Consider the following 46691-nt stretch of genomic DNA (forward strand, 5'->3'; position numbering starts at 1 on the left):
GTCGCTGCGGTTGGATTCCGGCTTTCGCCGGAATGACGGCGTGGGAGCTTCGGGTCTTCGGGCGAGTTCGGCGGAGCTACGTCGCTTCGGTTGGTCGCGACTCGCGTCGCTCCTACAGGGTCTCCGGCCAGTTTCGTATCCGACTGTAGGAGCGGCGCAAGCCGCGACCACGACACCGCACCCGCGACGCCATCGCGACGCACTGCCACTACTCCCAAACCTGCTCACGCAAAAAATCCACGAACACCCGCAACTTCATCGGCAACTGCTTACGCTCCGGGTAATAGATGTAGAACCCCGGAAACGGCGACAACCACTCCGACAACACCTCCACCAACCGCCCCTCGCGCACATCCGCACGCGCCGACGGCTCGAACACCTGCGCCAACCCCAACCCCGCGCGCGCCGCCGACAGAATGTGCGCGCCTTCGTTGAGAATCAGCCGCCCGCGCACCTCAACATCGAAATCGCGCCCATCGCGGCTGAACTCGAACGGATACAGCCGGCGGCTGCCGGGCAAGCGCAGACGGATGCAGTCGTGCTCGGCCAGATCCTGCGGCGTGCGCGGCGGCGGATGGCGTTCGAAGTACGCCGGCGCGCCGACGATCACCTGCCGCTGCGGCCCGCCGAACGGCACCGCGACCATGTCGCGCGCCAGGCTCTCGCCCAGGCGGATGCCGGCGTCGAACCCCTCGGCGACCAGATCGGCCAGGGTGTCGTCGGCGAACAGCTCCACTTCCAGTTCCGGGTAGCGCGCCATGAACCGCGGCAGCAATGGTTCGATCATGATCCGCAGCGCGGTGCGGCCGACGTTGATGCGCAGCCGCCCGGTCGGGCGGTGGCGGACGTCGTCGAGGTCGTCGAAGGCGGCCTGGATCTGCGCCAGCCCGGGCTGGATGCGTTCGAGGAAGCGCGCGCCGTGCTCGGTCAGCGCCACCCGCCGGGTGGTGCGGTTGAGCAGGCGCACGCCGAGCCGGGCTTCGAGCGCACGCACGCTCTGCGACAGCGCCGAGGGCGAGACCTCCAGCTCGGCCGCGGCGCGGGTGAAGCTGCCGAAGTGGGCGACCCGGGCGAAGCCGAGCACGGCGGGCAGTGGATGGGCGGCGATGGCGGCGGCTCCGGCGGGGTCGACAGCGATTATGAAGACATTCTTCATGACGCATGAGGACTAAGCCGGTTTTTCGCGCAATCGCGCCGCCCTACAGTGCCCGCACGCCCTCCCCGGGCGCCGCGGCGGCTCCCCCGCCCGCCGCGTCCCGTCTCTCCCCCCGATCATGGAGAACCGCCGCAATGACTACGCTTCCGACCCGCCGCCTCGGCCGCAACGGCCCCACCGTGTCCGCGCTCGGCCTGGGCTGCATGGGCATGAGCTTCGCCTACGGCGCTGCCGACGACGGCGAATCGCTGGCCACGCTCGAACGCGCGCTGGAGCGCGGCGCGAGCTTCCTCGACACCGCCGACATCTACGGCCCGCACACCAACGAGGTGTTGATCGGCGGCTTCCTGCAGGGCCGCCGCGAGCAGGTGTTCCTGGCGACCAAGTTCGGCTTCGTCAACGACCCGGCCAACCCCGCCGCGCGCACCGTCAGCGGCCGCCCCGAGTACGTGCGCAGCGCGGTCGAAGGCAGCCTGCAGCGCCTGCGCACCGACCACATCGACCTGTACTACCAGCACCGCGTCGACCCGAACGTGCCGATCGAGGACACCGTCGGCGCGATGGCCGACCTGGTCCGTCAGGGCAAGGTGCGTTATCTCGGCCTGTCCGAGCCCTCGGCGCAGACGCTCGAACGCGCCCACGCGGTGCATCCGATCACCGCGGTGCAAAGCGAATATTCGCTGTGGACGCGCGACCCGGAGCGCAACGGCGTGCTGGAAACCTGCGAGCGCCTGGGCGTGGGCTTCGTCCCCTACAGCCCGCTCGGCCGCGGCTTTCTGACCGGCGCGATCACCGACGCCAAGACGCTGAGCAGCGACGACTTCCGCCTGAGCACGCCGCGTTTCCAGGGCGACAACTTCGCCCGCAACCTGGAGCTGGCTGCGCAGGTCAAGACGATGGCCGCCGACAAGGGCTGCACGCCGGCGCAGCTGGCGCTGGCCTGGGTGCTGGCGCAGGGCGAGCACCTGGTGCCGATCCCGGGCACCAAGCGGCGCAAGTACCTCGACGACAACCTCGGCGCGGTGGATGTGGTCGTCTCGGCCGAGGAACTGGCCACGCTCAACGCGGTGTTCGCCCCCGGCTCGGTCGCGGGCGACCGCTACACCGAAGCGGGCATGGCGATGATCGGTCGCTGAGCCGCGTGTGCGGGACGCAGCGGCGACGCTGCGTCCCGTTTTTTTCGGGCCGGTGCGGCGGCGATTGCAGCGACCGCGGTTGCCGCGCGATCTGCCGCTGCGCGGTCGCGACTTGCGTCGCTCCTACAGGGGGCAGATGTCGCAACGCAGCGACTGTAGGAGCGACGCAAGTCGCGACCGCGAACCCGCACCTACGACGAAACCCGCCACCGCCGAACCATGCGGCGGCGGCGCGTCAACGCTTCACCAGCGATACCGCACCGACGCCGTCACCGTGCGCGGATACCCGTAGTAGCACCACGCCGCGCTGTTGCACACCGACACGTATTCCTTGTCGCTGAGGTTGCTGGCGTTGAGCTGGAAGCGCCACGCGTCCAGGTCGTAATGCACGGCGGCGTCGAACAAGGTGTACGACGGCGTCTTCCACTGGTTGTAGGTGTCGCCGTAGTGCTCGCCGGTGTAGCGCACGCCGGCGCCGAAGCCCAGGCCCGACAGCGCGCCGTAGCCGATGGTGTAGTCCGCGCCCAGGGACGCGACGTTGCGCGGCTGCAGCGCGATCTGCTTGCCCAGCGCGCCGGCGTCGTTGCTGCGGGTCACTTCCGAATCGGTGTAGGTGTAGGCGCCGTACACGCTCAGGCCGTTGGCGAAATTCCAGCGCCCTTCCAGCTCGGCGCCGCGCACGCGGGTCTCGCCCTGCTGGACCGAGAACAGGGTGTGGACCGGATCGACGGTCAGGGTGTTCTTCTGCTTGATCTCGTAGGCGGCCAAGGTCAGCAGCGCGCGGCCGTCGGCGGGCTGGAACTTCAGGCCCGCCTCGATCTGCTCGCCGGTGGTCGGCACGAACGAATTGCCATTGGCGTCCTCACCCACGGTCGGCTCGAACGATTGCGACCAGGCCACATACGGCGCCCAGCCCGACTCGAACACATAGTTCACGCCCACGCGCCCGGAGAACTTGCTGTCGTTCTGGCGTTCGCGCGTGACCGGATTGGCCAGCAGTTGGTCGGTGCGCGTGCGCACGCGGTCCTGGCGGCCGGCGGCGGTGATCACCCAGCGGTCGATGCGGATCTGGTCCTGCACGTACACGCCGATCTGTTGCTGCAGCTTATCGGTGCGCGAGGTGTAGGCCGGCTTGACGATCGGCGCGCCGTACACCGGGTTGAAGATGTCCAGCGACGGCGCGCCGAACGCGAACGCCGAACTGTAGTCGCTTTCCAGGCGGCGGTAGTCGATGCCGGCGAGCACGGTGTGGTCCCAGTTGCCGGCGCCGAACTTCCATTCGACGTTGTTGTCGACCGCGAACGACTTGGACTGCTCTTCCAGCGGGAAGTAGTAGCGCGTCAGCGTGCGCTGGTCGTCCTGCAGGCCGAACGCGCCGACGCCGGCGTCGTGGTCCACATCGACCTTGCCGTAGCGCAGGTTCTGGCGGAAGGTCAGCGCATCGCTGAAACGATGGCTGAGCTCGTAGCCGATCGACTGCATGGTCTTGACGTAGTCGTTCCAGCCCGGCTCGCCGGTGTAGCGCTCGCGCGGGATCTTGCCATTCGGGTTCGGCAGCAAGGTGCCGGCCGCGGGCAGGAAGCCGCCGCCCTGCGCGGTGTCGGCCTTCTGCCAGCGCGCCAGCACGGTCAGTTGGGTGTCTTCGCTCGGCTTCCAGGTCAGCGCGGGGGCGAAGAAATAGCGGTCGTCCTTGACGTAATCGACGATGTTGTCGCTGTTGCGGGCCAGGCCGGTGAGGCGATAGCTGAGCGTGCCGTTTTCGCCGAGCGCGCCGCCGAAATCGAACGCGGCTTGGCGCAGGTCGTAATTGCCAAGGGTGACTTCGACCTCGCGCAGGGTGTCGGTGGTCGGCCGCTTGCTGACCATGTTGACCAGGCCGCCCGGCGGCATCGCGCCGTAGGCCACCGACGACGGCCCCTTGAGTACGTCCAGCCGCTCCAGGCCGTAGGGCTCGATGCGGGTGCCGCCGGTCCACACGCCGTCGGTGAGGGTCAGCCCGTCCATGTAGCGCGCCGGGCTGAAGCCGCGCACCAACAGCCAGTCGCTGCGGGTGTCCTGGCCGTAGCCGCCGCCCTGGGCGCCGGCGGTGTACCAGACCGCTTCCTCGATGCCCTGGATGCCGCGTTCGCGCATCTGCTCGGCGGTGATCACCGAGACCGACTGCGGCACCTCGATCAGCGGGGTGTCGGTCTTGGTCACGGTCTGGCTGCGCTTGGCGATCGGCGCCTGGACCTGGACCTTGTCGAGCGTGGTCGCGGCGGGCGCGTCGGCGGCGGGCGCGGCGAAGGCGGCGGCCAGCAGCGGCAGGCCGGTCAGGGCGAGGCGGATCGCGCGGCCGAGCGGGCGCGGACGGGGAGCGGTGTGGGACATGTGGGCCTGGGCGGAAGCGGAGAAGGGCGCGATCGCGGCCGCGGCGTCCTGCGCGCCGGCAAACGATAACCATTCTCATTTTAGGCCCGGGGCGGCGGCGGGGCAAATCCGGGGGCGCGCGGTTGCGAAAGGCGGCGCTTGGGCGGCTTCAAGGGCGGGGCCACGTCGCTACCGACGACCGGCGACCGGTGATCGGCGACCGGGGCCGGTGCGCTGCCGCCGGTGCGCGGGCGCGCCGCAGCGCGCCCGCGGGTCGAACGCTTATTCGATTTCGGATTCCGGCATCAGCGGGCAGTTCATCGGCTGGGCGCACAGGTTGTGGCGGTGCGCGCACCGGCTCTGGGTGGTGCCCGGCTCGTTCATGCAGTCGTTGTAGATCTGCAGGCAGTCCCAGCAACTGCCGGCCACGGCAGTGCCGGCGAAACCGGCGGCGAATACGAACGCGGCGGCGAACAGGGTCAAGCGGCGGCGAATCGGATGCATACGAACCTACTCCTTGGTCGTGGATGGATGGCGCCGGAGTCCGGCGCAAGACGGCGCGATGCGGCTCAGGGATCCAACGGCAGCGGCATCAGCATGCAGCCCGGCGGCACGCACTCGTTGTACTGGCGCGCGCAGACCTCATAGCTCGGGTTGGGCCCGGCCATGCAGTCGTCGTAGATCTGCCGGCACGGCGCGCACCGCGCCGGCAGCGCGCTGGCGACGGTGGCGAAACCGGCGGCGAACGCGAACGCGGCGACGAACAGGGTCTTGTGGCGAATCGAACGCATACAAACCTTCTCCTTGGTCTTGGGTCGATGGGTCTGGATCGACACGCCGCGCGCACGGCGCGCGCGGTCGTACGGGGGCGCTTATTCGGGCATCACCGGGCAGTTGATCGGCCCGGCGCATTGGTTGTGCTCGCGAATGCACTGCGTCTCGTCGCTGCCGGGCCGGGCCATGCAGTTGTCGTAGAGGGCGAGGCAGTGGTTGCAGTTCGGATCGGCGAGCGCGCTGCCGGCGAAACCGGCGGCGAATACGAATACGGCGAGGAACGACATCGCGTGGCGAATCGGTCGCATGGGAACGGGCTCCTGGATGTGTGGACGTGCGCGCCGCGGCCTCAGAACTCGGGCATCAGCGGGCAGTTGATCGGCTCGGCGCAGCGGTTGTGCTCGCGCGCGCACAGGCCCTGGTCGGCGTCGGGCTGGGCCATGCAGTTGTCGTAGATCGCAGTGCACCAGCTGCAATTGCGTTGCGCGAACGCGCTGCCGGCGAAACCGGCGGCGAACACGAATACCGCGAGAAACAGCGTCTTGTGGCGAATCCCATGCATACGAACCTTCTCCTTGGTCGAGGCGGGCGCGCGCCGCGGCGGCGCGCGGGCCGGTGGCGAAACGACGCACGCGCCGACGGCCGCTCGGCGGCTGCGGTGCGTGCGGCAGCGGAACTCAGGTCTGCGGCTTGAACGGGCAGCCCAGCGACTTGGCGCAGCGGTTGTGTTCGAGCACGCACTCGTACTCGCTGGCATCGGGCTGGGCCATGCAACGGTCGTAGATGCCGGTGCAGATGCTGCAGTTGCGCTGGGCGGCCGCGCTGCTGGCGAATCCTGCGGCGAGCGCGAATGCGGCGGCGAACATCACGGTGCGATGACGGATCGAAGGCATGCGAACCTGCTCCTTGGTCGGCGGGCCGGGCGGCCTGCGACAGCATGCGCGAGGGGGTCGCCGCGGCCTGTGACTGCTATCACGGGGCCGCCGGTCGATCCTGGGCGAACCGGCCCGACGGCAACGGCGGCCGCTGCGGGTATCGCCCATCGCGGCTTCGGCCTTAGCATCGGATGTTGTCGCGGCGGGGCCGACGGTTGTGGGAGGGCCTTCAGGCCCGATGCTTTTGTTTCCGGTCGCCGCGATCGGAGCGCAAAGCGTCGGGCCTGAAGGCCCTCCCACAACGGCCGATCCTGTCGCCGAGCCGATTTCCTTTATTCGCCGGAGTTTCGCGATGCCCCCTCGTTTCCGTCTGCCGGCGCTGCTCGCGCTCGGCCTCGCCGCCGCCCCCGCGTTCGCCCAGAACGCCAACCCCGCCGCCGACTCCGCCGCCGTCGCCCAAGCCGCGCAGTCGGTGCAAAGCCGCGTCGTCGCCTGGCGCCGCGACATCCACCAGCACCCCGAGTTGGGCCAGCACGAAACCCGCACCGCGCAACTCATCGCCGACCAGCTGCGCAAGCTCGGCCTGCAGCCGCGCACCGGCATCGCGCATACCGGCGTGGTCGCGGTGCTCAAGGGCGGCAAGCCCGGGCCGCGCATCGCCATCCGCGCCGACATGGACGCGCTGCCGGTGACCGAACCGGCCGGCCTGCCGTTCGCTTCCAAGGTCACCGCCGACTACCGCGGCCAGCCGGTCGGGGTGATGCACGCCTGCGGCCACGACGCGCACGTGGCGATCCTGCTCGGCGTCGCCACCGCGCTGGCGGCGCAGAAGGACCAGCTGCCGGGCGAGGTGATGTTCGTGTTCCAGCCGGCCGAAGAAGGGCCGCCGACCGCGGGCGAACCATTCGGCGCCAAGCTCATGCTCGACCAGGGCGTGTTCAAGGACTTCAAGCCCGAGGCGGTGTTCGGCCTGCACGTGTGGGCCGGGCTCAACGTCGGCCAGATCGGCTACCGCAGCGGCCCGATGCTGGCCAGCGCCGACGAATGGAGCCTGACCGTGCGCGGCAAGCAGACCCACGGCTCGCGGCCGTGGGACGGCGTCGACCCGATCACCGTCGGCGCGCAGATCCTGCTCGCCAGCCAGAGCCTGATCGCGCGCCAGGTCAACATCGCCGCGACCCCGGTGGTGCTGACCGCCGGCCAGTTCAACAGCGGCGTGCGCTTCAACATCATTCCCGACGAAGCCAAGCTGGTCGGCACCCTGCGCACCTTCGACCCGGCCGTGCGCGAGGACGTGATCGCGCGCCTGCGCCGCACCGCCGACGACTACGCCCACGCCGCCGGCGCCAGCGCCGAGCTGGCCGTGGTCAACAACGCCCCGGCCACGATCAACGATGCCGCGCTGACCCGGCGCGTGCTGCCGTCGCTGCGGCGCGCGGCCGGCGAGGCCAACGTGGTCGAGTCGGGCCTGGTGACCGTGGCCGAGGATTTCTCCCAGTTCGCCAACACCGTGCCGGGTTTTTATTTCTTCGTCGGCTCGACCGCGAAGGGCAGCGACGCGGCCAAGGCACCGATCAACCACTCGCCGAATTTCATGCTCGACGAGGGTTCGCTGGACGTCGGCACCAAGGCGATGCTGCAGGTGGCGCTGGATTACCTGCACGGGCCCTGAGACGTGGATGCTCCGGCAACCGATGCGCAACGCGGCGCGGCCGCGCCGCTACGCCTGAGCGGCGCGGTGCGGCGGCTGCAACGCACGGTGCAGACCCTCAGCCCCGGCGGCCGCCACGGCGCGCGGGTCGAATTCGCGGTGTATCGCTTCGACCTCGAGCGCCGGCGCGTAGCGCTGTATGTGCCGCTGGCGCCGGCCGGGCCGGCGGCGCCGCCGCTGGCCGAAGGCGACCGCGTCGACCTGCTCGCGCAGCGCTACCGCGCCGATGCGCGCGACGACGCGCGGCAAGCCGAGGCCGGCGCGGTGGTGGCGCTGCGCAATCATGAAGACGGCGCCGCCTACGCCTGCCACAGCGCGTTCCGCTGGCTCGCGCTGGACATCGCCCCGGTCGGCTACACCCCGCGCATGCTGCGCGCGGCGCTGTGGTGGACGCTCGGCCTGTCGCTGCTGGCCTGCGCGGCGATACCCGGTTTCAGCCTCGCCATCGGTGCTTCCACGCCGTGGCAGCGCGTGCTGGCCGACGTCGCGGCGCTGGTCGGGCTGATCGACGCGGCGATCTGGCTGCCGGTGGCGGCCTTGCAACTGCGCTGGCGGCTGGGCCGGCCGAGCGCGCGCCAGCGCTACACCGAACAGGTCTACGCCGCGCTCGGATTCGGCTCGCCGCTGGCGCCGGCGCCGGGCCTGATCGAGCTGTGAGGACCGCGCGGTAAGTTCTCGCGACCAACGTCGCGCAGCCCGGGCTGGCCGCATCGGCTAGCATCGGGACTTTCCCGCCGGAGTCCGTCGATGAAGCGTCCGCTGTCCGTCGCGTTGAGCTGCGCCCTGACCTGTTCCGCGCTGGCCGCGCTGCCGCTGGCCGCGTCCGCGCAAGCGGCGGCTTCGCCCGCGGCGCAGCGCCCCGAGGTCGCCGCCGCCGCGGCCAAGGTCCAGGCCAACGTGGTCGCCTGGCGCCGCGACTTCCATCAGAACCCGGAGCTGTCCAACCGCGAGGAGCGCACCTCGGCCAAGGTCGCCGAGCACCTGCGCAAGCTCGGGCTCAAGCCGCGCACCGGCATCGCCAGGCACGGCGTGGTGGCGATCATCGAAGGCGGCAAGCCCGGCCCGCGCATCGCCCTGCGCGCCGACATGGACGCGCTGCCGGTGACCGAACAGGTCGACGTGCCGTTCGCGTCGAAAGCCACCGCGACCTTCCGCGGCGAGACCGTCGGCGTCATGCACGCCTGCGGCCACGACGCCCACACCGGCATCCTGCTCGGCATCGCCGACGCGCTGGTGGCGATGAAGAAAGACCTGCCGGGCCAGGTGATGCTGATCTTCCAGCCGGCCGAAGAAGGCGCGCCGGCCAACGAGGAAGGCGGCGCCTCGCTGATGCTCAAGGACGGCCTGTTCAAGGACTTCAAGCCCGAAGCGGTGTTCGGCCTGCACGTGTTCTCGACCTTGAACGCCGGCCAGCTCGGCGTGCGCGGCGGCCCGCTGATGGCGGCCTCCGACCGCTTCAGCATCAAGATCAAGGGCCGCCAGAGCCACGGCTCGACGCCGTGGATGGGCGTCGACCCGATCGTCGCCGCCGCCGACGTGATCGGCAGCGCGCAGACCATCGTCAGCCGCCGCACCAACATCGCCAAGCTGCCGGCGGTGGTGACCTTCGGCGCGATCAAGGGCGGCATCCGCTACAACATCATTCCCGACGACGTGGAAATGATCGGCACCATCCGCACCTTCGACGAAGGCATGCGCCAGGCGATCTTCAAGGACCTCAAGAACGTCGCCGAGCACGTCAGCGCCGCGCACGGCGCGCACGCCGAAGCGCAGGTGCCCGACCAGGACGGCAACCCGGTCACCTACAACGACCCGGCGCTGACCGCGCGCATGCTGCCGAGCCTGAAGGCCGTGGCCGGCGAGGCCAACGTGATCGAGATGCCGCTGGTGATGGGCGCGGAGGATTTCTCCTACTACGCCAAGGAAGTGCCGGCGATGTTCTTCTTCGTCGGCGCGACCGAGAAGGGCGTGGATCCGGCGACGGCGCCGAGCAACCACTCGCCCAAGTTCAAGCTCGACGAGAGCTCGCTGGACCTGGGGCTGCGGGCGATGCTGCAGGTGACGCTGGATTATCTGAACGCGCCTAAGGCGGGGTGAGCGGTAGGTTCGCGTTTGCTCACATCCGTCCTTCGCGGGCGCGGCTCGCAACCACGAAAGCGGCGGAACGGGCCGGGATCGTGGTCTGGGATCGACGATCCGACGATCCGACGATTTTCCGGGCTTCGGCGACGGCGCTTGCGTTCGTCGCTGCGGTTGGTCGCGGCTCGCGCCGCTCCTACATGGGCTACCTGTAGGAGCGGCGCGAGCCGCGACCGCGAACTGCGCCGCCCCGCGCAAACCCGCGGCCCGGGGCGAACCCCGCCGCAGCGGCTAAAATACCGCCATGACCGCCCACGAACTCCCCCTCGGCCGCCACGTCGACTACCCGCGCGAGTACGACGCCTCGCTGCTGTTCCCCATCGCCCGCGCGCTCGGCCGCGAGCACATCGGCGTCGACGACGCCGCGCCGCCGTTCGTCGGCCACGACCGCTGGCACGCCTACGAACTGAGCTGGCTGGACCCGCGCGGCAAACCGCAGGTCGCCACCGCGACCGTGTCGGTGCCGGCGACTTCGCCGCACCTGATCGAATCCAAGTCGCTCAAGCTGTATCTGAATTCGTTCAATTCCAGCCGTTTCGACAGCGCCCAGGCGGTGCTGCACACCATCGCCGCCGACCTCAGCGCCGCCGCCGGCGCGCCGGTCGCGGTCGCCTTCGGCCTGCCGCCGATCGGCGGCGACGGCGCGGTCGAATCGATCGACGGCCTCGACGTGGCCATCGACGACTACGGCCCGCCCAACGCCGGACACCTGTCCGCCGACGCCGGCGAGATCGTCGAAGAAGCCCTGAGCTCGGCCCTGCTCAAGTCGAACTGCCCGGTGACCGGGCAGCCGGACTGGGCGCGGGTGGTCATTGCGTATCGCGGCCCGCGCCTGGACCGGGCCGGCCTGCTGCGCTACCTGGTCTCGTTCCGCGACCACGCCGAATTCCACGAGCAATGCGTCGAGCGCATCCACGCCGACCTGACCCGCATCGCCGCGCCGCAGTGGCTGTCGGTGGAAGCGCGCTACACCCGCCGCGGCGGCCTGGACATCAATCCCTGGCGCGGCAGCCCCGGCCTGGACGCGCCTGCCGCGGGTCGCGACGAACGGCAATGACGCGTCCGCAGGCACCGGTTCCGCGCGGAGCCGGTGCCTGCCGGCACTTCGGCCGCGCGACGGCGCCTTAAGCTCGTCATATCCCCATTCAGTTTCATCATCAAAGTTCACGCGGGCGCTATGTCTTTTTAACAAGCGCCGTGTCATGGTGCCCCCGCCAACACGGCAGGAGCCCTCTACCCATGACTACCCCGGATAAGAAAGCCGATTTTTCCGATGTGCAAGGCGGTGTGTCGAGCACCGACGAAATCAAAGAGAAAGCCGATTTCAGCGACGTCCAAGGCGGCTCGAGCTCGACCGACGAGATTACCGGCGGTGGTGAGCAGACCTACACGGTCCAGAAGGGCGACACGCTGTCGCATATCGCCAAAGAGTTCTACGGCAAGGCGAACAAGTGGAACGCGATCTTCGAGGCCAATCGCGATCAGCTCGACGATCCCGACAAGATCCAGCCCGGCCAGATCCTGAAGATTCCGACCGTCAACGACTGACGCATCGTCCACGACGAGGCGCGTGCGCGCGCCGCGACGCTTTCCACTTCATCGCTTTCCAAGGAGATCCACCATGCTGATCCGCAATCGCACCACGTACGCTGTCGCCGCCGCCCTGGTCGCCTCGCTGGCGCTGGCGGGCTGCAAGAAGAAGGAAGAACCCGCGCCCGCGCCGCCGGCCGCCGAAACCCCGGCTCCGGCGCCGACCGCTCCGGAACCCGCTCCGGCTCCGGTCGCTGCGACCGCGACCGTCGCCAGCATCGACCTGGGCAGCGCCATCGGCGCCGACAAGAAGGTCACCGCCGCGGCGACCGCGTTCAAGCCGAAGGACACGATCTACGCGTCGGTCTCCACCAGCACCTCCGACCCGGCCGCCACCGTGGCGACCAAGCTCGGCGCCAAGTGGACCTTCCAGGACGGCCAGACCGTGCATGAGAACCCGGTCGAAGACGTCCAGGCCACCAACGGCGGCGTGACCGAGTTCCACATCAACAGCCCGAAGGGTTTCCCGGAAGGCAAGTACAAGGTCGAAGTCACCCAGGACGGCAACGTCGTCCAGAGCAAGGATTTCGAAGTCAAGAAGTAAGCCTCCTCGCCTCAAGGGCGGGCAAGCCCGGGCGCGGCCTCACGGCCGCGCCCTTTTTTTGTCTTCGATTCGCGCGAATGCGGCGGTTGCTTTTTGTAGGAGCGGCGCAAGCCGCGACCGCGAAACCGCAGCTACGACGCACACCGAAAATCCCGCGCCGACACCCGCCGAGTCGCACACGCACCGAGGTTTCATCGTGGTTGCGTTGTCGCAGTCGCGGCTCGCGCCGCTCCTACAGCGAGCTACCGCGACATCAACCGCGCGGAAACTCGCCGTCCACATACACCCAGCGCCCATCGACGCGGGCGAACCGGCTGACCTCGTGCAGGCGCACCGCGCTGCCGCCGCCGACGCGGTAGCGGGCGACGAATTCGACCACGGCCGTCTCGCCCTCCTCGCGCTGGCGCTTGAGCTCCAGTCCCAGCCAGCGCACCGCCGGGTCGAAGTCGAGCTCGGCCGGGCAGGTCTCGGGCGACCAGCTCGCGCGCAGGTACTCCAGGTCGCCCAGCACGTAGGCGCTGTAGCGCGAGCGCATCAGCGCCGCGGCGCTGGCCGCGGCCTGGCCGGCGTGGAGCGGCCCGCAGCAGGCGGCGTAAAGGCGGGCAGGGTCGCAGGGGCAGGCGGCGGGTGGGGCGGGGCGCGTAGTTGGGGCAGTCATGCGCGGTATTTTCGCCGCGGCGACGCGCTTGCGACTACCATGCACGCCCCGTTTCCCCCGCGAGCCCTGCCATGAAAGCCCCCGCCTATCTCGACGACGACCAGATCGAACGCCTGGCCGACCTGCTCGACCAGCGCGCCGTGCCGTACAAGGGCTTCAACCTGGAAGCGCTGGACGGCTACCTCTCCGCCCTGGTGGTCGGCCCCGAGCACCCGGCCCCGGCCGAATGGCAGCCGGCGGTGTGGGGCGGCAAGGAACCGCGCTGGAGCGACGAGGCCGAGGCCGCGCAGGTGCAAGCCCTGCTGATCGGCCACTGGAACATGGTCAGCGCGCGCGTGCGCCACGGCGACGACGACCTGCCCGACCACCTCGCCCCGCTGCTGTGGCTGCCCGAGGAACCCGACACCGAGCAGCCCGACGAGCTCGACGTCGGCCGCGACTGGTCGCTGGGCTTCTTCCGCGGCGTCGAGCTGCGCGAGGCGACCTGGGAAACCTGGCTGGACGAGAACGACTGGATCGACGAGATCTTCGTCCTGTTCGACCGCCTGGCCAGCGGCGAGGTGCTCGGCGAAGACCCGGCCGCGCCGCCGACCCCGGTCAGCTACCGCGAGCGCCTGGAGATCGTCGCCGGCCTGCCCGGCATGCTCGCCGACCTGCAGCACCACCGGATCGAGGCGCTGACCCCGCGCGAACCGCTGCGCCGCGCCGAGACGCCGGACCGCAACGAGCCGTGCCCGTGCGGCAGCGGCAAGAAGTACAAGAAGTGCTGCGGGGTCTGAGCGCCCGTCCATCGCCGCGCGCTTAAACCGGCGCGGCGACCGCCGCGGCGCGGGCGTATCCTGATCGCGGAGACCGCTTTCAGGGACGAGCGTCGTGCGCGAATCGCAGTTCGGCTTCAGCTATTCGTTTGCGGACCTGTGGCAGGTGCCGATCCTGTCCGGCCTGGTGATCGCGGGCGAGCTGGTCGGCGCGGCGATCGGCTACTTCAACCTGCCGTCGCCCGACGCCTTCATGCGGGTATGGCTCGGCGGCGTACTGGCGCTGATTCCGGCCTACCCGCTCGGCCTGCTGCTGCAATGGAAACTGCAGCCCGAACGACTGGCCGCGAACGCGGTCATGGTCCGCCGGCTCGGCCTGATCGCGGCGCTGCTGGGCTCGGTCGGGCTGGGCATGTGGCTGACCGGCTTCGACTTCTAGCCCGGCGCGGCGCCGCCGCTGTCGGCCGACGCGGCGCGGGTGCGACAATCGCGCTCCTTCGGCGCCCCTCGGCGCCGTCCCCGCCCACGACCCGCCGGCCATGCCCGACGCCACCCACCCCTGCCTGCGCTGCGGCGCCTGCTGCGCCGGCTTCCGCGTCGCGTTCCACTGGAGCGAAACCGACGCCTGCGAAGGCGGCCTGACCCCGACCGCACTGACCGAACCGCTCGACCCGCACCGCGTGGTCATGCGCGGCACCTACGGCGCGGCGCCGCTGCGCTGCGAGCAATTGCGCGGCAATGTCGCGACCGACGCGCACTGCGGCATCTACCCGCTGCGGCCCTCGCCCTGCCGCGAGCTCAAAGCGGCGTGGGAAGACGGCGCGCCGAGCGCGCAATGCGACAGGGCGCGCATCGCGCATGGGATGGCGCCGTTGACGCCAGCGGATTGGCGCGACGCTTGATCTACGCCAGGCCGCTGCGGGCCGAGCTCAAAGCACGAACGTGGCGATGACGCCCACCCCGGCGACGACGCCCAGCACGCCGATGAGGATCGCCGCCCATCCGCGCACCGTGATGCTGCCGGAGTCGCTGGAGTCGGTGTCGCCGATGTCGATGTCCGTGCGCCGGGTGACGATCGCGCGCACGCCCAGACCGATCAGCAGCAGGCCGATCAGGCCGATCAGCGCCTTTTCCATGACGGTCCTCCGATCCATAGCCGGAGCACAATTCGACGACTCGCGTCTGCGTACGCGCATTCGGCGTTCCCGAATCTACAGGCGCGCGGCTCGATCAATCCCGCGCCAGTCCGCAGTGACGGCACTCGCGCGCGAACGGCCAGTAGCTTAGCGACGTCACGAAGAACGCGCCGTCGCAGCGCGGACAGGCGAATCGCTGCAACCGCACCGCGACGACGACGAAACCCAGCATCCAGGCCAGGCCCGCCGCAACGAAAACCGGGCCCGCCATCGCCTTGGGAATCAGCGGGAGCAGGCCGAAGGCGATGAGCGCGAGCGCGGCGAAGCCACCGAGCCACACGGCGTAGAACCACCACCGGCGCGAGCGGTAGTCGCGCCACTGCCGCTCATAGACCGGATCCGCCATCGCCCGCCTCGCCTGCGTCATCCACGTCCTCCACCATAGCAAGCCCGCGCGGCGGCCCCGCAACACAGCGACCCACCCCGCACTTTGCCTCGCCTCCCCCGAACCGCGACAATGGCCGGCCGGCCCGCTGCCTCGTCCGCGGGCCGCAAGGAACCCTGTACCGTCCATGCGCCCGCGCACGGCCGGCCCCACTGGAGATCGTAATGACCGAGTTCGTAGCGACGCCGCCCTCCGGCGGCGCCAAGATCACCAAGACCCCGACCGGCCTGAACGTGCCGGACCGCCCGATCATCCCGTTCATCGAAGGCGACGGCACCGGCCCCGACATCTGGCGCGCCTCGGTGCGCGTGCTCGACGCCGCGGTCGCCAAGGCCTACGGCGGCCAGAAGAAGATCGAGTGGCTGGAGGTCTATGCCGGCGAGAAAGCCAACAACACGTATGGCACCTGGTTGCCGGATGGGACCGTGCAGGCCTGTCGCGACTACTTGGTCAGCATCAAGGGCCCGCTGACCACGCCGGTCGGCGGCGGCATCCGCTCGCTCAACGTGGCGCTGCGCCAGATGCTCGACCTGTACGTCTGCCTGCGCCCGGTGCGCTGGTTCGAAGGCGTGCCCTCGCCGGTCAAGAAGCCGGGCGATGTCGACATGGTGATCTTCCGCGAGAACACCGAGGACATCTACGCCGGCATCGAATGGGCCGGCGGCAGCGCCGACGCCAAGAAGGTGCTCGACTTCCTGCAGACCGAGTTCCCGCAGGCCTTCGACAAGATCCGCTTCGGCACCCAGGCCAAGATCGACGCCTGGCAGGACGAGCTGGTCGCGGTCGGCGCGCCCAAGCGCGAGCTCGGCGTGGACGTGGGCATCGGCATCAAGCCGGTCTCCTTCCTCGGCACCACCCGCCTGGTCCACGCGGCCATCGAATACGCGATCGAGAACAATCGCAAGTCGGTGACCCTGGTCCACAAGGGCAACATCATGAAGTACACCGAAGGCGGCTTCCGCGACTGGGGTTACCAGATCGCGCGCGAAGCCTTCGGCGCGGTCGAGCTCGACGGCGGCCCGTGGCACGTGATTCCGGAAGGCAAGCCGGGCGCGGGCCTGATCATCAAGGACGCCATCGCCGACGCCTTCCTGCAGCAGATCCTGCTGCGTCCGAAGGAATACGACGTCTCGGCCACCTTGAACCTCAACGGCGACTACCTGTCCGACGCGCTCGCCGCGCAGGTCGGCGGCATCGGCATCGCGCCGGGCGCGAACATCAACTACGTGACCGGTCACGCGGTGTTCGAGGCGACCCACGGCACCGCGCCGAAGTACGCCGACCTGGACAAGGTCAACCCGGGCTCGGTGATCCTGTCGGGCGAGATGATGCTGCGCTACCTGGGCTGGACCGAAGCCGCCGACGCGATCATCGCGGCGATGGACAAGGCCATCGCCTCCAAGCGCGTGACCTACGATTTCGCCCGTCTGATGGACGGCGCGACCGAGGTCAAGTGCTCGGAGTTCGCCGACGAGATCATCAAGCATCTCTGAGGTGGCTGCGCTGCTTACGCTGTAGAAAACGGGGCGCTTCGGCGCCCCGTTTTTTTGTCCGCCCCGAATGCCACGGCCGCTACCTGTAGGAGCGGCGCAAGCCGCGACCAACCGCAGCGACGTACGAAAGCGCCCCCTCCGAAGATCCGAAAATCGGGCGAATCGACAAGCGCCGGTCATTCGGACTTCGGAAAGCTCGCTCACGTACATCGCTGCGGTTGGTCGCGGCTCGCGCCGCTCCTACAGGGGGCTATCGAGGCAACGTTGTACGCGGACGACAGCCGGCATACCAGCCACGGCCGGTTGCGCTAGGATCGCGGCAAGCCCCGCGCCCGCGCGGGCCGCCGCATCGCCTCACACCGGACGCGAGGTCGCCCCATGCGCTTGCTGCTGTCGGTTTTGCTGCTTCTGGCCGGGATCGTGCTGGCTGGAATCTCGCCCGCGTCCGCCGCAGCGCCCTACACGGTCGACTCGATCATGCTGCTGCAGCCGCAAGAGGCGCTGCAGGAACGCATCGACGGCGCCGAGCCGCTGGCCGCCTACATCAAGGCGCTCAACGCCGCCGCGCAGGAGCACCTGCGTCAGGCCGCGCCCGGTGCGCCGGCGTCGGGCTACATTGTCGTCGCGGTGCGCGCCGACGGCGCGCGCAAGATCTGGCTGGACTACGCGCCGGCCTTGCCGGCCGCGGTGTCCGGCCCGCTGCGCGCGGCGCTGGAGCGGGTCGCGCCGATGCGCGTGCGCCGCGGCGCTGCGGTGTTCGCGATCAACGCCTCGCTGTGGGGCGGTGCGCGCGCGAGCGCGCCGCCGTCGCCGGAAGAATGGCGCCGCGCCGCCGGGCGCGCAGGCGAGCCGGTGGAAGTGGAAGACCTGGTGCTGCGGATCTTCGACGGCCGATGAGCATGGCGACCGACCTGCGCGCTTACCGCGTCTACGACGACGGCGCCATCGAAGAACTGGGCCGGGTGCCGACGGCGAGCCTGGGCGAGTTGCTGGCGCAGGCGCAGGCGGCGCTGCACGATCGCGCCCACGGCATCGGCCTGTACCGCGACCAGCGCGATTTTCTCGAAGCGCGTCCGGCCGAAGACGGCGGATTCGCGTTCCACAGCGACCGCCTGAGCCGCGGCTCGGTGCTCTCGCGCCTGAGCGGGCGCGGCGCCGGTCTGGATTTCAGCGTCGCCAACGTCGAGCAGGCGGTGGCGGCATTCGTTTGCTATGCCGGATTAGCGCGCGATTCGTTCGAGCGCAAGGCGGCGGATTTTCCGAAGGTGCGATGAAACCCCGACTGCGTACACACCGGCCGCGTTCGAGGCGGCCATCGACGAGCGCGTCCCTGCGACGCGCCTGCCTGCCGGCCCTGGCCGCGCTGACGCTGTCGCTGCTGGCCGCCTGCGCGCATACGCCGCCCGGCGGCGACGCCGCGCTCACCGTGCTGCGCGTGGACGCGGCGCGGTTCGACGACCCGCAAGGGCGCGAGCCCGCGCTGCGCGAAGCCTGCGCGGCGTGGCGGCTGAGCGAGCGCCAGGTCGCGGCGTTCTTCGCTGCCGGCCGCGAGTATCCCGACGGTACCCACGACGCGTTCTATTGGCTGCCGTGCTCGATCAAGGGCCGCCTGCGCACGCAGGGGCGCGAGTGGGACTTCGAGATCAACGCCGCGGCGACGGCGACCTGGACCGACGGCGCCGATCAGCGGCGCTGGGGCTGCACGGCGAAAGCCTGCGAGCCGTTGGTGCTGTTGATGCCCGACGAGCACGCGCAATAGCGGGGAAACTCCCTGTAGGAGCGGCGCGAGCCGCGACCAACCGCAGCGATGTACGAAAGCGTCCCGTCCGAAGCCCGGACAAGCGGACAAAGCGACATGCGCCGGTCATCCGGACTTCGGGGATGTTCGCTCGCGCGCACCGCTGCGGTTGGTCGCGGCTTGCGCCGCTCCTACAGGGGCGACCGCGAGCGGCGCAGTCGTTCAACCGCGCCGCTTGCACCGCTCGAATTCGTCCTTGAGCGTGGCCTTGAACGCATCGTCGCTGCCCGAGGCCATTTCGGCGTTGAGGCGGTTCAAGTCGTGCTTGGCCACGGCCGCGTCGGCGAAGCAGGCGCAGAAGCCGGCGATGCGCTCGGCGGTCAGCGAGGTGCGCCCGCTCAGGCGGCGCTCGCAGGCGCTGAGGAAGGTGGCGCGCGCTTGCTGCGGCGTGGCGGCGGGTTCGGATTCGGCGGCGGGCTTGGCGCAGGCGGCCAGCGCCAACAGCAGCAGGCTCAGCGCGATCGGGCGATACGGATTCATGAGGGCTTCGAAAGACTCGACGGCAGGACAGGCGCGGCTTCGAGGCGCCAGCGCAAGGGCCCGCCGCAGCGGGCCCCGCGATGTTCGCACGCCTTGCGCGACGGGCGTCAGCGCATGTACGGCGCGGTCGAGTTCTCGACCTGCTTTTGCTTGATCGCCTGGACCTTGGCCTGCTCTTCCTCGAGCGACATGCGGTGCCGCGGCGCGATGTTCGGCTCGATCAGGCGCAGCCAGTTGCGGGTGATCTGCTTGCTCTCGTCCTGGCAGCGCAGCGCGCGCGCCTCGGGCAGCCGGCCGCTGGTGACGATGCGCAGGTACTTGCCCGGGTCGTGGCCGTAGATCATGCACTGCAGGTTGAAGAAGCGCTGCGCGCCGACCGAATGCTCGTCGGCGTAGGTGGCCATGTCGTGGTTGCCGCCGTCGGTCAGCAGAAAGAAGTTCGACGCCATCTGCAGGTTCTGGGCGATGTCGCCGTCGGACTCGTCGGAGCTGACCAGCGACAGCATCAAGGTGGTGGCGAGCTGGTCGACCGCGTCTTCCTCGCGCCCGGTCTGCGGCAGGTCGAGCATGTCGACCAGGGCGTGGCCGGTCTCGTGCAGCATCAGGAAGCGCAGGTTCGCCATCAGGTACTTGAGCTGGTCGCCGGTGCTGCCGCCGTTGGCCTGGACCACCGCCGCGCCCTGGCGCACCAGCAGGTCCAGCATCTCGTAGCACAGCACCACGTCGCCCTTGTCGCGGGCGTAGAAGGCGTTGATGGTGCCGCACTCGGCGGTGATGAAGTTGATCGGCCGCGGCAGGGTCAGCCAGCCGTCGAGCTGATTGACCTCCGGCAGGTGGTGCAGGATGTCGATCTCGCTGGCCATGTTGTACATCGCCAGCAGCTCGGGATTGCGCGGGGACACGTACTTGTAGGTGAAGTGGGTGCCGTCGGCCTTCTCTTCCTGCGCCGCTTGCGCCGCGACCGGCGCGATCTCGGCGGGCGCGGCGGTTTCGGCCGGCTTGGGCGCCGGCAGCGCGGCGGCGGGCGCCGGCGCGGGCGCGGCGGCCTGCCGCTTCTGCCAGGCGCTGTAGCCCCAGACCGAACAGACCGCGATCAAGGCCGCGGCCAGCACGCCGATGATGATCTTCTGAACCATTGTGTGTCGCTCTCGTCAGGAAAGTCGCGGGGCGTGAGAGCCCCGGTTCGAGCGCACAGACGCGAGCGGCGAACGGTTCCGGCGATGCGTTCGGGGCGGCGCGCCGCTCCGGACGGTCCCCCATCGGGCCGGTCCGATCGGCGCGTATAGGCATCCCTGCACCGTCGGGCCGGATGGTACTCCGATGTTTTCGAGAAATGCATCAGGTTTTGCCGCTAATGACAGTAGGAACTGTTCGGGCGGCGGGGTGTGCGGGGCGGTTCGATGGGCGGGCTGCGGGGCGATGCGGGTTGCGGTTGCGACATCGCGCGGGCGGCGCGAGCTGTGGGTTCGCGGTCGCGGCTTGCGCCGCTCCTACAGGGGGGCTTCGGGTGCGGCGCGGTGGGCTGGGTCTCGTAGTGGACCTTCTGTGCCATGCGTTTGCGCTTGGCGGGCGAGGTCGCGGGATTCCGTGTCCGGGGCTGCACGACGGTTTCATCGGTAAGGAACATCGGGCCGCGGGCGGGCCGCCGCCGCGCGCGCGGCGCCGTACACTGCGGCCATGTCCGCCGCCCCCGACACCCTTGCCGAAGCGGTCGCCGTCGCCGGCCAGATCCGCGATGCGTTCGCCGATTACCACGCGCGCTTCGCCGCGATCACCCGGCGCGCGCAAGGCCGCTTCGAGCGCGGCGACTGGAACGGCGCGCGCGAGGATGCGGTCGAGCGCATCGCCCTGTACGACCGCTGCGTCGGCGAGGCCGGGCAGGCGCTGGAGACGCGGCTGGGCCTGCGCGCGCGCGAACGCGCGCTGTGGTCGCGGGTGCGCGAGGCCTACGCCGACACCGTCGCGCCGCTGCTCGACGGCGAGCTGTACAAGACCTTCTTCAACACCCTGACCCGGCGCTTCTTCAAGACCCGCGGGGTGGACCCGGCGCTGGAGTTCGTGGCGCTGGACATCGAGCCGACCGACGCGATCACCCACCCGGTGGCACGGCACAGCTATGCGGTGTCCGGCGACCGCTTGGTCGAGACCTTCATGCGTGTGCTCGACGACTACCCTTTCGCCGTGCCCTACGCCCACCGCACCCGCTGCGCGGCCGGCATCGCGGTGCGGCTGCAGGAGGATCTGCAGCACTGGGGCCCGCAGCCGGTGCGCGCGGTGGAGTTGCTGGACACGGTGTTCTATCGCGAACGCCGCGCCTATCTGGTCGGCCGGGTGTTCGGCGAACGCAGTTTCTCGCCGTGCGTGATCGCGCTGGTCAACGAGGACGGTGCGCTGCGGGTCGACGCGGTGCTGACCCTGCGCGCCGAGGTGGTGCAGCTTTTCAGCTACTCGCGCAGCTATTTCCACGCCGACCTGCCCACGGTCGGCGACGCGGTGGTGTTCCTGCGCACGCTGCTGCCGGGCAAGCCGATCGACGAGCTCTACACCGTGCTCGGCCGCGCCAAGCAGGGCAAGACCGAGCGCTACCGCACCTTCTTCCGCCAGTTCGCCGCGCAGCCGGGCGAGCGCCTGATCCGCGCCGAAGGCGAGCGCGGCATGGTCATGGCGGTGTTCACCCTGCCCAGCTATCCGCTGGTGTTCAAGCTGATCCGCGACCGCTTCGCCTACCCGAAAGAAGTCGCGCGCGAGGAGGTGGAAGCCAAGTACTCGCTGGTGTTCCACCACGACCGCGTCGGCCGGCTGGTCGATGCGCAGCCGTTCCGCTTCCTGCGTTTTCCGCGCGCGCGCTTCGATCCGGACCTGCTCAACGAATTGCTGGACACGTGCGCCGGCAGCATCACCCTCGACGGCGACGACCTGGTGCTGCACCTGTGCTACGTCGAGCGCCGCCTGCGCCCCCTCAACCTGTACGTGCGCGAGCAGACGCCGGAGGCCGCGCGCGCGGCGGTGATCGACTACGGCCAGGCGATCCGCGATCTGGCCTTGAGCAACATCTTCCCCGGCGATTTGTTGCTGAAGAACTTCGGCGTGTCGCGCCACGGGCGGGCGATCTTCTACGACTACGACGAGCTGTGTCTGGTCAGCGACTGCCGCTTCCGCGAGGTGCCGGCGCCGCGCAACCACGAAGAAGAAATGGAATCGGGCGCGTGGTTCTACGCCCACGGCAACGACGTGTTCCCCGAGCAGTTCCCGCGCTTCCTCGGCCTGAGCCCGCCGCTGCTGGCCGCGCTGATGCACGCCCACGGCGAGATTTTCCAGGTCGATTGGTGGCGGCAGGTGCAGGCCGGGCTCGCGGCCGGGCGGATCAACGATGTGGCGCCGTATCCGTCGGCGCGGCGGCTGCCTTAGCCGGCGCGCCCGGTGGACGCGCGCTCAGTTGGCGGCGAACGCCGGCGGCAGGTCCGGCAGGTCGGCCAGATTCAATTCCAGGCGGGTGGCGCCGTCGTCAGCTTCGGCGCCGATGGTGAACACGCCGGCGGCGATGATGCGCAGTTCGGCGGCGCCGTCGCTCAACAGCGCTTCGCGCACAGCCGGGTCGAAGGTCGGATGCAGGTGGATCCGCACCGGCCCGCGCAACGGCCGCGCCGGATCCAGCGAGCGTACCCGGATGGTCACCGCGCAGGTCTGGCCGGTTTCGCTCAGCGGCTGCACCTGGGCGCTGAGTTCGCGGCCGTCGGCGCTGGCCTGGCCGCCGAAGCGGCCGAGGTTGGGGTCGCTGTCCCAGACGTCCTGCTGCGCCGCGGCGGCTTCGCCCGAGGCGATGTCCTGCTTGTATTGCTTGTAGTCGCCGATCAAGCGCGTCCACGATTCGCGGGTCGGCCAGACGCTGCGCGCGCGCTGCGCGCCGACCTGCAACGGCGCGACCGTGCCGCTCTGCAGGAAGCTGGCAGCGCGGCTCATCTCCTGCGCCTCGCTGCTGGCCTGTTCGGCCTGTTCGCGCGCCTGTCGCGCCTGTTCGTCGGCTTCACGCGCGGCTTGCTCGGCCTGTGCCTTGCGCTCGCGCTCGAGGTCGGCGTTGCGTTCGGCCGCTTCGGCGTCCTGCTTGGCCTGCTGCGCGACCTCCTCGGCGTCCGCGGCGCGACGCTCGGCCAACTCGCGCTCGCGCCGCTCCGCCGCGACCGCGGTCTCGTTGTATTCCAGGTAATAGACGAACGCGGTGCGGGTCCAGATGTAGAACCCGATGAAACCGAACAGCAGCGAGGCCAGCAGCACGAAGCCGGCGCTGGGCGCGCCGTCCGCGCCCAGGCCCCAGGCGATCGCGACCTGACGCGAGAGCGCCTGGAACTCGCTGGAAATGCGCTGGGCTTCGACCAGGCCGATGCCGACCACGATCTTGGTCAGCCAGTCGCTGATCTGCTCCAGGTTGGTGTTGTGGGCGAAACCGCCGCCCGGCGCGACCGTGGGCTGGCCGTTGCCGGCGGCGGGTGCGGCCACCGCCAGCGAGCGCGGGATGCCGAACAGGAAGCCGAGCGTGGCGCCGGACAGCATCGCGGCGAACACCGCGCCGAGCACGGCGCCGACGACATAGTCCGAGGCCGCCAGCGCCGCCGCGACGACGATGCCGGCAAACAATCCGCCGAGAATGCGCAGCGCCGCCTTCTGGATCGCGGCGACCTGATCGCCCGGGTTGCGTGCGGCCGGCGCGCCGGTTGCGGTCGGATCGTTCATGGCGGCATTCCCCCGAGTGCCCGATGCGCGGCGGCGGCCGCGCGCGTTCCTTCGTCAGTACCTTCCTTCGCCAGGATCAACGCAGCCGCGCGGGGGGCGCGGCCACCGGGCCGGGGGTGCCGCGCTCAGGCGCAGCCGCGCGCGCCGTCGCAGCCGGCTTCGACCCGCGCGCTTTGCGCCGGCCACAGCCGCAGCCACCAGCGGCGCCAGTCGGCGCGCGGTGCGGCTTGAGCCGGGCGCGAGGCGGGCACATAGGCGGCCGGCCGGCGCGGCGGCGCCGGCGTGGCGGCCGGCGACTCGTCGTCCGCGTCGCGCGGATCGACGAAATGGCCGTGCAGGAACATCAGATTCTTGTAGATATTCATGGCCTGGTCTCCTTGAGGACCGAGCCCCGCCGGCGCGTGGGGAACGCCGGGGGCTGCGGACGAAGCTCAGGCTACGCTCGCCAAATACGGCAAAAAAGCGATACGTTTGCAAGCCAGACTTGAGCCGGATCGAACGCTCCGCCACCACCGGGAACCGCCGCGATGAACCGTCCGCCGTTGCACGCCCTGCTGGGTTTCGCCACCGCCGCACGCTTGAACAACCTCACCCGCGCGGCCGAACAGATGCACCTCACCGTCAGCGCCCTGAGCCACCAGATCCGCACCCTGGAGCAGCGCCTGGGCCGGCGCTTGTTCGAACGCGGCCCGCGCGGGGTGCGCCTGACCGCCGACGGCGAGCGCCTGCTGTCGGTGGTGGCGCCGCACCTGGACGCGCTCGACCACGCCCTGCGCCCGTACAGCCCGCGCCGCGACGACGTGCTGACGCTGAGCCTGATGGCCTCGATGGCCTCGTCCTGGCTGGTGCCGCGGCTGGGCGGCTTCGTCGCCCGCTATCCGCAGCTCGAACTCAACCTGTTCTCGTCCGCGGCGCTGGTCGATTTCGACCGCGAGCCCGGCATCGACGCGGCCATGCGCGGCGGCTACGGGCGCTGGCCGGGGCTGGTGATCGAGCACCTGTTCGACGAAACCCTGATCCCGGTGGCGAGCCCGGCGCTGGTGGAGCGCATGGGCGGCCTGCCGGCGCAGGAAGACCTGCACCGCTGGCCGCTGCTGGGCGACCTGTCCACGTATTGGCAGGACTGGTTCGACCGTTACGGCGGCAAGCCGCCGGCGCGCTTCGTCGCCCACTTCGACGACTCCGAGACCATGCACCGCGCCGCGGTCGAAGGCCTGGGCGTGGCGCTGGGGCGGATGGCGCGCACCCGCCTGCTGATCCGCAACGGCCAGCTGGTGCCGCTGAGCCAGGGCCGGCTGAAGATCGACTGGGGCCATTACCTGGTGTATCCGCCGCGCTCGGTCGATCACGCCGGGCTGGAATCTTTCCGCACCTGGCTGCATGAACAGGCACGCGAGTACGTCGAACAGATGGACAGCGACCTCGCCGTGCGCGACCTCGCCGGCGCGCCGGCGGCGACGCGCAAGCCGCGCGCGAAGCGGGCCTGAGCGTTCCTGTCGCAGCGCAGCGCGGCCGCGACCGGCTCGCCGCGCACAGTCGCGCTGCAGCGCAGGCTGAACGCATGCGGTAGGCTGCGGCCTTCCGAACGTCAATGGAGTGGGTTGCATGGAACGTCAACGCCTTGCCCGACTGCTGCTCGCCGCGGTGCTGCCCGCCGGCCTGTGCGCGGCCGCGCATGCCCAGGAAACCAAACCAACCGAAGCCGCCGTAGAGCAGGCCGCCGAGAAGCCGGCCGAAGCCGCGGCTGCGCAAGCCGCACCGCAGGCCGCGCAACCGGCCGCAACGCCGGCCGCCGTACCGACCGGCCCGGTGCCCACCGGCCCGGCGCAGACGGGCGCCGAGAAGCCCGCAGAACAACCCGCGCCGAAGCCGGCCGAACCGGCCGCGGCGCCAGCCGCCGAAAAGCCGGCCGAGAAGCCTGCCGAAAAGACCGCTGCCCAGGCCGCGCAAGCCGCGCCGAAGCCGGCCGAAAAGACCGCCGAGAAGCCGGCCGCGCGCAAGCCCGCCGCTGCCGCCGCCGCGGGCAATCCGCTCAAGGCCGCCATCGCCGGCAGCTGGCGCGATCCGAACAACATCGCCCGCGATCAATACCGCCATCCGCTGGAAACGCTGCAGTTCTTCGGCGTGCGCCCGGACCAGACCGTGGTCGAAATCACCCCGGGCGGCGGCTGGTACTCGGAAATCCTCGCCCCGTACCTGCGCGAGAAGGGCCGCTACGTGGCCGCGGTGGTCGATCCCGACAGCCAGACCAAGGACAGCGCGCGCATCTACTACGACAAGGCCAAGACCGGCCTGGAGAAGAAGTTCGCCGACGCGCCGCTGCAGTACGCCGCCGCCGTGGTCGCCGCCTACGACCCGTTCAAGCCCGCGTTCGGCCCGGCCAATTCGGCCGACGTGGTGCTGACCTTCCGCAACGTGCACAACTGGCGCAGCGCCGGCCAGGCCGAGGTGATGTTCAAGGGCTTCTTCGAGGTGCTCAAGCCGGGCGGCACGCTCGGCGTGGTCGAGCACCGCGCCAAGGCCGACGTGCCGGCCGACGACAAGAGCGGTTATGTCGGCCAGGCGCAGGTGATCGCGATGGCCGAGGCGGCCGGCTTCCGGCTCGAAGGCAAGAGCGAGGTCAACGCCAACCCGCGCGACACCAAGGACTACCCGAAGGGCGTGTGGACCCTGCCGCCGAGCAATCAGCACGACGCGGCGGACGAGGCCAAGTACAAGGCGATCGGCGAGAGCGACCGGATGACGCTGCGGTTCCGCAAGCCGCGTTGATCGCGGCGCGGTTCGATGATGTGGAAGAAGAAGCCGGCGCGCGAGCGTCGGCTTTTTCGTTTGGCGTGGCGGTATTTGTGGCCGGCGGAACTTGGCGAGCGAGCGAGCGAGCGCGTGGCGGGCGCGCGGGCGTAGGCGTGTTGCGGCGCGGTTGAGTTGTCGCGGTCGCGGCTTGCGCCGCTTCTACAGGGGCTTCGGGGTCAGCGCGGGCGGACGGGGCGGTATTGCTTGCGTTCGCCGTAGGCGGCGGCCTTGTCGTCGACGTTGGCGCACAGGCGCTCTTCGCACAGGGTCACGTCGGCCTGGTTGTAGGCGCGCAGCAGTTCGGCGGAGATGCGCTGGCGATCGATGTCGGCGCGGTATTGCCACAGCAGCCAGCCGCCGCCGAGCAGCAACAGCAGCACGCTGCCGAACGCGGCGCCGACGATCTTCCACACCAGGTGCCGGTGCAACTGCTCCATGCGCTTGAGCTGCGCCGCCAAGGTCTGCGAGCCGTCGTGGAGCAGGCTACCGGCCTCGCGCAGGCGTTTCTCGTAAGCGCCGACCGGTTCGGACAGACCGCTTTCGAGCTTGCCCATCACCGCGCCGGGCAGGCTGCGCAGGCTGTCGTCGGCCGATTGCCGCACCACGCCGGGCACTTGCTGCGCCAGCGCCTGCAGATGTTCGGCCAGCGCGCGCTGGTGACGCTCGAGTTCTTCGCAGCGGCGCTCGAACTGCTCCATCAGTACTGCGGTCTTGCTGATCAGCGCTGTCAGCTCGTCGTGTTGCATCCGCTTCTCCTTGCCGCTCCTTGTCCGCCGCGCCGGCCGGCGGGCGAACCCATTGCGCGTGCCGGCCCGAGCCTACGCGAGCGCTCGCGCCCGGGGCAACGCGGGGCGGCGGCGGTGCCAGCCGATTAGCGAGTCCGGCCCGGTCGCCCGCGGCTGATTCCCGCCCGCCCCGTCACATCCCGCCCGGCCCCCGCGTCTAGGTCGTCAGTCATGGCAACCCTGATCGGCCCCGCCACATCTCTATCCACGAACCCGGCAGATGCAGCCCGCCGGCCAGCCCCCAGAACCCGCCGGGGCATGACCAAAGAGACACATGACTTCCAGCACATAGCGACTTCCGCCCAGGTGTTGTACTTTACCAACACACCGAAGCACTACTACTCCACGACAGACAGAAAGGACCCCACCATGAACGCCACCAACGCCCGCACCGCCACCGCCGCCCCGACCACCAAGACCCCGGCCGCCAACGCCCCGGTCCGCCACGTCCACCGCCAGCGCGACTTCGGCGTCGGCTACGGCAACTCCAGCGGCTACGCCAGCAACCGCAGCTACGCCAGCAACTGGGTCCAGCCGCGCTTCCGCTTCGCCTGATCGGTAATCGCGCGTCCATGGTCCGGTGGTCCACGCTTCCCTGGTCCGGATCGGCGCACTGAGCGCTCCCTTTTCCCAAAGTCCCAGCGCGCGCCGATCCGGCCTCTTTTCCCGGATTCCCCTAACCCGACCCGCAACCCGGCTGCACCCCGCTCCAGACCCTCGTAGCTCCACCCGCACCGCAGCTCGTTCCCGGCGCAAGCCGACACGTCCAGGCTGGTCCGGTCGTCGCCGCGTCGCTATCGTTGCCCGATGAGCGCATCCGACCCGACCAGCCCCGCGGCGCCCGCCGCCGAAGCGACCGCCGCCAAGTCCTTGTTCCGCGGCACCACCACCGTCGACGACCTCAACCGGCTCTCGCGCAACACCGCGATGGAGCCTTTAGGCATCGTCTTCACCGAAATCGGCCCCGATTACGTGCGCGGCACCATGCCGGTCGACGCGCGCACCCACCAGCCCTACGGCCTGCTCCACGGCGGCGCCTCGGTGCTGCTGGCCGAGACCCTGGGCAGCAGCGCCGGCAACCTGTGCTGCTCGGAAGGCCGGATCTGCGTCGGCATCGAGATCAACGCCAACCACGTGCGCGGGGTGCGCAGCGGCACCGTCACCGGCACCGCCCGGCCGATCCACGTCGGCGTCAGCACCCAGGTCTGGGAGATCCGCATCGAGGACGAGGCCGGCCGCCTGGCCTGCATCTCGCGCCTGACCCTGGCCGTGGTACCCAAGGCCTGAGCCGGCGGGTAGGCTAGGACTCCGCGTGGCGCGCGATGCGCGCCCGCACCGCGCCATCGCCGAGGTCCCGTGCGCCGACCCACCATCAAAGATGTCGCCGAACTCGCCCAGGTCTCGCTGAAGACCGTCTCGCGGGTCATCAACGACGAGTCCGGCGTGCGCGCCCGCACCCGCGCGCGGGTGCACGAGGCGATCGCCGAACTCGAATACCGTCCCGACCCGTCCGCGCGCAGCCTGCGCAGCGCCCAGCCGTATGCGCTGGGCGTGGTCTACGACAACCCGAACCCGTACTACATCATCAGCGTGCAGAACGGCGTGCTGGCCGCCTGCCGCGAGACCGGCTACGGCCTGCAGATCCATCCCTGCGATTCGTCCTCGCCGCTGCTGGCCGCCGACCTGATCGACCTGGTCCAGGGCGCGCGCCTGGCCGGCCTGGTGCTGGCGCCGCCGATGTCCGAGCGCATGGAGCTGGTCAGCGAACTGCTCGCGCACGGGATCAAGCTGGTGCGCATCGTCTCGGCCGCGGAAGACCCGCGCGACGGCGCGCCGTGCGTATGGGTCGACGACCGCGACGCCGCCTACGACATCACTGAGCACCTGATCCAGCTCGGCCACCAGCGCATCGGCTTCCTGTGGGGCGGCAAATCGCACCGCTCCAGTTGGGAGCGCTACAAGGGCTACGCCCAGGCGCTGACCGACTACGGCATCGGCGAAGACGAAAACCTGGTGCTGCCCGGCGACTACTCCTTCGACGACGGCTTCCGCGGCGCGCGCCGCCTGTTCGCCCTGCCCGACCGGCCGACCGCGATCTTCGGCAGCAACGACGAAATCGCCGCCGGCGTGCTGGCGGCGGCGAAGTCCTCCGGCATGCACGTGCCCTACGACCTGTCGATCGCCGGGTTCGAGGACAGCCCGTTCTCCAAGCAGTCGTGGCCGACGCTGACCACCGCGCGGCAGGCGACCGAAGAGATCGCGCGCCACGCCGCGTATCGCCTGATCGCCGAATTGCGGCGCGAGAGCGAGACGCCGGCGGAAGCGCCGGCGAACGAGGGGTTCAGCCCGATCCTGGTGGTGCGCGGGTCGACGGCGCCGCCGCGGCCGCTTGGCGGCGCTTGAGCCGCGACTGCGGCGTCATCGGCCGCAGCCTGCGCTACCGCCACTTCGCCACAGAGCGCCGCAACGCCCGGAGCGACGCGTGCGTTCCCTCTCCCGCTTGCGGGAGAGGGTTAGGGTGAGGGAAACACGACCTCGCCGCAGCGACGGCCCACGCGATCGCGCCTGCCCTCACCCCGGCCCTCTCCCGCAAGCGGGAGAGGGAGACCGGCTCACTTAAGCGCCGCAGCTTCGCGCGCCAGCGCTTCGATCTTGGCCCAATCGCCGGCCTTCACCGCCGCCGCCGGCGCGACCCACGAGCCGCCGACGCAAGGCACTTTGGCCAACGCCAGATACTCGTGCGCGTTGTTCGCGCCGATGCCGCCGGTGGCGCAAAAACGCAGTTCCGGCAGCGGGCCGCCCAGCGATTTCAGCGCGACCGCGCCGCCGATGGATTCGGCCGGGAAGAACTTGAGCTGGGTGTAGCCCTGCTCCAGCAGCGCCATCGCTTCCGACGCGGTGGCCGCGCCCGGCAGCCACGGCAGGTCGATGTCGCGCGCGGCGGCGATCAAGCCCGGCGAACTGCCCGGCGAGACCGCGAAGGTCGCGCCGGCCTTCAAGGCATCGGCGAAATCCTGCGGCCGGCGCACGCTGCCGACGCCGACCGCGGCGCCTTCGACTTCGGCGGCGATCGCGCGCACCGCCTCCAGCGCGACCGGCGTGCGCAAGGTCACTTCGATCGCCGGCAGGCCGCCGGCGACCAGCGCGCGCGCCAACGGCACGGCGTGGGCGAGGTCGTCGATCACCAGCACCGGCACCACCGGCGCCAGCGCCAGCACCGCGCCGACGCGCTTTTGCAATTCTGCGATCGCAGTCATTCGTTCGTTCCTAATCGGTGGCGACTCAGGCGCGCGCGGCGACTTCGTCGATGTGCTTGAGCAGGTCGGCCGGATCTTCGTAGACGCGGAAGCCGCCGGCACGTTCGAGTTCGTCCTGGCCGTAGCCGCCGGACAACAAGCCGACGCCGAGCGCGCGGGCGCGGCGCGCGGCGAGCAAGTCCCAGATGCTGTCGCCGACCACGACCGAATGCTCGATGTCGGCGCCGAGCTTGTCGGCGGCGGCGAGGAACAGGTCGGGATCGGGCTTGGCGTAGCGGACCATGTCGCGGGTGATCACCACATTGCGCTCGGGATCCACGCCGAGCGCGACCAGGTTGTGACGCGCGGTTTCCATGCGGCCGCTGGTGGCGATGGCCCAGGGGATATCGTTGTCGGTGAGGTAGGCGAGCAGTTCGACCGCGCCCGGCAGCGGCCGGATCTGCGTGGCCTGCGCGGCGTAGGCCTGCGCGTGCAGCTTGTGCAAGCGCTCGACCCGCTCGGGAGTGATGTCGATACCGGTCTCGCGCAGCAGGATGTTGGTGAACAACCCGCCGCTCATGCCGATCTTGCGGTGGATGCGCCACACCGACAGCGGGATGCCGTCGGCGTCGAGCGCCTGTTTCCATGCAAGCACGTGCTGATAGACGCTGTCGACCAGGGTGCCGTCGAGGTCGAACAGGAAGGTGGTGCGGATGGGGGCGGGCATGTCGCGCTCCGAAGTCGCGGGATGGGCCAACGAGGAACTTACCTATCGTCATTCCCGCGAAGGCGGGAATCCAGAGACTTCAGCGCCCTGTCGCGATGAAGCCCTGGGCTCCCGCTTCCGCGGGAACGACGGGTGTAACTGTCGCGGTGAAACCCCGGGTTCCCGCTATCGCGGGAACGACGGGCGCAACTGTCGCGGCGAAGTCCTGAGTTCCATCTTCGCGGGAACGACGGATGGTGCTTTCGCGGACGTTCGCTTTCGACTCAATCGATCACAAGCACCCGCGTTCTTTCCTACCGCCATTCCCGCGAAGGCGGGAATCCAGAGACTTCAGAGCCATGTCGCGATAAAGCCCTGGGTTCCCGCTTCCGCGGGAACGACGGGTGCGACTGTCGCGGTGAAGCCCCGGGTTCCCGCCTGCGCGGGAACGACGGTCGTAGCGGCGCGAACCATCGATGCCCGCGTCGCCGCTTGAATCACAACGGCACCGGCCCGAACACGCCCGCGCCCTGGTCGGCCGGCGCGGCCGCGGCGCGGAACGCGGCGAACAGCTCGCGGCCGAAGCCGACATGGTGAGAGGACAGATCCGCGGTCGCGATCTCGCGCGCGGCCCAGTCGGCCGGCTCGATCACGCTCAGCGTCCCGGCCACCGCGTCCACGCGCAACACGTCGCCATCGCGCAGCCTGGCCAGCGGGCCGCCGGCCTCGGCTTCGGGGGTGACGTGGATCGCCGCCGGGACCTGGCCCGACGCGCCGGACATGCGGCCGTCGGTGACCAAGGCCACGCGATGGCCGCGCTTCTGCAGCACGGTCAAGGTCGGCGTCAGTTGGTGCAGCTCCGGCATGCCGTTCGCGCGCGGGCCCTGGAAGCGCACCACCACGATCACATCGCGATCCAGCTCGCCGCGCTCGAACGCCTGCTTGACCTCGTATTGCTCGCTGAACACCCGGCACGGCGCCTCGACCACCCAGCGATCTTCCGGCACCGCCGAGACCTTGATCGCCGCGCTGCCGAGATTGCCGCTGAGCACACGCAAGCCGCCGTCGGCGCGGAACGGCTCGGCCACCGGGCGCAGCACCGCGGTGTCGCAACTGGTCGGCGTCGACGGCACGTACTGCACTTCGCCGTCCTCGCCCAGGCGCGCTTCGACCCGATAACGATCCAGGCCGTGGCCGGCGACGGTTTCCACATCGCCGTGCAGCAGGCCGTGATCGAGCAGTTCGCCGATCAGGAACGCCAGCCCGCCGGCGGCGTGGAAGTGGTTCACGTCGGCGCTGCCGTTGGGATACACCCGCGCCAGCAGCGGCACCGCCGAGGACAGCGCGTCGAAATCCTCCAGGCGCAGCTCGATGCCGGCAGCCGCGGCCATCGCCACCAGATGCAGCAGGTGGTTGGTCGAACCGCCGGTGACGTGCAAACCGATCACGCCGTTGACGATGGCGCGCTCGTCGACGATGCGGCCGATCGGCCGGTAATCCTCGCCCAGCGCGGTGATCTGCGCGGCGCGGCGCGCGGCCAGCGCGGTCAGCGCATCGCGCAGCGGGGTGTTGGGATGGACGAAGCTGGAGCCCGGCAGGTGCAGGCCCATCATCTCCATCAGCATCTGGTTGGAATTGGCGGTGCCGTAGAAGGTGCAGGTGCCCGGGCCGTGGTAGCTGCGCGCCTCGGCTTCGAGCAATTCGTCGCGGCTCGCCTCGCCGGTGGCGTAGCGCTGGCGCACGCGCGATTTCTCGTCGTTGGGCAAGCCCGAGGTCATCGGCCCGGCCGGCACAAAGATGCCCGGCAGGTGGCCGAAGTGCAGCGCGCCGATCAGCAGGCCGGGCACGATCTTGTCGCACACGCCCAGGTACAGCGCCGAATCGAACATGTCGTGCGACAGCGCCACCGCGGTGGACATGGCGATCACGTCGCGCGAGAACAGCGACAGCTCCATGCCTTCGCGGCCCTGGGTGACGCCGTCGCACATCGCCGGCACGCAGCCTGCGACCTGCGCGGTCGCGCCGGCTTCGCGCGCGGCGGCCTTGATCAGGTCGGGAAAGCGCTCCAGCGGCTGATGCGCGGAGAGCATGTCGTTGAACGAGGTGACGATGCCCAGGTTCGGCGCCGCGCCGCTGCGCAGCGCCTGCTTGTCGCCGGTGCTGCAGGCGGCGAAGCCGTGGGCGAGATTGCCGCAGGACAGGCGCTTGCGGTGCGGACCGCTGCCGCAGGCCGCGTCGATGCGGGCCAGATAAGCAGCGCGGCGCGCGCGGCTGCGTTCGACGATGCGTTGGGTGACTTGCGCGACGGCAGGATGCAGTTGGGTCTTCACTTGAACCTTGGTCGATGCGGGGCGCCGACATCGGCGCCTGGCCGGTGAATCCGAGAATACGGTCCCTTCGCGAAAAAGGGAGAGAGGGGGGATTTGCTCTTCCTGCACCTTCCGAAGAAGCGCCGGCAAAAGCAAATCCCCCCGCGTCCGCGGTGCGGACGCCGCCCCCTGCGCGAGGGGGCGACAGCAAAAGCCTTAACTGGGAGGGGAGGGAGTCAGGGCTTGGCTGTCTGCGGAACCCAAAGCCTGCGGGTTCCAATAAAACTACGAGTTACGGGCTCCAATACAGGATCGGCGCGCTCGGCGCGCCGGCCAGCGCGGCGCGGATCGGCAAGGTCGAACGCGGATCGCGCTGCGCGGCGTGCAGCAGCGCGCGCTTGGTCTCGCCTTCGATGTGCAGATACAGCGCCGGCGCGGTGAAGATCGCGCTCAGGGTCAAAGTCATGCGCGGCTCGGGCATGGCCGCGGTGCGCACCGACATCACCGGCGCGCGGCCGCGCGGCTGCAGGCCGATCTCGCGCAGCGCCGGGTTGTCGTGGCCCAAGTCGGGGAACAGCGAGGCGGTGTGGCCGTCCTCGCCCATGCCCAGCACCGCCACGTCCAGCGGCAGGCCTTCGTTGGCGATCTTGGTCAGCACCGGCATCAGCGCCATCTCCGGTGTGTCCACCGGGCGGTACAGCGGCAGGAAGCGCGCGGCGGCGGCGTTGTGCTGGAACAGGTGCTCGCGCAGCAGGCGTTCGTTGGAACGCGGATGCTCGGCCGGCACCCAGCGCTCGTCGATCGGCAGCACGGTCACCCGCGCCCAATCCAGGGTCTGCTGCGACAGCTGCTGGAAGAAGCGCTTGGGCGTGTTGCCGCCGGACAGCGCGATGCTGGCCTCGCCGTGGCGGACCAGCGCGGCACGCAGATCGGCGGCGACCTGGCGCGCCAGCGCCGACGCCAGCTGCTCGGAGTCGTCGAACAGTTTTTCGTGCAAGGGCAGCGGCAAGGGTTCGATCACGGTCAGTCGCTCAGCCTGCATCTTCATGCCACGTCCTCCCATCGCGTTCGATCAGCGCCACCGCGGCGCTGGGTCCCCAACTGCCGGCGGTGTACGGGCGCGGCGCCTCGGCGCTCGCGGCCCAGGCCGCGCGGATCGGGTCGATCCACTTCCACGCCGCGTCGACTTCGTCGCGGCGCATGAACAACATCGGATTGCCGCGCACCACGTCCATCAGCAGGCGCTCGTAAGCGTCGGCCTGGCGCCCGCCGAACGCGGCGGCGAAGCTCATGTCCAGCGGCACGTGGCGCAGGCGCAGGCCGCCGGGGCCGGGCACCTTGTTCATCAGCCACAGCTTCACGCCCTCATCGGGCTGCAGCCGCAGCACCAGCTTGTTCGGTTGCAGGCGGCTGGACGGGTCTTGTTCGGTCAGGCCTTCGAAGATCGAATGCGGCACCTGGCGGAAGGTCACCACGATCTCCGACACCCGCTCGCCCAGACGCTTGCCGGTGCGCAGGTAGAACGGCACCCCGGCCCAGCGCCAGTTCTTCACTTCGGCCTTGAGCGCGACGAAGGTTTCGGTGAACGACTGCGCGCCCAGTTCCTGCGCGTAGCCCGGCACCGCGCGGCCGTCGACCGCGCCGGCCTTGTACTGGCCGCGCACGGTGGACTGGGCAGCGTTGCCGTTCTCGATCGGGCGCAGCGCGCGCAACACCTTGAGCTTTTCGTCGCGGATCGCGTCGGCGGCCAGCGACGACGGCGGCTCCATCGCCACCAGGCACAGCAGCTGCAGCAGATGGTTCTGGACCATGTCGCGCAGCGCGCCGGACTTGTCGTAGTACGGCGCGCGCGATTCCACGCCGACGGTTTCGGCCACGGTGATCTGCACGTGGTCGATGTGCTCGGCCTTCCACAGCGGCTCGAACAGCGCGTTGCTGAAGCGCAGCGCGGTCAGGTTCTGCACCGTCTCTTTGCCGAGGTAATGGTCGATGCGGAAGATCTGGGTTTCGTTGAACACCCGCGCCAGCGCGTCGTTGATCGCATCGGCGCTGGTGCCGTCCTTGCCCAGCGGCTTTTCCACCACCACCCGGGTCTTGGGATTGACCAGCCCGTGCGACTGCAGGCGGTCGGAAACCACGCCGAACAGGTCCGGGCCGACCGCGAGGTAGAACACCCGCACCCGCTCGGCATCGCTGAACTCGGCGGCGAATTCGGGCCAGCCGCTGTCCGAGCTCAAGTCCAGGCGGCGGTACGACAGCAGCGCCAGGAAGCCGTCGAGCACCTCGGTCTGGGTGGCCTGTTCGCCGGCGAACTGGATCAGCGCTTCGCGGATCTTGCCGCGGTAGGCCTCGTCGCTGCGCTCGTCGCGGGCGATGCCGACGATGCGCGCGCCGGCCACGATCTGGCCGTCGGCGTAGCGGTGGAACAGCGCCGGCAGCAGCTTGCGCAGGGCGAGGTCGCCGGTGCCGCCGAAGATCACCAGATCGAACGGCGCCAGCGGCGCCAGGTGCGGCGGATGCGAGGGAGTAGGCACGGAATAGACGCTCATGGACGGGTCCGGCGGGGTCTCGACTGGTCTCGGTGAAACCATACCAGAAAAGATACCAGTAAGATACCACCTGTGCAAAACAACCATGAATCAATGGTTTAAACAGGTTTAGCACGCGTTTGTTGCCGCCAATGGTCTGCCACTGGTATCTTTTCCCGATGCAGGACTATCTGCAAAGCGAATTCCGCCGCCAGTCCGACGCGCGCCGCGCGCCGGCTTATCAACACCTGCGCCGAACCCTGCAGCACGCGATCGAGAACGGCGAACTGACCGCCGGCCAGGCGCTGCCGGGCGAACGCGAGCTCGGCAAGCTGCTGGACCTGTCGCGGGTCACCGTGCGCAAGGCCATCGCCGGCCTGGTCGGCGACGGCCTGCTGGTGCAGCGCCAGGGCGCCGGCACCTTCGTCGCCGAGCGCATCGTCAAATCGTTCTCGCGCCTGACCAGCTTCACCGACGACCTGCGCGCGCGCGGGCTCGACCCGCGCTCGACCTTCCTCGAACGCGGCCTGGGCGAGGTCACCCCGGAAGAAGCGATGGCGCTGAACCTGTCGCCCGGCGCGGCGGTGATCCGCTACTACCGCCTGCGCACCGCCGACGGCGTGGCCCTGGCGCTGGAGCGCACCGTGGTACCGGCCAGCGTCATCGGCGATCCGGACCTGGTCGAAAACTCGCTGTACGAAGCCTTCGCCAAGCTCGGCATCCGCCCCACCCGCGCGCTGCAACGGCTGCGCGCGATCGCCTTCGACGCCGAGCAGGCACGGCTGATGAACCTGCCCGAAGGCGCGCCCGGATTGTTCATCGAACGCCGCACCTTCCTCGACGACGGTCGCGTCGTCGAGTTCACCCGATCCTTCTACCGCGGCGACGCTTACGACTTCGTCGCCGAACTCCAGAGCGAACCCACCCCGTGAGCGCCGACACCCTGCTCGACCCCAGCAGCACCCGCATGTACGCCGAAGCGCAGGAAGCCGGCGACGCCGTCGCGCGCCAGTTCAAAGCCAACGCCGACATCGTCGACGAATTGGCCGACCGCCTGCGCGCGCGGCCGCCGCGCTTCATCGTCACCTGCGCGCGCGGCAGCTCGGATCACGCCGCGACCTACGGCAAATACTTGTTCGAGACGCAGTTGGGGTTGGTCACCGCCTCGGCCTCGCCGTCGGTGGGCTCGGTCTACGCGGTCAAGCCGCGGCTCGAGGAATCGCTGTTCGTGGCGGTGTCGCAGTCCGGCAAGAGCCCCGATCTGGTGCGGAACGCCGAAATCGCCAAGAGCGCCGGCGCGCACGTGCTGGCCCTGGTCAACGTGGCCGATTCGCCGCTGGCGCAGATCGCCGACACCGTGCTGCCGCTGCACGCCGGCCCCGAGAAGAGCGTGGCCGCGACCAAGAGCTACCTGTGTTCGCTGGCGGCGATGCTGCAGCTGACCGCGCGCTGGAGCAGCGACGCGCGCCTGTTCGACGCCGTGCACGCCCTGCCCGACGCGCTGCGCGAAGCGTTCGCGCAGGATTGGTCGCCGCTGGTCGAAGGCCTGCGCGATGCGCACAACCTGTTCGTGATCGGCCGCGGCCTCGGCCTCGGCGCGGCCCAGGAGGCGGCGCTGAAGTTCAAGGAAACCTGCGCCCTGCACGCCGAAGCCTTCAGCAGCGCGGAAGTGAAGCACGGCCCGATGGCGATCGTCGGCCCGGGCTTCCCGGTGCTGGCCTTCGCCCAGGACGACGGCACCGGCGACGGCACCGTGGCGGTGGCGCGCGAGTTCCGCCAGCGCGGCGCGCCGGTGTGGCTGGCCGCGCCGGGCATCCACGGCGGCGATGCGCTGCCGCTGGCGCGCTCGCTGCATCCGGCGATGACCCCGCTGCTGACCGTGGCCAGCTTCTACAAGGCGGCCAATGCGCTGTCGGTGGCGCGCGGGCTGAACCCGGACGTGCCGCCGCATCTCAACAAAGTCACCGAGACGGTCTGAGCCGATGACCGCCACGGCTTTCGCCAACGGCCGCGTGCTCAGCGAGCGCGGTTTCGAACCCGACCTCAGCGTGATCGTCGAGGACGGCTACATCGTCGCGGTGCTGCCGGGCCCGCCGCCCGGCGGCGCGCAGGTGGTCGATCTGCAAGGCCGCTACCTCGCGCCGGGCTTCATCGACACCCAGGTCAACGGCGGCGGCGACGTATTGTTCAACGACGCGCCCACGGTCGAAGGCCTGCGCACGATCGCCCAGGCGCATCGCCGGTTCGGCACCACCGGGATGATGCCGACGCTGATCAGCGACGACGTCGAGGTGATGCTGCGCGCGATCGCCGCGGTGCGCGAAGCCATCGCCCAGGGCGTGCCCGGCATTCTCGGCATCCACCTGGAAGGCCCGTACCTGGCGCCGGCGCGCAAGGGCGTGCACGACCCGGACAAGTTCCACACCCCGGGCGAGGACGAGCTCGACCGCATCGCCTCGCTCGACAACGGCAAGACCCTGCTGACGCTGGCGCCGGAGCGCTTCGACGACGCCACCTTGCGCGCGCTGGCCGCGCGCGGCGTGCTGCTCAGTGCCGGCCACACCGCCGCCGACTACGAGCGCCTGCGCGCGGCCTTCGCCAACGGCGTGCGCGGGGTCACCCACCTGTTCAATGCGATGACCCCGCTCGGCAGCCGCGAACCCGGCGGCGTCGGCGCCTGCATCGACGATCCCAACGCCTGGTGCGGGGTGATCGTCGATGGCGAACACGTGCACGACGCCTCGCTGCGCATCGCCATCGCGGCCAAGCCGCGCGGCAAGATCATACTGGTCACCGATGCGATGCCGCCGGTCGGCGGCGCAAGCGAAGACTTCGTGCTGTACGGCGAGACCATGACCTGCCGCGACGGCAAGTGCACCACCGCCAGCGGCACCCTGGCCGGCTCCGCGCTCGACATGGCCGGCGCGGTGCGCAACACCGTGCAGCGCCTGGGCCTGCCGTTGGACGAAGCCTGCCGCATGGCTTCGACCTACCCGGCGCAGTTCCTCGGCCTGGACGGCGAGTTCGGCAAGATCCTGCCGGGCTACCGCGCCGATCTGGTCGCGCTGGACGAGGCCCTGTTCGTGCGCGACAGCTGGATCGGCGGCGCGCGCTGAGTCCGGTCGCGGCGGCCTGCGCCGCGGCCCTTGTTTATCGGAACCCGCCCGCCGCCGCACCGCAACGGCGGCGCCCTGCCCTGCGTTTGGTTCCGCGCAGTTCTCGCGCAGACGAACCGCGCATGCGCACGCGATCCGCTCGCCGCATGCAGATTTCACATACGCGCTGCGGCCGGTTACAAACCGGCACACGAATGCGGTCAGGAACGAACCTCTAAAACGCGAATCGCGCTTTTCTCCGCGGGTTTTCGCAGGTGCGTGTGAATGCCGGTTTAGCTGCGGCATCGCCGTTGCGCCTTGGCCGTGCGAACGGACTGCATTCGCTATAGAGCCCCGCCCGCGCTTACGGTTTTGCTAACGCGGACGGATTCGGGACTGCCTAGCGTGCGGCGCGTCTGCCCTGCGCGCCGCCGTCCGAATGGCCTCTTCCCGTCCCGATGCATCGTTCCGCTTCGCCCGCGCCCCAAGCCGACCCGCGCCAACGCGCCGGCGCCGGTTCGCCACCCTGCTGCTGGTCACTGCCGCCGCCACCGTCTTGCTGTTGCTCGACGACTGCCTGCAGCAATGGCTCGGCGGCGCCGGCAACGACGCGCGCCTGCGCCCGGAGTGGATCGCCGCGCTGGCCATGCTCAACGCCGGCCTGTGGCTCGGCGGCAGCCGCTGGGCCGCCAACGCGGTGCTCGGCCTGTTCGCCTTGATCCAGCTGTGCCAGCTCTCGCACATCGCCGCGATCGGCCGGCCGCTGACGCCGCTGGACGTGGCGATGATCCCGCGCGAGCTGCGCGACATCCTCGGCGCCGGCCGCGCCGAATTCGCCGCGCACTGGCCGACCCTGCTCGCCGGCGGCATTCCTTACGCGCTGCTGTTCGCGCTGTACAACCTCGGCCTGCGCCGGCTGCCGCTGCCGCGCGCGCGCTGGGCGCTGCTGGCGGTCGCCGCGCTGCTGGCCTCGCAGCCGTACAAGGCCTCGCGCCAGAGCATGGTGCGGTTCCTGCCGCAGGCCGGGCACAGTTCGCTGTCCAACGCGCTGCGCGCTTTCAGCTACGGCGCGGTCAACCTCGGCGGCGTGCGCATCGACCGCGGCGCGCCGGCGTATCGGCCTTATCGCGTCGAAGCGGCGCCCGCGGCCGCACCGCCGCAGGCGATCTGGCTGGTGATCTTCGATTCCACCCGCCTCGACCGCTGGCGGCTGGCCGGCCACGCGCGCGACACCACGCCGAATTTTTCGCGCTGGGTGCGCCAGGATCAGGCGCGCTGGCACCGCGGCATCGCCGGCGCGGTCTCCACCCGCGCCTCGCTGACCCTGCTGCTCAACGGCGTGCGCGAACCCGGCAATCTGCAGCAGCTACGTTCGCACGACAGCAATCTGTTCCGATTGGCCAAGCGCGCGGGCTATCGCACCTACTGGCTGTCCACTCAATACCGCGACGATCTGCTGCAACAGTTCGACGCCGCCAGCATCGACATCGCGCGTTCGCGCGAAGACGCGACGGCGCAGGTGCACGCCCACGGCGACGAGGCGATCTTCGACCAGCTCTACGCGGCCGCGCCCGCGCGCGGCGAGCGCCGGCTGATGGTGTTGCTGCTGCGCACCGCGCACCTGCCGTTCGAAGACGCGTACCGGCGCCAGCCCCCACGCTATGTGCGCTGGCCCGACAGCGTCGCCGCCGGCGCGCACGACCGCGACGCGGCCCGGCGCAACGCCTACGACAACGCCATCGCCTATCAGGACGACCTGGCCGCGCGGCTGTACGCGCGTTTCGAGCAGATGGGCGAGCAAGGCCTGTTCGTGGTCACCTCCGACCACGGCCAGATGCTCGGCGAAGACGGCGTGTGGGGCCACAACGTGCTGACCCCGCAAGTCGCGCAGGTGCCGATGCTGGTGCGCACGCGCGGGCCCGGGCAGGCGCCGCTGGCCGGCAACGGCGAGTGGCTCGCGCACCACCAGTTGTTCCTGGCCCTGGCCGCGCGGATCGGCTATCGCATCGACAATCCCAACGCGGTGCCGGGCCGGTACTTCCTGCAAGGCTCGGACGTGTTCGGCGACAACCTCTATCGCGAAGCGCGCGCGGCCGGGACCCAGTTGCAGTTGGGCGCGCCGGCGGCGCTGCGGCAAAGCCGCTGAAGCCGCGCCGGGCTCAGCCGCCGCGGCAGTCGCGACGCGCGCGGGCTTCGCGCTGGGCGCTTTCGCCGGCGCCGGCTTCGCGCATGCGTTTGATCGAATGCGCGCAGCGATCGCTGATGGACTTGCGCACGTTGCCCTGCGCGTCGCGCTCGGGCGGATCGGATTCGCTCCAGCGCACCAGCGGCTGCGGCGATTGCAGGTCGAAGCCCGATTCGCCCGGCTCGGCCAGGCGCACGCTGGCCGGGCTCTGGCGATACAGCGCGTCCTGCGGCTGCCCGGCGCCGGGCGGCGCGCGTCGGGACGGGTCGTGCTTGGGCGGAATCAGCGCCGGCGGCGGGTTCTTGGCGGCGGCAACGGCGGCCGGCTTCGCCGCCGGCTGAGCGGGCGCCTGGGCGAAGGCCGGCGTCGACGACAACAGCGCGAGCGCCATGACGAGGGGAAGACGATGCATGCGCGAATCTCGGATGGGGAATGTCGGCGATCGCCGGCCCATCGAATGTAACGGCATCGGCGCCGCGTGCGCAGCACCGCGCGGCATCGGTATTCATCTTGCGTGCGAGTACGCCGCATCTTCGACTGAATTCGCGGCCGCGACATTCGCCGCGGCGCGTTCATTGCGGCGGCACGTGCGCCTGCCCGCAGGCCGCGCACAGCTTCGCCCGCGGCGTGCGCAACGGTTTGCCACAGTGCGCGCACGGCGGGCCGTACAGCGCGAGGCGGTGATGGCGGATCGCATCGAGGCTGGTTTCGCGGCGGCCGGTCAGGCGCTCGTACAGATCGAACGCGTCCTTGCCCGCCGCCGGCAGCGCGGCGTGCAAGCCGACCTGGTGCTCCTGGCGGTAGCGCTTGATCCGCACCACCGCCTCGTCCAGGGCCGGCGCCATCTGCGCCCATTCGTCTTCGTCGAGCATCGGCAGCACCTCGCGGCAGCGCCAGCAATACAACGCCTTGGCCATCGGCCGAACCTCCGCCGCGCGCGTGCCGGCTGCCTGAATGCGGCAAACGGTATACCCATTCAGCCGTGGCGCGAAGCGGCGCACGAATCGCACACCCAGGGCGCCTGGCGGCCCGATTGCGCACACAGGCTATAATTCCGAGTCTTTGCTCGGCTCCCGGCGCGCCACACCGGACCGCACGGACGCCCGCCGCACCGCCCCCGCCAGCCCACCCGCGGCATCGCCGCGAGAGCCCGCCCATGACCAGCACCGCAGAACTCAGCTCGCCGTCCTCGGCGAACACGGAACTCACCAACTCCGTGCTCGATCCCGATTACACCCTCGAGCACAAGTACACCCGCCAGGAAGGCCGCATCTATCTGTCCGGCGTGCAAGCGCTGGTGCGCCTGCCGCTGATGCAGCGCCTGCGCGACCAGGCCGCGGGGCTCAACACCGCCGGCTTCATCTCCGGCTACCGCGGCTCGCCGCTGGGCGGGTTCGACCTGGAGCTGTGGCGCGCGCGCAAGCATCTGGAGGCGGCCGGGGTGAAGTTCACTCCGGGCCTCAACGAAGACCTCGGCGCGACCATGGTCTGGGGCACGCAGCAGACCAACCTGTTCCCCGGCGCCAAGGTCGAAGGCGTGTACGGCATGTGGTACGGCAAGGGCCCGGGCGTGGACCGCACCGGCGACGTGTTCAAGCACGCCAACGCCGCCGGCACCAGCCGCCACGGCGGCGTGCTGGCGCTGGCCGCCGACGACCACGCCTGCCGCTCCTCGACCCTGCCGCACGGCTCGGAAGGCGAGTTCACCAGCGCGATGATGCCGATCCTCAACCCGGCCGGCGTGCAGGACATCCTCGACATGGGCCTGATCGGCTGGGCGATGTCGCGCTACACCGGGCGCTGGGTCGGCTTCAAGACCATCGCCGAGACCGTCGAGTCGTCCGCATCGGTCGACGTCAATCCGCTGGCGCTGCAGATCGTCACGCCCGACGATTTCGTCATGCCGGCCGGCGGCCTCAACATCCGTTGGCCGGATCCGCCGATGGACCAGGAAATGCGCCTGCACCAGTACGCGGTCAAGGCCGCGCAGGCGTTCGCGCGGGCCAACAGGATCGACCGCATCGTGGTCGATTCGGCCAACGCGCGCCTGGGCATCATCACCACCGGCAAGAGCTACCTCGACGTATTGCAGGCGCTGGAATACCTGGGCCTGGACGCGCGCGCCTGCGCGGACCTGGGCATCCGCGTGTACAAGGTCGGCATGACCTGGCCGCTGGAGCCGGTGGGCCTGCGCGCGTTCGCGCGCGGCCTGGACGACATCCTGGTGGTCGAGGAGAAGCACGCCTTCATCGAAAGCCAGATGAAGGAATCGATGTACAACTGGGACGACGGGCGGCGCCCGTCGATCGTCGGCAAGTACGACGAGAGCGGCGAGTGGATCCTGCCGTCCACCGGCGAGCTGACCCCGGCGCGCATCGCCGGCGTGATCGCGCGCCGCATCCAGCGCTTCCACAATTCCGAGCAGATGGAAAACGTGCTGCGCTGGATGGAAGAGAAGGAAAGCGAGCTGGCGCTGCCGCGCGCCGCGTTCCCGCGCGTGCCGCACTACTGCTCGGGCTGCCCGCACAACACCTCGACCGTGGTGCCGGAAGGCTCGCGCGCGCTCGGCGGCATCGGTTGCCACTACATGGTCACCTGGATGGACCGCGACACCAACACCTTCACCCAGATGGGCGGCGAAGGCGTGACCTGGTGCGGGCAGTCGGCGTTCACCGAAACCGAGCACGTGTTCCAGAACCTCGGCGACGGCACCTATTTCCACAGCGGCTCGCTGGCGATCCGCCAGTCGGTCGCCGCCGGCGTCAACATCACCTACAAGATCCTCTACAACGACGCGGTGGCGATGACCGGCGGCCAGCCGGTGGACGGCACCCTGTCGGTTCCGCAGATCGCCCATCAGGTGCGTTCGGAAGGCGTGCACACCATCGTCCTGCTGTCGGACGACATCGCCAAGTGGAACAAGCGCGAACTGTTCCCCAGCGACGTCGAGTTCTACGACCGCAAGGAGCTCGACGCGGTGCAAAAGCGCCTGCGCGAAACCAAGGGCGTCAGCGTGCTGATCTTCGATCAGACCTGCGCGACCGAAAAGCGCCGCCGACGCAAGCGCGGCAAGATGGTCGACCCGCAAAAGCGCGTCATGGTCAACTCGCTGGTGTGCGAAGGCTGCGGCGATTGCGGCAAGAAGTCGTTCTGCGTGTCGGTGCTGCCGAAGGAAACCGAGTTCGGGCGCAAGCGCGAGATCGACCAGTCGAACTGCAATAAAGACTATTCCTGCGTCAACGGCTTCTGCCCGAGCTTCGTCACCGTCGAAGGCGGCGGGCTGAAGAAGAAGAAGGGCTCCTCGGCCAAGGATCGCCTCGCCGACCTGCCGATGCCGCAGCTGCCGGCGCTCGACCAGCCCTGGAACATCCTCATCACCGGTGTCGGCGGCACCGGCGTGGTCACCATCGGCGCGCTGCTCGGCATGGCCGGCCATCTGGAAGGCAAGGGCGCGACCGTGCTCGACCAGACCGGCCTGGCGCAGAAGGGCGGCGCGGTGACCACCCACATCCGCATCGCCAAGACCCCCGAGGACATCCACGCCGTGCGCATCGCCGCCGGCGAGGCCGACCTGGTGCTGGGCTGCGACATGGTCGTGGTCAACGACTACTGGGCGCTGTCGAAGATCCGCGCCGGCCGCAGCCAGGTGGTGCTCAACAGCTACGAAGCGATGCCGGGCACCTTCACCACCCGTCCGGACATGCAGTTCCCGGCCACCGACATCGTCGCGGCGATCAAACTCGCGCTCGGCGATCAGGCCCCGCATCTGGTCGATGCGACCGAGCTCGCCACCGCGCTGCTCGGCGACGCCATCGCCGCCAATCTGTTCATCCTCGGCTACGCCTGGCAGCGCGCGCTGGTGCCGATCAGCTTCGATGCGCTGATGCGCGCGATCGAGCTCAACGGCGCGGCGATCGAGATGAACAAGACCGCGTTCGCCTGGGGCCGCCTGGCCGCGATCGACCCGCGCGCGGTGGCCGACGCCGCCGGCGTCACCCGCAAGGTGCCGACCGCGGCCGAAGCGACGCCGCGCGACCTGCCGCACCTCAAGCCCGGCGAGTGGGAAGGCAACGAGTGGGGCGCGACCTCCGCGCCGCGCGCGACCCGCAACGAGGACGAGCTGCGCCATCTGCCCGCCGGCGGCGCCAGCGACGGCGACAACGTCGCCTTCCTGCCGCTCGACGACCTGCGCCTGTCGCGCTCGCTCGACGAACTGATCGCGCGCCGCGTCGCCTTCCTCACCGACTACCAGGACGCCGCCTACGCCAAGCGCTATTCCGACTTCGTCGCCAAGGTGCGCGAGGCCGAACAGAAGAAGGCGCCGGGCTCGACCGACCTGGCCGAAGCGGTGGCGCGCTACTTCTTCAAGCTCATGGCCTACAAGGACGAGTACGAAGTCGCGCGCCTGTACACCAGCGGCGAGTTCCAGCGCCGCCTGCAGCAGCAGTTCGACGGCGACTACAAGCTCAAGTTCCACCTCGCCCCGCCGCTGCTGGCCAAGAAGGACGCGCAGGGCCGGCTGATCAAGCAGGAATTCGGCCCCTGGGTGTTCACCGCGTTCAAGTGGATGGCGAAGCTGCGCAAGCTGCGCGGCGGCACCTTCGACATCTTCGGCTACACCGAAGAGCGCAAGATGGAGCGGCGCCTGATCGGCGAGTACGAGCAGACCATCGGCGGCCTGCTCGCCAAGCTCGACGGCGGCAACGTCGACCTTGCCGCGGAAATCGCCGGCATTCCCGAGCACATCCGCGGCTACGGCCACGTCAAGGAAGAGCACCTGCACAAGGCCAAGGCGCGCGAGGCGGAGCTGCTGAAGGAATTCGCCAATCCGCTGCGGATCGTGCAGGCGGCGTAAGCCGGCTCGCAGCGATTGGGGCGGGCATTGGTGCCCGCTTTATCGCGACATCCCAGCGACAACGAACGCCCCGCCTGTGCGGGGCGTTTGTTTTTCTGCGCTTGCGAGGCATCGTGGGCGGGCCGACACTGCGTCTACGACTTCAACGGCGCCTCGATCATGAAACCGCCCATCTGCCATCTGTGCGGCCGCAACATGCTCGGCGAAGGCGGGCCCGAAGGCGACCTCGTCGCCTTCGCCGATTTCCAACCGCTGCCTTACGGCGTGGCCGGGCATCCTCATGGCCTGGAATGGTTCTGCGCCGAGCATCTGAGCGCAGCGCAGTCGATGCCCGGCTGGACTGCGCTGAAGCGATGCGGCAGTTGCGGGAGCGCTACGGCCTGGGGCCGTTGTAGGAGCGACGCGAGTCGCGACCGCGACAACGCAACT

Annotated in this window: 47 protein-coding genes and 1 pseudogene; 26 read left to right on the plus strand and 22 right to left on the minus strand. The window is 70.0% G+C overall.

Annotated features, from left to right (window positions below):
• Window positions 1-208: 208 nt before the first annotated feature.
• Window positions 209-1156, minus strand: a complete 948-nt coding sequence (locus tag BLU84_RS23680) for a LysR family transcriptional regulator (protein ID WP_074873043.1) — start codon at window positions 1154-1156, stop codon at window positions 209-211.
• Between the two features lie 134 nt (window positions 1157-1290).
• On the opposite strand from BLU84_RS23680, the gene BLU84_RS23685 reads away from it, so the two are divergent.
• Window positions 1291-2292 carry an aldo/keto reductase gene (locus BLU84_RS23685; RefSeq protein WP_074873046.1) on the plus strand — a complete coding sequence of 334 codons (1002 nt, stop codon included), beginning with the start codon at window positions 1291-1293 and terminating at the stop codon, window positions 2290-2292.
• A 243-nt stretch (window positions 2293-2535) separates the two neighbouring features.
• Here BLU84_RS23685 and BLU84_RS23690 read toward each other — a convergent pair whose 3' ends face one another.
• From BLU84_RS23690 to BLU84_RS28950, 6 genes are all read right to left on the minus strand, one after another.
• Complete coding sequence (locus tag BLU84_RS23690; protein WP_074873051.1) at window positions 2536-4662, minus strand: TonB-dependent siderophore receptor; 2127 nt, start codon at window positions 4660-4662, stop codon at window positions 2536-2538.
• 261 nt (window positions 4663-4923) lie between these two features.
• Window positions 4924-5145 (minus strand): hypothetical protein, encoded by a 222-nt coding sequence (locus BLU84_RS23695; protein WP_074873053.1) that lies wholly within the window; start codon window positions 5143-5145, stop codon window positions 4924-4926.
• A 65-nt stretch (window positions 5146-5210) separates the two neighbouring features.
• Window positions 5211-5432 carry a hypothetical protein gene (locus BLU84_RS23700; RefSeq protein WP_074873056.1) on the minus strand — a complete coding sequence of 74 codons (222 nt, stop codon included), beginning with the start codon at window positions 5430-5432 and terminating at the stop codon, window positions 5211-5213.
• 81 nt (window positions 5433-5513) lie between these two features.
• Window positions 5514-5723: a hypothetical protein gene (locus BLU84_RS23705; protein WP_139175218.1), complete on the minus strand. Its 210-nt coding sequence runs from the start codon at window positions 5721-5723 to the stop codon at window positions 5514-5516.
• A gap of 41 nt (window positions 5724-5764) precedes the next feature.
• Window positions 5765-5977 (minus strand): hypothetical protein, encoded by a 213-nt coding sequence (locus BLU84_RS23710; RefSeq protein ID WP_074873063.1) that lies wholly within the window; start codon window positions 5975-5977, stop codon window positions 5765-5767.
• Window positions 5978-6092: 115 nt separating this feature from the next.
• Window positions 6093-6590 carry a DUF6053 domain-containing protein gene (locus BLU84_RS28950; RefSeq protein ID WP_425479449.1) on the minus strand — a complete coding sequence of 166 codons (498 nt, stop codon included), beginning with the start codon at window positions 6588-6590 and terminating at the stop codon, window positions 6093-6095.
• Between BLU84_RS28950 and BLU84_RS23720 the strand changes: the two genes are divergently transcribed.
• The 6 genes from BLU84_RS23720 (at window position 6508) to BLU84_RS23745 (ending at window position 12274) form a co-directional block, all read left to right on the plus strand.
• Entirely contained in the window at window positions 6508-7962 is a 1455-nt protein-coding gene (locus tag BLU84_RS23720) for an amidohydrolase (protein WP_425479450.1), read from the plus strand. The two genes, BLU84_RS28950 and BLU84_RS23720, sit on opposite strands and share 83 nt — an antisense overlap.
• A 3-nt stretch (window positions 7963-7965) precedes the next feature.
• Window positions 7966-8658 carry a hypothetical protein gene (locus tag BLU84_RS23725; RefSeq protein ID WP_074873072.1) on the plus strand — a complete coding sequence of 231 codons (693 nt, stop codon included), beginning with the start codon at window positions 7966-7968 and terminating at the stop codon, window positions 8656-8658.
• Window positions 8659-8748: 90 nt separating this feature from the next.
• Window positions 8749-10098 (plus strand): M20 family metallopeptidase, encoded by a 1350-nt coding sequence (locus tag BLU84_RS23730; RefSeq protein ID WP_074873075.1) that lies wholly within the window; start codon window positions 8749-8751, stop codon window positions 10096-10098.
• A gap of 286 nt (window positions 10099-10384) precedes the next feature.
• On the plus strand, window positions 10385-11197 hold the full coding sequence (queF, locus tag BLU84_RS23735; RefSeq protein ID WP_074873077.1) for an NADPH-dependent 7-cyano-7-deazaguanine reductase QueF: 813 nt from the start codon (window positions 10385-10387) through the stop codon (window positions 11195-11197).
• A 182-nt stretch (window positions 11198-11379) separates the two neighbouring features.
• On the plus strand, window positions 11380-11688 hold the full coding sequence (locus tag BLU84_RS23740) for a LysM peptidoglycan-binding domain-containing protein (RefSeq protein WP_074873080.1): 309 nt from the start codon (window positions 11380-11382) through the stop codon (window positions 11686-11688).
• 73 nt (window positions 11689-11761) lie between these two features.
• Window positions 11762-12274, plus strand: a complete 513-nt coding sequence (locus BLU84_RS23745) for a hypothetical protein (RefSeq protein ID WP_074873083.1) — start codon at window positions 11762-11764, stop codon at window positions 12272-12274.
• 253 nt (window positions 12275-12527) lie between these two features.
• On the opposite strand, the gene BLU84_RS23750 is transcribed toward BLU84_RS23745, so the two are convergent.
• Window positions 12528-12932 (minus strand): YchJ family protein, encoded by a 405-nt coding sequence (locus BLU84_RS23750; RefSeq protein WP_074873086.1) that lies wholly within the window; start codon window positions 12930-12932, stop codon window positions 12528-12530.
• A 71-nt stretch (window positions 12933-13003) separates the two neighbouring features.
• Here BLU84_RS23750 and BLU84_RS23755 point away from each other — a divergent pair, with 71 nt between their 5' ends.
• The 3 genes from BLU84_RS23755 to BLU84_RS23765 all read left to right on the plus strand — a co-directional run bounded on the left by BLU84_RS23755 (window position 13004) and on the right by BLU84_RS23765 (window position 14592).
• Window positions 13004-13711 (plus strand): UPF0149 family protein, encoded by a 708-nt coding sequence (locus BLU84_RS23755; RefSeq protein ID WP_074873091.1) that lies wholly within the window; start codon window positions 13004-13006, stop codon window positions 13709-13711.
• 94 nt (window positions 13712-13805) lie between these two features.
• Window positions 13806-14129, plus strand: coding sequence for a hypothetical protein (locus BLU84_RS23760; RefSeq protein WP_074873094.1), 324 nt, complete (start codon window positions 13806-13808; stop codon window positions 14127-14129).
• Window positions 14130-14229: 100 nt separating this feature from the next.
• Window positions 14230-14592 carry a YkgJ family cysteine cluster protein gene (locus BLU84_RS23765; RefSeq protein WP_074873097.1) on the plus strand — a complete coding sequence of 121 codons (363 nt, stop codon included), beginning with the start codon at window positions 14230-14232 and terminating at the stop codon, window positions 14590-14592.
• Window positions 14593-14619: 27 nt separating this feature from the next.
• Here BLU84_RS23765 and BLU84_RS23770 read toward each other — a convergent pair whose 3' ends face one another.
• A complete protein-coding gene (locus tag BLU84_RS23770) occupies window positions 14620-14826 on the minus strand; it encodes a hypothetical protein (RefSeq protein ID WP_074873100.1) in 207 nt (68 codons plus the stop codon).
• Between the two features lie 94 nt (window positions 14827-14920).
• A complete protein-coding gene (locus BLU84_RS23775; protein ID WP_139175219.1) occupies window positions 14921-15253 on the minus strand; it encodes a hypothetical protein in 333 nt (110 codons plus the stop codon).
• 182 nt (window positions 15254-15435) lie between these two features.
• Here BLU84_RS23775 and icd point away from each other — a divergent pair, with 182 nt between their 5' ends.
• The 4 genes from icd to BLU84_RS23795 all read left to right on the plus strand — a co-directional run bounded on the left by icd (window position 15436) and on the right by BLU84_RS23795 (window position 18523).
• Window positions 15436-16764, plus strand: a complete 1329-nt coding sequence (gene icd / locus BLU84_RS23780) for an isocitrate dehydrogenase (NADP(+)) (protein WP_074873107.1) — start codon at window positions 15436-15438, stop codon at window positions 16762-16764.
• Between the two features lie 378 nt (window positions 16765-17142).
• On the plus strand, window positions 17143-17661 hold the full coding sequence (locus BLU84_RS23785; protein ID WP_074873110.1) for a hypothetical protein: 519 nt from the start codon (window positions 17143-17145) through the stop codon (window positions 17659-17661).
• The gene (locus tag BLU84_RS23790; RefSeq protein ID WP_139175220.1) at window positions 17658-18038 is read left to right on the plus strand and encodes a hypothetical protein; all 381 of its coding nucleotides are present in this window, start codon (window positions 17658-17660) and stop codon (window positions 18036-18038) included. The genes BLU84_RS23785 and BLU84_RS23790 overlap by 4 nt, the downstream gene beginning before the upstream one ends.
• The gene (locus BLU84_RS23795) at window positions 18035-18523 is read left to right on the plus strand and encodes a hypothetical protein (RefSeq protein WP_074873117.1); all 489 of its coding nucleotides are present in this window, start codon (window positions 18035-18037) and stop codon (window positions 18521-18523) included. Before BLU84_RS23790 ends, BLU84_RS23795 begins: the two co-directional genes overlap by 4 nt.
• Before the next feature lie 201 nt (window positions 18524-18724).
• Here BLU84_RS23795 and BLU84_RS23800 read toward each other — a convergent pair whose 3' ends face one another.
• Window positions 18725-19042 carry a hypothetical protein gene (locus tag BLU84_RS23800; protein ID WP_074873121.1) on the minus strand — a complete coding sequence of 106 codons (318 nt, stop codon included), beginning with the start codon at window positions 19040-19042 and terminating at the stop codon, window positions 18725-18727.
• 107 nt (window positions 19043-19149) lie between these two features.
• Window positions 19150-20178, minus strand: coding sequence for a DUF4344 domain-containing metallopeptidase (locus BLU84_RS23805; protein ID WP_074873124.1), 1029 nt, complete (start codon window positions 20176-20178; stop codon window positions 19150-19152).
• A gap of 541 nt (window positions 20179-20719) precedes the next feature.
• Here BLU84_RS23805 and aceK point away from each other — a divergent pair.
• Window positions 20720-22450 carry a bifunctional isocitrate dehydrogenase kinase/phosphatase gene (gene aceK / locus BLU84_RS23810; RefSeq protein ID WP_074873127.1) on the plus strand — a complete coding sequence of 577 codons (1731 nt, stop codon included), beginning with the start codon at window positions 20720-20722 and terminating at the stop codon, window positions 22448-22450.
• 24 nt (window positions 22451-22474) lie between these two features.
• On the opposite strand, the gene BLU84_RS23815 is transcribed toward aceK, so the two are convergent.
• Together BLU84_RS23815 and BLU84_RS23820 are read right to left on the minus strand one after the other, a co-directional pair.
• Complete coding sequence (locus BLU84_RS23815; protein WP_074873129.1) at window positions 22475-23770, minus strand: pYEATS domain-containing protein; 1296 nt, start codon at window positions 23768-23770, stop codon at window positions 22475-22477.
• A 125-nt stretch (window positions 23771-23895) separates the two neighbouring features.
• On the minus strand, window positions 23896-24135 hold the full coding sequence (locus tag BLU84_RS23820; RefSeq protein ID WP_074873131.1) for a hypothetical protein: 240 nt from the start codon (window positions 24133-24135) through the stop codon (window positions 23896-23898).
• 162 nt (window positions 24136-24297) lie between these two features.
• Here BLU84_RS23820 and BLU84_RS23825 point away from each other — a divergent pair, with 162 nt between their 5' ends.
• Together BLU84_RS23825 and BLU84_RS23830 are read left to right on the plus strand one after the other, a co-directional pair.
• On the plus strand, window positions 24298-25257 hold the full coding sequence (locus BLU84_RS23825) for a LysR substrate-binding domain-containing protein (RefSeq protein WP_074873134.1): 960 nt from the start codon (window positions 24298-24300) through the stop codon (window positions 25255-25257).
• 505 nt (window positions 25258-25762) lie between these two features.
• A pseudogene (locus tag BLU84_RS23830) lies at window positions 25763-26539 on the plus strand (class I SAM-dependent methyltransferase); the annotation flags it as partial.
• Window positions 26540-26739: 200 nt separating this feature from the next.
• On the opposite strand, the gene BLU84_RS23835 reads toward BLU84_RS23830, so the two are convergent.
• Entirely contained in the window at window positions 26740-27309 is a 570-nt protein-coding gene (locus tag BLU84_RS23835; protein ID WP_074873138.1) for a relaxation protein, read from the minus strand.
• 408 nt (window positions 27310-27717) lie between these two features.
• Here BLU84_RS23835 and BLU84_RS23840 point away from each other — a divergent pair, with 408 nt between their 5' ends.
• The 3 genes from BLU84_RS23840 (at window position 27718) to BLU84_RS23850 (ending at window position 29751) form a co-directional block, all read left to right on the plus strand.
• Window positions 27718-27903: a hypothetical protein gene (locus BLU84_RS23840; RefSeq protein WP_074873141.1), complete on the plus strand. Its 186-nt coding sequence runs from the start codon at window positions 27718-27720 to the stop codon at window positions 27901-27903.
• Window positions 27904-28275: 372 nt separating this feature from the next.
• On the plus strand, window positions 28276-28635 hold the full coding sequence (locus BLU84_RS23845) for a hotdog fold thioesterase (RefSeq protein ID WP_074873273.1): 360 nt from the start codon (window positions 28276-28278) through the stop codon (window positions 28633-28635).
• Window positions 28636-28704: 69 nt separating this feature from the next.
• On the plus strand, window positions 28705-29751 hold the full coding sequence (locus tag BLU84_RS23850) for a LacI family DNA-binding transcriptional regulator (protein ID WP_074873144.1): 1047 nt from the start codon (window positions 28705-28707) through the stop codon (window positions 29749-29751).
• A 209-nt stretch (window positions 29752-29960) separates the two neighbouring features.
• Here the strand turns inward: BLU84_RS23850 and eda are convergent, their stop codons facing one another.
• The 5 genes from eda to zwf form a co-directional block, all read right to left on the minus strand.
• Window positions 29961-30605 carry a bifunctional 4-hydroxy-2-oxoglutarate aldolase/2-dehydro-3-deoxy-phosphogluconate aldolase gene (gene eda / locus BLU84_RS23855; RefSeq protein ID WP_074873147.1) on the minus strand — a complete coding sequence of 215 codons (645 nt, stop codon included), beginning with the start codon at window positions 30603-30605 and terminating at the stop codon, window positions 29961-29963.
• Between the two features lie 25 nt (window positions 30606-30630).
• Window positions 30631-31311 (minus strand): HAD family hydrolase, encoded by a 681-nt coding sequence (locus BLU84_RS23860; RefSeq protein WP_074873275.1) that lies wholly within the window; start codon window positions 31309-31311, stop codon window positions 30631-30633.
• A 476-nt stretch (window positions 31312-31787) separates the two neighbouring features.
• Window positions 31788-33620: a phosphogluconate dehydratase gene (edd, locus tag BLU84_RS23865; RefSeq protein WP_074873150.1), complete on the minus strand. Its 1833-nt coding sequence runs from the start codon at window positions 33618-33620 to the stop codon at window positions 31788-31790.
• Window positions 33621-33891: 271 nt separating this feature from the next.
• Window positions 33892-34647 carry a 6-phosphogluconolactonase gene (gene pgl / locus BLU84_RS23870; protein WP_233431218.1) on the minus strand — a complete coding sequence of 252 codons (756 nt, stop codon included), beginning with the start codon at window positions 34645-34647 and terminating at the stop codon, window positions 33892-33894.
• Window positions 34631-36148 (minus strand): glucose-6-phosphate dehydrogenase, encoded by a 1518-nt coding sequence (gene zwf, locus BLU84_RS23875; protein ID WP_074873153.1) that lies wholly within the window; start codon window positions 36146-36148, stop codon window positions 34631-34633. The genes pgl and zwf overlap by 17 nt, the downstream gene beginning before the upstream one ends.
• A gap of 158 nt (window positions 36149-36306) precedes the next feature.
• Between zwf and BLU84_RS23880 the strand changes: the two genes are divergently transcribed.
• The 4 genes from BLU84_RS23880 to BLU84_RS23895 all read left to right on the plus strand — a co-directional run bounded on the left by BLU84_RS23880 (window position 36307) and on the right by BLU84_RS23895 (window position 41368).
• On the plus strand, window positions 36307-37059 hold the full coding sequence (locus tag BLU84_RS23880; RefSeq protein WP_074873156.1) for a GntR family transcriptional regulator: 753 nt from the start codon (window positions 36307-36309) through the stop codon (window positions 37057-37059).
• A gap of 35 nt (window positions 37060-37094) precedes the next feature.
• A complete protein-coding gene (locus tag BLU84_RS23885) occupies window positions 37095-38105 on the plus strand; it encodes an SIS domain-containing protein (protein ID WP_074873279.1) in 1011 nt (336 codons plus the stop codon).
• A 4-nt stretch (window positions 38106-38109) separates the two neighbouring features.
• Complete coding sequence (gene nagA / locus BLU84_RS23890; protein WP_074873159.1) at window positions 38110-39243, plus strand: N-acetylglucosamine-6-phosphate deacetylase; 1134 nt, start codon at window positions 38110-38112, stop codon at window positions 39241-39243.
• Between the two features lie 418 nt (window positions 39244-39661).
• On the plus strand, window positions 39662-41368 hold the full coding sequence (locus tag BLU84_RS23895; RefSeq protein ID WP_083383070.1) for a sulfatase-like hydrolase/transferase: 1707 nt from the start codon (window positions 39662-39664) through the stop codon (window positions 41366-41368).
• 13 nt (window positions 41369-41381) lie between these two features.
• Here BLU84_RS23895 and BLU84_RS23900 read toward each other — a convergent pair whose 3' ends face one another.
• Both BLU84_RS23900 and BLU84_RS23905 read right to left on the minus strand, forming a co-directional pair.
• The gene (locus BLU84_RS23900) at window positions 41382-41819 is read right to left on the minus strand and encodes a hypothetical protein (RefSeq protein ID WP_139175221.1); all 438 of its coding nucleotides are present in this window, start codon (window positions 41817-41819) and stop codon (window positions 41382-41384) included.
• Between the two features lie 160 nt (window positions 41820-41979).
• Window positions 41980-42324, minus strand: a complete 345-nt coding sequence (locus tag BLU84_RS23905) for a hypothetical protein (RefSeq protein ID WP_083383071.1) — start codon at window positions 42322-42324, stop codon at window positions 41980-41982.
• 239 nt (window positions 42325-42563) lie between these two features.
• On the opposite strand from BLU84_RS23905, the gene BLU84_RS23910 reads away from it, so the two are divergent.
• Together BLU84_RS23910 and BLU84_RS27380 are read left to right on the plus strand one after the other, a co-directional pair.
• Window positions 42564-46262 carry an indolepyruvate ferredoxin oxidoreductase family protein gene (locus BLU84_RS23910; protein WP_074873168.1) on the plus strand — a complete coding sequence of 1233 codons (3699 nt, stop codon included), beginning with the start codon at window positions 42564-42566 and terminating at the stop codon, window positions 46260-46262.
• Window positions 46263-46421: 159 nt separating this feature from the next.
• Window positions 46422-46691, plus strand: a 270-nt coding sequence (locus BLU84_RS27380) for a hypothetical protein (protein ID WP_211664599.1), incomplete at its 3' end; no start/stop codon positions are given.

The organism is Lysobacter enzymogenes (assembly GCF_900106525.1).
Taxonomy (GTDB): Bacteria; Pseudomonadota; Gammaproteobacteria; order Xanthomonadales; family Xanthomonadaceae; genus Lysobacter; species Lysobacter enzymogenes.

What these genes read in the sequence shown, in the direction of transcription:
- BLU84_RS23680 (WP_074873043.1), bottom strand. Translation starts at nt 1,156, where the DNA reads ATGAAGAATGTCTTCATAATCGCTGTCGACCCCGCCGGAGCCGCCGCC.
- BLU84_RS23685 (WP_074873046.1), top strand. Translation starts at nt 1,291, where the DNA reads ATGACTACGCTTCCGACCCGCCGCCTCGGCCGCAACGGCCCCACCGTG.
- BLU84_RS23690 (WP_074873051.1), bottom strand. Translation starts at nt 4,662, where the DNA reads ATGTCCCACACCGCTCCCCGTCCGCGCCCGCTCGGCCGCGCGATCCGC.
- BLU84_RS23695 (WP_074873053.1), bottom strand. Translation starts at nt 5,145, where the DNA reads ATGCATCCGATTCGCCGCCGCTTGACCCTGTTCGCCGCCGCGTTCGTA.
- BLU84_RS23700 (WP_074873056.1), bottom strand. Translation starts at nt 5,432, where the DNA reads ATGCGTTCGATTCGCCACAAGACCCTGTTCGTCGCCGCGTTCGCGTTC.
- BLU84_RS23705 (WP_139175218.1), bottom strand. Translation starts at nt 5,723, where the DNA reads ATGCGACCGATTCGCCACGCGATGTCGTTCCTCGCCGTATTCGTATTC.
- BLU84_RS23710 (WP_074873063.1), bottom strand. Translation starts at nt 5,977, where the DNA reads ATGCATGGGATTCGCCACAAGACGCTGTTTCTCGCGGTATTCGTGTTC.
- BLU84_RS23730 (WP_074873075.1), top strand. Translation starts at nt 8,749, where the DNA reads ATGAAGCGTCCGCTGTCCGTCGCGTTGAGCTGCGCCCTGACCTGTTCC.
- queF (WP_074873077.1), top strand. Translation starts at nt 10,385, where the DNA reads ATGACCGCCCACGAACTCCCCCTCGGCCGCCACGTCGACTACCCGCGC.
- BLU84_RS23740 (WP_074873080.1), top strand. Translation starts at nt 11,380, where the DNA reads ATGACTACCCCGGATAAGAAAGCCGATTTTTCCGATGTGCAAGGCGGT.
- BLU84_RS23745 (WP_074873083.1), top strand. Translation starts at nt 11,762, where the DNA reads ATGCTGATCCGCAATCGCACCACGTACGCTGTCGCCGCCGCCCTGGTC.
- BLU84_RS23750 (WP_074873086.1), bottom strand. Translation starts at nt 12,932, where the DNA reads ATGACTGCCCCAACTACGCGCCCCGCCCCACCCGCCGCCTGCCCCTGC.
- BLU84_RS23755 (WP_074873091.1), top strand. Translation starts at nt 13,004, where the DNA reads ATGAAAGCCCCCGCCTATCTCGACGACGACCAGATCGAACGCCTGGCC.
- BLU84_RS23765 (WP_074873097.1), top strand. Translation starts at nt 14,230, where the DNA reads ATGCCCGACGCCACCCACCCCTGCCTGCGCTGCGGCGCCTGCTGCGCC.
- BLU84_RS23770 (WP_074873100.1), bottom strand. Translation starts at nt 14,826, where the DNA reads ATGGAAAAGGCGCTGATCGGCCTGATCGGCCTGCTGCTGATCGGTCTG.
- BLU84_RS23775 (WP_139175219.1), bottom strand. Translation starts at nt 15,253, where the DNA reads ATGACGCAGGCGAGGCGGGCGATGGCGGATCCGGTCTATGAGCGGCAG.
- icd (WP_074873107.1), top strand. Translation starts at nt 15,436, where the DNA reads ATGACCGAGTTCGTAGCGACGCCGCCCTCCGGCGGCGCCAAGATCACC.
- BLU84_RS23785 (WP_074873110.1), top strand. Translation starts at nt 17,143, where the DNA reads ATGCGCTTGCTGCTGTCGGTTTTGCTGCTTCTGGCCGGGATCGTGCTG.
- BLU84_RS23790 (WP_139175220.1), top strand. Translation starts at nt 17,658, where the DNA reads ATGAGCATGGCGACCGACCTGCGCGCTTACCGCGTCTACGACGACGGC.
- BLU84_RS23795 (WP_074873117.1), top strand. Translation starts at nt 18,035, where the DNA reads ATGAAACCCCGACTGCGTACACACCGGCCGCGTTCGAGGCGGCCATCG.
- BLU84_RS23800 (WP_074873121.1), bottom strand. Translation starts at nt 19,042, where the DNA reads ATGAATCCGTATCGCCCGATCGCGCTGAGCCTGCTGCTGTTGGCGCTG.
- BLU84_RS23805 (WP_074873124.1), bottom strand. Translation starts at nt 20,178, where the DNA reads ATGGTTCAGAAGATCATCATCGGCGTGCTGGCCGCGGCCTTGATCGCG.
- aceK (WP_074873127.1), top strand. Translation starts at nt 20,720, where the DNA reads ATGTCCGCCGCCCCCGACACCCTTGCCGAAGCGGTCGCCGTCGCCGGC.
- BLU84_RS23815 (WP_074873129.1), bottom strand. Translation starts at nt 23,770, where the DNA reads ATGAACGATCCGACCGCAACCGGCGCGCCGGCCGCACGCAACCCGGGC.
- BLU84_RS23820 (WP_074873131.1), bottom strand. Translation starts at nt 24,135, where the DNA reads ATGAATATCTACAAGAATCTGATGTTCCTGCACGGCCATTTCGTCGAT.
- BLU84_RS23825 (WP_074873134.1), top strand. Translation starts at nt 24,298, where the DNA reads ATGAACCGTCCGCCGTTGCACGCCCTGCTGGGTTTCGCCACCGCCGCA.
- BLU84_RS23835 (WP_074873138.1), bottom strand. Translation starts at nt 27,309, where the DNA reads ATGCAACACGACGAGCTGACAGCGCTGATCAGCAAGACCGCAGTACTG.
- BLU84_RS23840 (WP_074873141.1), top strand. Translation starts at nt 27,718, where the DNA reads ATGAACGCCACCAACGCCCGCACCGCCACCGCCGCCCCGACCACCAAG.
- BLU84_RS23845 (WP_074873273.1), top strand. Translation starts at nt 28,276, where the DNA reads ATGGAGCCTTTAGGCATCGTCTTCACCGAAATCGGCCCCGATTACGTG.
- eda (WP_074873147.1), bottom strand. Translation starts at nt 30,605, where the DNA reads ATGACTGCGATCGCAGAATTGCAAAAGCGCGTCGGCGCGGTGCTGGCG.
- BLU84_RS23860 (WP_074873275.1), bottom strand. Translation starts at nt 31,311, where the DNA reads ATGCCCGCCCCCATCCGCACCACCTTCCTGTTCGACCTCGACGGCACC.
- pgl (WP_233431218.1), bottom strand. Translation starts at nt 34,647, where the DNA reads ATGAAGATGCAGGCTGAGCGACTGACCGTGATCGAACCCTTGCCGCTG.
- zwf (WP_074873153.1), bottom strand. Translation starts at nt 36,148, where the DNA reads ATGAGCGTCTATTCCGTGCCTACTCCCTCGCATCCGCCGCACCTGGCG.
- BLU84_RS23880 (WP_074873156.1), top strand. Translation starts at nt 36,307, where the DNA reads ATGCAGGACTATCTGCAAAGCGAATTCCGCCGCCAGTCCGACGCGCGC.
- BLU84_RS23885 (WP_074873279.1), top strand. Translation starts at nt 37,095, where the DNA reads ATGTACGCCGAAGCGCAGGAAGCCGGCGACGCCGTCGCGCGCCAGTTC.
- nagA (WP_074873159.1), top strand. Translation starts at nt 38,110, where the DNA reads ATGACCGCCACGGCTTTCGCCAACGGCCGCGTGCTCAGCGAGCGCGGT.
- BLU84_RS23895 (WP_083383070.1), top strand. Translation starts at nt 39,662, where the DNA reads ATGGCCTCTTCCCGTCCCGATGCATCGTTCCGCTTCGCCCGCGCCCCA.
- BLU84_RS23900 (WP_139175221.1), bottom strand. Translation starts at nt 41,819, where the DNA reads ATGCATCGTCTTCCCCTCGTCATGGCGCTCGCGCTGTTGTCGTCGACG.
- BLU84_RS23905 (WP_083383071.1), bottom strand. Translation starts at nt 42,324, where the DNA reads ATGGCCAAGGCGTTGTATTGCTGGCGCTGCCGCGAGGTGCTGCCGATG.
- BLU84_RS23910 (WP_074873168.1), top strand. Translation starts at nt 42,564, where the DNA reads ATGACCAGCACCGCAGAACTCAGCTCGCCGTCCTCGGCGAACACGGAA.